Below are 45,396 nucleotides of genomic sequence, written 5' to 3'. Positions count from 1 at the left end.
TAGTACTAAGATACTATTTTGGCGTAAGCCTATTGGGACTATGAGCCCTTGACTTTCATGGCTGTTGGTGATACCGAATGTATCATGAATGTTTTGTTTATCACAAATTCATCATAAATGGTTCACTTGCTTTGCTAGCGCGGTTTTTTTTATAGATTTGTATAAAGAACAATTTATATGAAAAAGACGATGTTATCAACGCTATTGCTTAGTACATTACTGGGGCTATCAGCTTGCTCAAATACGACTAATTCCAACACCGACACGACAACTGTAGATTCCCACGCGGGTCATGATCACGCCAGCCAAGACCACGCTTCAGCTGCACAGCAACAAGCGAACGAGGTGTATCAAAAAGCTCCAGCTGAAACATTACCTGCTTTCACTTTTTACAAATTAAAATCAGGCATCAGTTTCACGAATCAAGATATTCCAGCAGGAAAAAAAACAGCATTTATTCTTTTTGATCCTAACTGCGGACATTGCCAAACTGAAGCCGGCCAGCTTGCCAAAAATTATAACAAATTAAAAGATATCAACATATTTTTTGTTTCTATGAATGACCCAGCATTAATGGCTAATTTCTTAGAAACATTTGGTAAAGAACTAGTGGGTAAAGCTAACATAGAGGTACTTTACGATAGAAATCAAGAATTCATCCAAAAAATTCATGTACCAAAGCAATTCCCAGCGAACTATGTGTACACAGCAGAGGGTAAATTGCAATCCTATTGGGATGGTGACCGTAATATAGATGAAATCATCAAAGCGTACGTAAAATAATAAAATGAGGATAGCAATAAATGGTTTTGGACGAATCGGCAGGCACACGCTGCGCAATTTGCTCAAAAGGAATACACCTAATATCGACGTTGTTGCTATTAATGACTTGACAGATACGACTACTCTTGCTCATTTATTTAAATATGATTCAGTGCATGGACCCTTTGAAGGGGATATTAAACATGATGAGAATCATATTTATGTGGGCAAGCATAGCATATTAGTGACGAAAGAAAGCAACCCAGCGGCATTGCCTTGGAAGGATTTAGCCATTGATATCGTCATCGAATCCACAGGTCGATTCACCAGTAGGGAAAAAGCAGAACTGCACATACAAGCTGGCGCGGGACAAGTAATTATCTCCGCACCTTCTCCCGACAAAGATGTGCCTACTGTAGTACTGGGCATCAATGATTCCGATTTTGATTGGAATACACCTGTATTTTCCAATGCTTCCTGTACGACCAACAATGTGGCTCCATTGGTGAAGATTCTGGACGAAAACTGGGGCATCAATGATGGCTATATCACCACCGTCCACTCGATGACCGGGGATCAAAATCTGCATGACGCTCCACATAGAGATCTGCGTAGAGCGCGAGCTGCTTCGTCATCTATTATTCCTACATCCACAGGTGCTGCCAAAGCTATAACCAATGTTTTCTCTCATTTGGAAGGAAAATTAGGTGGTGCAGGAATACGTGTTCCCGTACTGAATGGATCGCTTACCGATTTCACCTGCACATTGCGTGATGAAACGTCGGTTGAAGAAATCAACCAAACCTTCAAAACCGCCGCGGAGAATGAATTAAAGCAAGTGCTTTATTATACAGAAGATCCTATAGTTTCTGTCGATATTATCAATAACCCCTACTCCTGTGTATTTGACGCACAGCTCACTTCGATTGTGGGTGGATTAGTAAAAGTAGTGGGCTGGTACGATAATGAATTTGGTTACTCCAATCGATTGGTAGATATATTAGAAAAACTAAGCAAACGATGATACGATTTATAACTGCCGATCAGACACTGCCACTGCGTTCGTTAGTATTGCGCAATGGTCTTCCGGAGGCCGAATGTATATTTGCTCACGATATGCTACCATCGACTTTTCACCTGGGTTATTTTGACGAGAAAAATGAATTGCTGTGTATATTGACTTGTATGCGCGAGAATCATGGCAAAATTCCCAAAGACGCTTACCGCCTTCGAGGGATGGCTACGCATCCAGATCATCGACGGCAGGGCTATGCAGCCGAACTGTTACACGCTGCGATTGAACATCTTAAAAGCCAATTAGGAATAGAATATTTGTGGTTTAATGCACGTACGATAGCTTTTCCTTTTTATGAGGCATTGGGCTTCGGATTTATTTCTGATGAATTTGACATTCCAGGTATAGGACCTCACCGAGAAATGTACAAGTATTTATAATAAGCGATTTGTATAAAGCCAATGATACTACTAACTAGTTGGTATTAACGGCTTTTTTCTTTACTCGTTCTATTCCAAAAAACACTGTAAATGAATAGAATAATAATATGGCTATAAATAAATATGTACTGAAACTTTCATCCAACTCTGGGAAATAACGATCTGTAAATTTTATCATTACCAAGGATATATTTTTCAATATCACTACTAAGAAGGCTGCTATGAGTAATCGAAGTTTATCCGCATGTGGATAAGACTCCATATGAATCAAAAAATAACTAAAAAAGGATAGACCTAAAACCTCTATAATTAATTGGAATATGTGTAAAGAAAAATTCTGATGGCTATCAAAACTCAATACATTAATAGCAACTAATCCAATTACAAGAAATAATTTAATAGTGTTATTCATATGTTCATTCCTAGGTTTATGGAATATAATGATTTTCAGTGAGTAAACCATTTATTTTTTACATTTCTCTTTCCACGCCCAAGCTAAATAAAGCAAAATCGTATTTCACGGGATCGTCCCGATCCAGCAATAATAGGTGGTCTGTCAATTCAACAGCAGCCTTCCAATTCAACTTATCCAAGGTAATCAAATGAAACTTTCTTGCTACTCGTTCCACGTGCACATCACAAGGGCAAATTAGTTGTGATGGCGCAATCCGATTCCAAATACCGAAATCCACACCTTTATCATCCTGTCGCACCATCCAACGCAAGAACATATTCAATCGCTTGCAAGTTGATCTCTGCGCAGGTGAACTAACATGTTTTTTCGTCCGTAATGGGAAATCTGGTAAAGAGAAAAAATACTGTTTAAACTCATTTAAAGATTTTTCGATAGAGATCTGATTTGGTAATACTTTTTCTTGGCCTATCAAAAAAGCATCTTCCAATGAACCAAATCGAGAATAATGGTATTTGAAAAACTCAACAAAATACAACAGATCCGTATCATTAAAAGTACGATGCTTGAAACCTAATAGGGACTTTAGGTCATTCTCCTGATGATTGAGTATAAAATCGTAAGGATTCCCTCCCATTCGATCTATTAGTTCTTTGCATTTATTGATAATGGTTATACGTTGTCCCCAAGCTAATATCGAAGCTATAAAACCCATGATTTCAATATCCTGCTTCTGCGTAAACAAATGCGGAATACAGATTGGATCATTCGCTATAAAATTGGGTTGATTGTATTCAACAACCTTGCTATCTAAAAATTCTTGAATATTAAAATCCGACATATTCTACAAAGTAAGCATATTAAGTCCTCGCAGGAGCAATTAAGATATTAAAAATCCAAAGGTGAAGGATAAATATATTGATAATCCATTTCTTTACTAATCTTCGAGCCATCTACAATTTTCTGAAAGGAATCTTGCGCCTCAAATCCAGAAGGTAGAGCAAAACCATATTTTTCAGCTGATGCTAGGATTACTTCTTTTTTAGTAGGATGTTCAGGAGCTAAAATATTGTAAATGGAATTTTGTAAATCATTTTTAAATCCCAATGCTAATAAATTTACCACATCATCTACATGTACGAAATTCGCAGGTTGATCGCCCGTCGTACAAATTCGATTCTGAAAATACTTAGCGAAAATTCTATTCTTGCCAAATAATCCGCCTAACCTATAAATATGAGTCTTCGGCAACTGAACTTTTTGTTCAGCGACTTCCAACCGTTCGTTCATTTCTCCAGCATACGCTTCATCGAAAGTAAAGTCAATATCCGGATAGATTCCAATCGAACTGAGATAGATGTGCTTTTTATAGCGGATGTGCGATAAATAATTCCTCACATTTTGGAAACGATTGGAGATTTCAGCTACTGTATTTTTTGAACTAGCTGGAATACTATTCAATACATAATCAAATTCTTTGGGAAATTCATCAATTGAATTGGCGTCATCAAAATTAACGATAGCGACCTTACAACCAAATGCATTCAGATTATCCGCTTTCTCAATAGAAGTGCAAGTCGCAAAGACATCATCTCCTTTCTCAATATAATATTTAGCAACCTCTTCCCCTACCCAACCGCAACCTAAAATCAATATTCTCATACGCCTAATTTAAAATAAAAAGAGCAAAGAAATTCCTCTTTGCTCTTTTTGAGAATAATATATAAATACTATTAATAAGCCTTTGCAAAAAGTACACGACCTTTTGATGGTTTACCGGTGAAGATACAAACACCTTCTTCTTCTTTGAAATCCAAAGGAATACAACGTGATGTTGCTTTTGTTTCTTCTTTCACACGTTTTTCCGTTTCAGGAGTTCCGTCCCAGTGACAAGACACAAAACCACCTTTATTTTCTAATACATGTTTAAATTCTTCGTATGAGTTCACTTCTGTGATGTGTGAATCACGGAAGTTTAATGCTTTAGTGAAAATATTATCTTGAATTTCGTCTAGCAACGCCACGATACGAGCACCTAATCCAGCTTGCTCTACTGTATCTTTGGTTTGTGTGTCGCGACGTGCCAATTCTACTGTTCCATTTTGCATATCACGCGCACCAATAGCTACACGCAATGGAACACCTTTCAATTCCCATTCTGCGAATTTGAAACCTGGACGTTGAGTATCACGATCATCGTATTTCACCGAAATACCTTGCGCTTTCAATTCCGTATTCAGCTTATCTACAAAAGCATCAATATTAGCTTTCTCCTCATCCGTTTTGAAAATTGGAACGACAACTACTTGAATAGGTGCTAATTTCGGAGGCAATACCAAACCTTGATCATCTGAGTGCGCCATAATCAAAGCACCCATCAATCGTGTAGAAACACCCCATGAAGTTGCCCAAACGTGTTCTTGCTTACCTTCTTTTGAAGTAAACTTCACATCAAAAGCTTTCGCAAAATTTTGACCTAAGAAGTGCGAAGTACCAGCTTGTAGAGCTTTACCATCTTGCATTAAAGCTTCAATGGTATACGTATCTAATGCACCAGCAAAACGCTCCGATTCTGTTTTACGACCACGAATCACGGGAACAGCTAATGTTTTCTCCGCAAATTCAGAATAGACATCCAACATTTGTTGTGCTTCTGCTACTGCTTCCTCCGAAGTAGCGTGAGCTGTATGCCCTTCCTGCCATAAAAATTCTGCAGTACGTAAGAATAAACGTGTACGCATTTCCCATCGAACCACATTCGCCCATTGGTTCACCAAAATTGGCAAATCACGGTAAGACTCAATCCAGCCTCTGTACGTATTCCAAATAATAGTTTCAGATGTCGGACGAACGATTAATTCTTCTTCTAACTTCGCATCCTCATCGACAATAATATTACCATTACCATCATTTTTGAGACGATAGTGAGTGACTACGGCACATTCCGTTGCAAAACCATCTACGTGCGAAGCTTCTTTAGAGAAAAATGACTTCGGAATAAACAATGGAAAATATGCATTACTATGTCCTGTCTCTTTAAACCGCTTATCCAAAATAGCTTGCATACGCTCCCAAATAGCATAACCATAAGGTTTGATAACCATACAACCTCTTACCGCAGAATATTCTGCCAAATCCGCCTTAATAACCAGATCATTATACCATTGTGAATAATCTTCACTACGACTTGTTATTCCTTTACCCATGTGCTTTTATAACCTTATATTTAAGAAAATATATTCTAAAAAAGAGTATATTCTCTTTCAGTAAAAATTTATTTATATTTTTGATTACAGGTATTAAACCTTTGTTGAAAATCGCGTCTAAGATAATAAAAAGACGTTGGATTATCTACAACAACTAGCGATAAGATATTATGAAAACGAACAAAATATTAATAGGTAGTTTGACCATGACAGTAGCTCTGGCTATTAGCTCATGTTCAACCGGTAGGCAAATCGCTTATAAAGACGATGTGTACAATAATCGTCAAATAAATACCGACCAAGCATATCAAAGTCCGGATTATTACTATACGGAAGATGAGTATGCACAACAAAATAACGCTTACTATACGGACGAATATTCAGATGATGAATATTACGAAGATGAATATGGTGATTTAGAATACGCAAATCGTATCAATAGATTCTATTATTCTACTCCAGGAATGTCCTATTATGACCCATTCTTTGATCCTTGGTTTGGTTTTAACACTTGGGGTTACGGTTATGGTGGTTATGGTGGCTGGGGATTCGGTTATTCAAACTGGGGTTGGAATAGAGGTTGGGGCCTAGGATTTGGCTGGGGCTACCCTTACAGCATGGGCTATCCTTACTATTCACATATCGGATGGGGATGGGGTAATCCATATCATTTCTACAATTCATATTGGGGCATGAACTCCTACTACAATCGCTGGGGACACCCTTACTATGGCGGTGGCTATGGAATTGGTAGTGGCGGATATGTGACTCGTCCTGCATACTCTTCTGTACGATCAAATAATCGTGGATTATACGATACTAGAGTAAGTAATAGATCTACTGATAGAAGAGCTACAGTATCCCGCAGTGTAAGTAGAGACGCCAACGGTCGTATCGTGACTGGTACAAGATCGGCTATTCGAAACACTGAAGTTTCAGACCGCGCATCATCTCGTCGTTCTGATGGCACCATCAATTCACGTGGTACTACTTCACGCACTGTCAATGATAGATCGAATACAGGAAATAGAGGAACGATAGACAGAAGTGGTTCTGCAAGAAGTGGAACAGTCGATAGATCGGGTAATAGAGAAACTATTGATAGAGGAACTAGACGCCCTGAATCAACCGCGCCGAATAGAACACCAGGTAGATCGGTATCACCGAATACAGAACGCTCAACTCGTCCTACGTCCACACCGCAAAGCTCGAGATCAACGACCTCGAATAGAAGTGTAAGACAAGAGCAATCGAATTCGAGCCCTGCACGTTCTTCAAGTGGTAGTAGCAGAGGTTCTACATATACACCTCCACCGGCTTCTTCATCTAGCAGAAGCTCTATGAGCAGCGGCGGATCTTCTAGAAGCACATCCAGTGGCGGCGGCGGTAGCTCATCATCTGGTGGTTCATCAAGGTCTTCAAGACGATAGAAAATAACATTTTGCAATTGCCAGCCCTAAGGCTGGCAATTATATCATATACATCCTCAATTTATGAAATCAAAAAAGATAATTCTTTCATTACTATTATCAGGAAGCATTGTGGGATTTGCGCATGCACAGTCCGTAGATGACGCAGTAATCATATCCAAAGATGAAAACCCGGCATCAGCACGTATTAAAGGGATGGGAAATGTGCAGACAGCGTTAGGAGGTGATATTAGCTCCATCAACGGCAACCCTGCCGGTTTAGGATTCTACAGTCGCTCCGATGTAAACATCACTTTTGACTATCTTCAAAACAATAATAAAACCAATTTCTTAGGCACCAACTCAAGCAGTAACAAAGGTAATTTGGGTATTGCACAAGCAGGTGTTGTTTTTAATTTTCCGTCACGCAATCTAGGTTATCATGGATGGCAATCGACAAGCATAGGAATTAGTTATAATAAAAGACAAAACTTCAACAATTCTTGGGTATACGACGGGGTAAATAATGAGACCTCATTTGTGAATAATCTTACAGATTTAATGGCTGATGATTCGGATTTCAGAAATGATTTTAGAAAATCTAATCTCGTGGAGATATTCCCAACAGCAGCAGATGGCTATTTCCCATTAGCATTCCAAGAAGGTAAGCATCAGGTGAATGATGTGCTTACCAAAGGAAATCACAACAATACTTCCTTAGCTTTCGGAGCTAATTACAATAACACTTTTTACATTGGCGCTACGCTCGGATTTTCTTTTTTCTGATATGAGAGAAGCAAAATATTTGAAGAGAATGGATGGACAATGACTCCCGATGAGGTACGAGAAGTAAATCCCAATTCCGCGTATGCGAATCCCGCAAATCCAGAATTATACCGATTTTTAGATAAAAGTTATCAGCTATTGGATGATTATTCCCAAATCACAGAAGGATCAGGCATCGATCTTAAATTGGGGATGATTTTCAAACCCGCTTTAGACTGGAATATCGGTTTGACCATCAAGACACCTACTTGGAATACAATTAGCGAGTCTACTCGTGCTTTTACTGATGTTAGCTATTTCCCGGATATGGATTCAAATACAAGCTTCCATACGTATGAATCGGCGTTATACAGCAGTGCGCAAGATTACTCCATATCTACACCATGGAGGTTTGCTTTAGGCGCAACGAAATTTTTTGACCGAGGATTATTAAGTGCCGAAGCGGAATATATCACTTATAACAGTACTCGATACACGTCCCCTACTTCGACAAATTCTTTTATCAATGTCAACAACTATATTTCTGAGGACTTGCAAGGCGCATTTAATGTACGTATTGGTGGGGAATATTTGTTGAATAGCTTGGTCAGTGCCCGTGCTGGTTTCAATTATTTTGGCAACCCTTACAAGTATGCGGAAGAAACAAACTATAATGGAAGTGTTGGTTTAGGATTCAAGCTATCAAATACAATGTATATGGATGTAGCAGTAGTTCACCAAGTGAATTCCTATAGCACGGCTCCATACACATTGAGTGGATTTTGGCATGATCTAGGAAGCTATGAACCTGTAGCGGACCTTACACATCGCAGAACTAATGCTTTATTGACCTTAGGCGCACGATTCTAATCGATAAAAACATATATAACAAACGAGCGGAGAATAATCTTCGCTCGTTTTGTTTTATGCCAAAGTAATGGTAATTTTAAAATAAACAACTGATTATGGAACACTTAGGCCCATATATTATTAGCCTTTTTATAGGCATTGGCCTCGCTACAGCTACTGGTTTTCGTGTTTTTCTTCCCTTATTTTTTGTTAGTCTCGCTTCCTTCTTTAATTGGATACCCTTACAAGATAATTGGCAATGGTTAGGATCTTTGCATGCACTAATCGCTTTGGGTATGGCCATGGTATTTGAGATATTATCCTATTATATTCCCTTTGTAGACAATATCATGGATAGCATTGCCATCCCTTTGTCGGCAATTGCTGGGACACTCCTATTTTCATCCCAATTTGCCGAATCAAATGATATAATTAAATGGGGATTAAGCATTATTGCGGGAGGAGGTACAGCGGCAACAGTGAGCACAGCTCTATCAGGCATCCGTCTAGCTTCATCAGCCAGTACAGCAGGCATAGGCAATCCTTTAGTATCTACAGTCGAGAATACCGGAGCCACGCTGATGTCTGTATTAGCCGTATTTGTGCCCATTATTGCCATCATTATGGTAATAGTTCTTATTTATTGGCTATTTCGATTTGGAAAACGCATCAGACAAAAAATACAGTCCAGCAGTGAGCGTATACCCGACTAATTATCCTGCATACTTTTTGTGATCTTATCAATATTCAGACTATTTGCCATCGCCGAGAAAATACGATGGTAAGTTCCTTTGAGATCATATAAATCTTCGTGCGTACCATCTTCCACTACTCTACCCTTTTCCATGACGATGATGTGCGAAGAGTCGATAATTTGGGAGATGGAGTGCGATACAATGACTACCGTTCTACCCACTTTGATAGCGTCCAGACTATTTTTGATTTGCTCCGTCGCTATAGCATCTAGATTAGCCGTAGGCTCATCCAAAAATATGATTGGAGGATTTTTGAGAAACATACGGGCAATAGCAATACGCTGTTGCTGTCCGCCGGATAAGAGATGAGCTTCAGAATCATAGCCTTTGGGAAGCTCCATTATTTGGTCGTGGATATACGCTTTCTTAGCGGCCTCTTGAACCTCTTCCAGCGAACTATTAATTTTACCGTAGCGGATGTTATCGGCTATGGTACCTTTGAAAATATGGTTTTTCTGTAGTACTAGTCCAATATTTTCACGCAGAAACCTTGTATCATACTCGCTCAAATCCACTCCATCCAATAAAATTTGTCCAGAAGAAGGCGAATAAAATTTGTCCAGAATATTAATTACTGTACTTTTTCCTGCCCCACTTAACCCAACCAACGCCGTAATCTGATCCGGTTCAATTTTCATCGAAACATCATAAAGCGCGGGAGTGCCATTGGGGTATTCAAAATTTACATTTCGCATCTCTATATCTCCACGAATATGCGCGGGGCGATACGTTCCTGAAAGCTCTTTTTGGTCATCGGCTTTCATGATATCAAAAAAACTTTCTGAATAAATAAGCGCATCATTAACCTCATCATATATCCGATGAAGCTGACGGATAGGTGCAGAAACATTATTAAATAACATAATATGAAACATAATAGCACCCAGCGTCATCTGCTCGGCCAATACAAAATATGCAGTAAGGATAATAACCAGTACGATGCCAATCTGCTCCACAAAGCTTTTCAGACTATCAAAGATATAACTGGTCTTACGCGTGGACATTTGATTCTCGGTCATATCAAATTGAATCTGTCTGTGACGCGCTGCTTCTTCGGATTCCCTGACAAATGACTTGATAACGGTGATGGAATCGATAAGATTAATAATTTGATTGCTTTTATTTTCGCGGAAGAAACGCATATTTCTCCGGAATCCGGACAAGCGCACAGCCTGTCTTTGTGATATAAGAAAATAGATAGGAACAGTAAATAGACCCACCAGCCCCACATAAAAATTAGCCAAAAACATACACACCAAGGCGACAATCGCTGTGGCAAATAAGGGAAGAATATCGATAAAAAAGTTTTGAACGAGACGCGTCAACGAACTAATCCCCGCATCAATACGTGTCTGCAATTTTCCTGACTCATTAGTATCCGTGGTATAGAATGCCATACGATAAGTCAATATTTTCTCGACGATGGTCTGCGAAAAATCACGAGCAATCATGATTTTTAATTTTTCACCATAAAACTTCTGCCCGAACTGTACCAATGAGTAAATAATCTCCTTGCTCAACAAAATAGCTGAAATAATACCGATGATATGCATTCCCTGCCGCAGTGGGGTATTGTCTACGAGCAATTCACTTATCTTATCAACAGTATATTTTAAAACAAAAGCATTAATCTGGGCGGCGAATGATCCTACGACTGTCAACGCTAAAGCGAGGAAGACAAGATGCTTATACGGCTTGACAAAGGGAAATATGTTCTTGAATAATTTTTTTATTGTCATACATTGAATATAACAATAAAAAAATTAATTAGTTATTAAGGCGTTTAATTGTTTTACTTACAAATAATGGTCTGAATACCTAAGGAGTCGAATAATTCCATGAAAGCAGGCGGAATTTCATCGCTAATGATGACATCAATATTTACTAAATCAGTAATTTTTCCGAAGCTCTTGCGGCTAAATTTACTGGAATCTGCCAATACAATTACTTGATGTGCGACCTCAATCATTTTTTGGTTCAACATGGCTTCTTGGGCACTCGTTGTGGAAATTCCATATTCCAAATCAATTCCATCCACGCCTAGAAATAATTTTGAGCAGAAGAATTGATCAAGTGTATGAATAGCATACTGCCCCGTCACGGAAGAAGAAGTTTGTCGCACAGACCCACCCAATTGGATTACCTCAATATTTGGATGCTTGAGCAACTCTAATGTAACATTGAGAGCAGAGGTCACGACCGTCAAGTGACCCTGAGGCATAATCTCGCGCGCAAAAAACTGTGTCGTCGTCCCGGAGCCAATAATTACAGAATCATTATTCGTAATAAATTCAGCGGCACGCTTAGCAATCGCTCGTTTTTCATTTTCGTGGATTTTTTCTTTTTCTATGACGGATCGATCCGTCTGATAAGGATTGTGCTTAGTCACCCCACCGTGTGTACGATAGACCAACCCCGAATCTTCTAAAAATTGTAAATCCTTTCGAATAGTTACGGATGAGACGCCCAAACTTTCGCATAATTCCACGACGGAGATATGTCCTTTAAGGTTTACTTCCTTGATTATATGTTGATGCCGCTCTACATTATTCATAATTTAAATATATAAAATTTATTGGTAAACGAAAGTAGAAGTAAAAAAATAATTTCAATAAGTTTCGTTTGTTTACGTTTTTTTATAATTTTACATGATAACCAAAACAAAATTACATTAATTCAAAATGAAATTCACTAGAAACGAAGCTATTGAGCGCATAGAAAGCACTTCACAATGGGATATTACTATTATTGGTGGAGGTGCTACAGGCCTAGGTATAGCTGTTGATGCCGCATCTCGAGGTTACAAAACATTACTCATTGAAAAATATGACTTTGCAAAAGGTACATCCAGCAAGAGCACGAAGCTGGTGCATGGTGGAGTTCGCTATTTGGCGAATGGAGATGTGAAGCTTGTCATGTCAGCACTCAAAGAGCGTGGTTTAATATTCAAGAATGCGCCACACGTTTCATTTGTACAGAGTTTTGTAATTCCGTCTTATAGTTTTTTCAATAAAATGAAATTTTTAATTGGATTAAAACTATACGATTGGATGGCTGGCAAACTTCGTATCGGACAGTCTACTTTACTTAGTAAAAAAGAGGTTATCGAAAAACTACCGAAAGTGAAACAGAAGAACCTTATTGGTGGTGTTCAATATTTCGATGGTCAGTTTGACGATGCGCGATTGGCACTTAATCTTGGTCAAACCGCTAGTGAGCATGGTGCGGTGGTATTGAATTATGCAGAAGCTACAGCCATTACCAAAGATGAAAACGGCAAGGTAATAGGTTTGGAATTTTTGGATAGCGGAAGCAATAAAACCTATAAAATAAAATCGAAAGCTGTAATCAATGCTACAGGTATTTTCGTCGATGATATTTTGAAATTAGATGTTGCAGCTCACAAGAACTTGGTTCGTCCGAGTCAAGGTGCTCATATTGTTATTGACAAGAAGTTTTTGGGCAATATTGATGCTTTGATGATTCCAGAGACGAGCGACGGACGTGTATTATTTGGTGTGCCATGGCATGGCAAAGTGTTATTAGGCACGACGGATACACCACTTAACGAACATCAGATCGAACCACGTCCACTTGAAGAAGAGATTGAGTTTATTCTAAAAACAGCTGATGCTTATTTGGACAATGCCCCGACTCGTCAAGATGTGTTGAGTGTATTTGCAGGTCTGCGACCTTTGGCCGCTCCTACTGACAAGGATAGCAACAGTACAAAAGAAATTTCTCGTGATCACAAATTAATAAAAAGTAAATCTGATCTAATCACCATTACGGGAGGAAAATGGACTACTTACCGCAAAATGGCCGAAGAAACGGTGGATTTGGCGATCGGTGTCGGAGGCTTGACGCCAACACCTTGTGCGACGACAACGTTAAAAATTCATGGATACACGACAGAGAGACAAGCAGGACATTGGCAAGTTTATGGTTCTGACACACAAGAGATCATCAATCTTGCTAACGAAAATCCGTCTCTTGGCAATAGATTACATAAAGACTTTGACTTTATTGAAGCAGAGGTTGTGTGGTCTTGTAGAAATGAAATGATTTATAATATAGAAGATTTCTTAGCAAGAAGAATCCGTTTTCTTTTATTGGATGCCAAAGCTTCATTACAAGCTGCACCTCGTGTCGCTGAAATCATGGCTACAGAGCTCCAAAAAGATGAAAATTGGGTAAAATCACAGTTGGATAGCTATACACAATTAGTAAAAAACTATACACTGTAATAACATTGTAACCCTATAAACCAAATTTGATATGAAAAAGGAATTTATTCTTTCCTTAGATCAAGGTACCACTAGCTCGCGAGCCATCTTATTCAACCACGATGGCGAAATAGTCGAGGTGGCACAAAAAGAATTCCGGCAGATCTACCCCCAATCCGGGTGGGTGGAGCATGATGCGCAGGAAATCTGGTCTACGCAGCTCGCTGTCATGACCGAAGTCATCGCGAAAGCTAATGTGAAACTTGACTCTATTAAAGGAATCGGCATCACCAATCAGCGTGAAACCACCGTGGTGTGGCACCGCAAAACGGGGAAACCGATCTGTAATGCTATAGTATGGCAAGACCGTCGTACAGCCGAATACTGCAAATCTATAGCAGACAAAGGATTAGATACGCTTATTCAAGAAAAAACAGGTCTCCTGATCGACGCTTACTTTTCGGCTTCCAAAATAAATTGGATTCTGGAAAATGTGGAGGGAGCACGAAAAATGGCCGATAACGGGGAGTTAGCATTCGGCACCGTGGATTCTTGGTTAGTGTACAACCTCACCAAAGGTGAAAAACACATTACTGATGTGACCAACGCTTCGCGGTCACTCCTACTTAACATTCATACGCTAGCTTGGGATGATGAATTGCTGCAAATCTTCGACATCCCAAAATCGATGCTTCCAGAAGTAAAGAGTAGTTCGGAATTATATGGACACACTGCTTTGGAAATAGGTAATGTAAACATACCTATTGCTGGTATTGCGGGAGACCAACAGGCTGCCCTATTCGGTCAATTGTGTACGGAAGAAGGAATGGCAAAAAATACCTACGGCACAGGTTGCTTTTTATTGATGAATATAGGCGACAAGCCTGTCATCTCAAAAAACAAGCTCGTGACTACCGTTGCTTGGAAAATTGGTGATGAAGTCAAATACGCACTCGAGGGTAGTATATTTATCGGAGGTGCGGTCGTTCAATGGCTTCGTGATGAATTAGGAATTATAAAAAAATCCTCCGATGTAGAAGGTTTGGCTACGAGCGTATCCGATACCAATGGCGTGTATTTGGTTCCTGCATTTTCAGGTTTAGGCGCTCCACATTGGAATGCCGACGCACGAGGTACTTTGGTAGGCTTGTCTCGTGGGTCGAATGATGCGCATATTGCGCGCGCAGCCTTAGAAAGTATAGCTTTCCAAACGCACGATATCATTAAAGCCATGGAAAATGATTCTAACCGCAGCATTCAGGAACTTCGGGTTGATGGCGGAGCTACCGGCAACAACTTCTTGATGCAAATTCAGGCCGATATCATACAGACACAAGTAATTCGCCCAAGCATAACCGAAACTACGGCTATGGGAGCAGCATTTTTAGCTGGTTTGGCGGTAGGCTTTTGGAAGGATATTGAGGAATTGAAATCTTTATGGAAAGAAGACAAGAGATTTAAGTACGCTGGGGACGTGGAGAATCATCAAGCTCAACTCAAAGAATGGAAAAGAGCGACTGAAACCGCTAAATTTTGGGCTAACTATAAAGACTAATCATATAATTAATTAATTAATTAAACAAACTATTATGACACCTTTATTAGCCGAATTCATTGGTACTGCTGTTTTAATCCTTCTGGGAGGGGGCGTTGTAGCCAATGTAGCATTAAACAAAACTATTGGAAATAATTCGGGCTGGATCGTAATCACTAGCGCTTGGGCATTTGCTGTATTTGTCGGTGTGACGATAGCAGCTCCATATAGCGGTGCGCATTTGAATTGTGCTGTTACTTTGTCCGTTTATTTGATGGGACAATTGGATTTGATTACAGCACTCCAATATATGGGCGTTCAATTGGCGGGAGCTATGCTGGGTGCATTTTTGGTGTGGTCTATGTATAAAGATCATTTTGATCAAACGGATGATGCCGGAGCCAAACAAGCGGTATTCTGTACAGCACCAGCAATCAAAAACCTTCCACGCAATTTATTAAGTGAAGCCATCGGCACGTTTGTGCTCATATTTACCATTTTGCATTTCAAAGACGCTACTCTAGATTCTACTACGCCAATCGGGCTTGGATCTATTGGCGGACTGCCGGTTGCAATTTTGGTATGGGCAATAGGTCTTTCTTTGGGAGGTACTACCGGCTATGCTATCAATCCAGCTAGAGATTTAGGTCCGCGGATAATGCATGCTTTGCTTCCAATAAAAAACAAAGCCGCTTTCAATATCGAATATGCGTGGGTTCCTGTTTTAGGACCTTTATTGGGTGCAGCAGTTGCTGCTGGATTATATCATTTAATCCATTAAAAGTATAATCAAAAGTATAACCTTAAGCTGGGTTAACACTGGCTTAACAATGAGATAATATAAGTTTTGCAATTTTAGCGACGAATTAACAATAATCCTATGTTGAATAAAATTACATGGAGAAACGGGGAAAAACCCATCCAAACCAAGATTCTTTGGCTTGCTTTAATGACAAGCCCATTTGTAGGTAGTGCCTATGCTTCTCCCTACTACAATGGAGGAGTATTAGAAGTACAACAAACTCTTAAAATTACCGGTAAAGTAGTAGATGCGGGCACAAATACGGCTCTTTCTAATGTCACCATTCAAGTAAATGGTCGTACAGCTACTGCCACTAGTGCAAACGGAACTTTCTCACTGGACGTACCAGCTGGAGCAGAGGTAAGATTTAACCTGATCGGTTATCAATCTTATACACAAAAGTTCACACAAGCAGCAAGTAATGTTACCATTGCTCTTTCCGAATCCAGCGAGAACATCGACGAAGTCGTTGTCACAGCCTTGGGTATCAAGCGTGATCAGAAAGCATTAGGGTATGCCTCGACTACGGTTGCTGGCGAAGACCTTACAAATGCGATTTCAAACAACTGGTCAGATGCATTAACAGGAAAAGTAGCGGGTCTGAATGTCGTAAAATCAGGCGGTGGTCCATTAGGTTCGAATAATATTGTATTAAGAGGTGAAACTTCCTTATCGGGAGATAACACAGCCTTAATCGTTATAGATGGTATCGTAATGGAAGCTGGTAGTAGAATGACTACGAATGGTAGCTCTAACTACTTAGATTCAGATTCACCTGTCGATTTTGGTAGTTCATTATCCGATTTGAACCCAGATGATATCGAATCCATTACAGTATTGAAAGGTCCGGCAGCAGCTGCATTGTACGGTTCTAGAGGACATCGCGGAGCGATTATCATTACCACAAAAACTGCTGACAAGAATAAAGGTAAATTTGGTATTTCTATCAATTCAAATACCGCTGTAGGAACTATCAATCGTTGGCCAGATTATCAATACGAATATGGTCAAGGTGATGAAGGTCAAGACTTGTACTATTCCTATGGACAAACAGAAGATGGCCCTTCCACGTTAAGTACATCTTCAGCTTGGGGAGCTAAATTTGATGGACAAATGTTCTATCAATATAATCCAGAATATTACAGATTGGCTCCACCTGAGCGTTCATTATGGAGACCTTACAAAAATAACCGTAAGGAACTTTTCAAACCGGATGTAACATCGACAAACAGCATTAGCTTGTCAGGTTCTACAGAAAAGACATCTGCGAGATTCTCTTATACGAATGTATATAACTCTTGGATTATTCCGAATACAGGTTATAAACGTAATTCCATTGCAGCAAACTTAAATAATCAAATTACAGATAAATTAAGTATTGCTACAAAAATCAACTACAACAAAAGGTCAGCTGAAAACTTACCAAACTCAGGATATAACAACCAGAGTTATATGTATTTTATCAGAGGTTTGACGCCTAGTATGGATGCGGCTTGGTTTGAAGACAACTGGAGACCAGACAAATATGGTATTGAGCAGACTACACCGTTTTCCAACTTATTGGACAATCCACGTACGATGTCTTATGACATGTTGAATGGTCAAAACAAAAACCACGTAATAGGTAATATCCAAGCGAATTACAAATTCAACGAAGAGCTTAATTTAATGGTTCGTACGGGTATAGATTTCAGTTTTGACAAACGTACGCAACAACGTCCTTTTGACACCTATAAGTATGCATACGGATACTATAGAGAGCAAGCTGTCAACTCACAAGAGACGAATGCAGATTTCTTATTGACATACAACAATAGTAGAAAAGAAGATATTAAGTTTGGTGTCAATCTTGGTGGTTCGATGATGAATAATCAATACAATAGAGATGATGCATCGACCAACAAACTTTCTTATCCGAATGTATATTCATTTGCTAACTCAGCGACTTCGGTAATTTACAATCCGCGCAGAGAAGAATATGCCGTGCACAGTTTGTACGGATTAGCCAACTTTAGCTACAAAGATGCATACTTTATTGATGGTACATTGCGTGTGGACTGGTCAAGTACATTAGCCTCACCTATCAAACAAGATGTATCCGCATTCTTCTACCCATCTCTTAATGGTAGTGTGATTTTATCCCAAATCTTTAGCATGCCAAGTCAGATTTCCTTCTGGAAATTGAGAGCGACAGTTGCTGGTGTAGGTGGTGGCGGTAAGAGACCTTATCTGAATGCATACACGTACAGAAGACTTCCTTCATTTGCAGGTGGTGCGTCTAATCCTACCACTATTCCAGATGTAAATTTGAAATATGAAAACACGGTATCGTACGAGTTGGGTACAGATTTTCGTATGTTTAGAAATAGGATGAAATTAGACATGACAGTCTACAAAAACTATTCTTACAACCAAATCTTAGAAACTCCTATTGACCCTTCTAGTGGTTATAGAAATCAAATCATCAATGCCGGTGAAGTTCAAAATACAGGTTTTGAATTGGAAGCAAACTACGATGTATTTAAAAACAGTAAAGGTTTCAGCTGGTCTGTATTTGGTAACTATACAAATTACAACACACGTATTAATGAATTGCCAAACATGGTTGATGCATTAGTATTGTCGACTATCTATGGTTCTAGAGGTACAGTAGAAGCTCGTGTAGGTGGCCGTTTTGGGGATATGTATGGTTTAGGTTATCTGAGAAATGAGCAAGGCCAAATTATTTATAAAAATGGTTTACCAGAATATACAGACGACCTTATCTATATCGGTAATGCAAATGCTACGTCTAAATTCGGTTTCGGTAACCAATTCAAATACAAAAACTTTGGTTTGAACTTCTTAATCGATGGACAATTCGGTGGTATAGGATATTCTTTGACTCATGCAGTATTGATGGAAGAAGGTAAATTAAATAAAACTCTTCCAGGTCGTACAAACGGTATTATCGGTGTAGGTGTTGAGGATAATGGAGACGGTACATACACGCCAAATACCACTGTGGTATCTGCTCCTAGCTATTATAGAAAGCATTTCAACAGAGATAATATTGAGTCTAACACATTCTCTACAGATTTCATCAAATTGAGAGAAGTGAGATTTGATTACTCTGTACCTGCACACTTATTGCAGAATATGAAATTCCAAAAAGCGACTATTGGAGTTTATGGACGTGACTTATTCGTGTTCTCAAACTGGCCATCATTTGATCCAGAATTTGGTTCATTGAATAGTAGTGGTGTAGAAAAAGGTGCTGAAATTGGCCAGTTCCCATCTACACGTAATTTTGGGGTTAATTTATCACTATCCTTCTAATTAAGAGACAATGAAAACGTTAATAAAATCATCGATCATATGTGCAGCCTTAGCCCTTAGCATGGGAAGCTGTACTAAGGATTTTGTGAAAATGAACACGAATCCTAACGAAAGTGCCGCTGTCGCGCCCCAAACCTTATTGGCACCAGCTATCTATAATGTAATTAATGCTAATCTGGATAGAAACTTGCGTATCAACAACGAATTTATGCAAGTTACCGTGACGCGTAATGACAACAGAGAATTTCACCGCTATGAGGTAAGAGCTACAGAATCCGAATACATGTGGAGAAACTGGTACTTGGAATTGACCAACATCCGCGATATTTTTAATAGAGCTGAAGAAGGTCGTCAAACAGGTTACCAAACCTACCAAGGTATTTCCTTAATATTAGATGCTTGGGTTTCTTCCCTATTGACAGACACTTATGGGGATATACCTTATTTTGAATCTAATTTAGGTTACATCAATAATAATACCTCTCCTAAATTTGACAAGCAGGAAGATATTTATAGAGATCTTCTTTTGAAATTAGAAAGAGCAAATGAACTTCTAAAAGAGAATGTAGCTGTAGAATCGGGTAATGCAGAATTTGACCCTATCTATAGTTCTGATCCTGCTAAATGGAGAAAACTTGGTAATTCGTTGTACTTAAGATTATTACTAAGAACTTCGCACAAAGCAGAGTTAAATTCAGTAGCTAAGATCAAAGAGATATTAGAAACGAATGCTTCAGAATATCCGTTAATGGCCGCGCAAGCTGAATCGGGCATTCTAAGATTCCAAGGTCAAGAACCTTTCTTGAATCCATTTTTCAACACACGTGATCTTGATTTCAATGGAGACAAGGGCTATTCAGAATTTTTCATCAACAACTTGTTAGAGCTTAATGATCCACGCCTAAGCACTTGGGCTACGGAGGCTACATTAGGTGTATATGGCGGTATGCAATCGGGCTATCCTAAAGGAAGTATCCCTGAGCGTCAATCTACGCTACAAGTGTCATTGAAAAACACGGCTATGCCGGGTATTATCATGACCTACGCGGAATTACAGTTCATCATTGCGGAATTAGCCGAGCGAGGTATTGTACAGAAAGATGCCGAACAGCACTACAAAAATGGTGTGAATGCATCTATGGAGTTGTGGAACAAAACAATTACTGACGCCTATTTTGACAATACAAAGATCGGATTCCAAACGGATGACACTCAAACAGATCGTCTGAAGAAAATTCATTTACAAAAGTATTTTTCATTATTATTTACTGACTTCCAACAATGGTTTGAGTACAGAAGAACAGGATTATTGGATCTATACACAGGTGCAGCTCTAGAAAATGATGGCAAAATGCCTGTTCGATTGAGCTATCCTCTAATCTCACAATCCTTGAACAAAGCCAACTATGATGAGGCTGTGAGCCGTATGGGTGGTGACAGAATTAATAACCTCATGTGGTGGCAAATTGGTGTAAACTAAAAAGCAAAAAGAAATGAAAAATTTAAAGAACATAGGTTTAGTAGGTATTCTGGCAACTACTATGCTTACAAGTTGTCTTAAAGAAGATGAAAATTATTCAATAGGAACGAGTAATCCAGAAACTTCTTTATTCACAATACGAAATATTTATAATAATGCTGAAGTAAGACTGAACCAGGAAAACCTGAGTGAGGCTAAATACTTCAAAGGCTTGGTCGTGTCAAACAAAGACGGTAAGAATTTACCAAGTAATTATGTAGCGGTTCAGAATACATGGAGAAGTCAAACACGTGGTATCCTCATAGAAGTGGACAATGGTACACAGCTTAATTTTGGTGACTCCGTACTTGTGAATGTGGAATCAGCGACATTGACTACTGCTGACAATATGTTGTTATTGAAAGGCGTAGCTAAAGATAAATTCCAAGTAATTAATTCAGGTAATACGGTAAAATCTACTCCGGTTTCGATTTCGGCTCTTCAGAATAACTTTGCAAATTTTGAATCCACCTATGTGGACGTAACAGCTGATTTGGAAAACGAACCAGCACCAGGTACGCCATTAAAGGGCAACAAAGTGCTAGTCGATGGGGATAACAATAAGCTTAATTTGTTCACAGCGGATGATGCAAGCTTTGCTAATGAAGTTGTAGCGCCAAGTGCTACTTTCATCGGTATACCATTCAAGCAAAATAACGAGATTCAATTAAGATTACAGTCCTATCAAGGTATGGCCTACCCTTCTGGTAGAATCTATTCTGGATGGCCGGAGAGCTTTGAGAACAATGACATTCCAAAAGGTAGCTACAATATGGCCGCTATCAACAATAATGTCAACTTCCAAACGGGTCAATGGCATTTATTCCAATCCATCATTGGCGATACTCAAGGACGTGATCGTATTGTATCAGGTACACAGGCTATTCGTTTTCAACAAAATCTAAGTGTGCCGGCATTGCTGCAGATGAATTTCGACGTTCCTAATGGTGCTTCCAAAGTAACATTGTGGTATGGTGCTTATTATACAGATAGATCAAGCTCATTCAAGTTGGAATACTCTCAAGATCAAGGCGCAACTTGGACTCAATTAGGCGAAACTATCAGCGATGCACACACGACTAGTCAAAGCTTAAATGCTAAACAAGCCGTATTCTTAATGAATATCGAAGGTCCTGTACGTTTTAGAATTACTAAGCTTGGTTTAGGAACGAGTTCCAATACCGTTAGCAATGGACGTCTAGGTATAGATGAAATCTCAGTATTTAGAAGTTACTAATCTATGAATCGTAAATTCTTATATATTATATGTTCTGCTATGATTACCCTGGGAATGGGTAATCATAGTTGTTCATCAAAAGATGCCGTTAGTCCGGATATTACTGATAATGCAATCCGTATTACTCATGTCAATATTCCAATTATTTATAATATTTCTTCGAATGAAGAAATGACAATTAAAGGTGTTGGTTTTGCACAATCGGACATTATTTACTTCCAAGCTGCTTCTGCTACAGCTCGTGATCTAGAAGCTAGTATTTCCACGATTGAAAACGACGGAGTTCGAATAGCTTTTCCTTCTTTGATCACAGCCGGTAAATATAACATCATACTTCAGCGCGGCAGCGCTTCACAGCTGATTGGACAGACTACAGTTAATCATGTTTTCAATGCTAATATTCCGGACAAAGAAAACATGACCGTAAAAGGAACTGTTTTTAGTGCTGGTAAAGGTGTTGCAAATGTAATTGTATCGGACGGTGAGGTTTTTGCTACGACTGATCAAAATGGTGTATACTACCTACCCTCTTCAAAAAAGCATGGTTATGTATTCATTACGGTTCCGGCTAATTATGAAGTAAAAACCGAGAATACAGTTCCCCAGTTTTTCAAAAATTTGACTGGCATTTCCTCTCAAACTGAAATTGCTGATTTCGAATTATTTCCTGCAAATAATGAAAATCATGCAGTAGCATTCTTCGCAGATATACATTTAGCGAATCGCAACTCCGATTTAGCTCAATTTCAAAATGGTTTTATCAAAGATGTGAAGGAAACAGCTGCATATTATCAAGCACAGAATAAAAAATTCTATGGATTGACCTTAGGTGATCAATCTTGGGATCAATATTGGTACGCCAATAACTTTAAGCTGACGGACTACCTGAATCAGCTAAAAGATCTTGATTTTCCGATTTATAATGTCATTGGAAATCATGATTATGATCCGTACGTTGGCAATAATGACTGGCTTGCTGCGGCATCCTATCGCAATCTACTAGGACCTACTTATTATTCTATCAATATTGGTAAAGTGCATTATGTCATCTTAGACAATATGATGTACAAAAATGCCGATGGTAAAGCAGGCTTTATCGGAGCACGCGATTACGATAATATTTTGTCTGACGAGCAATTAAATTGGTTAGCCAAAGATTTATCTTATGTCACAGATAAATCTACGCCTATTGTCGTAGCGATGCACGTACCGATGTATACCAATCCTTCGGCCACAGGAGCATTTAATAATTATATGAAAAACTCTCCTGCATTGGCAAATGTCTTGGCAGCTTTCAATAATGTAAAAGTAATCACAGGGCATTCACACATTAACTATAGAATCACGCCGGCTGGATCCAATATCGTCGAACATAATATTGGTGCGGTCAGCGCTACATGGTGGTGGACAGGACATACTGGCTATGCCAATAATCATATTGGTAAAGATGGTAGCCCAGGAGGCTATGCCGTTTGGGAAGCCAATGGTATCAATCAGTTGACTTATTACAAAGGGATTGGATTTGATAAAAATTATCAGTTCAGAAGTTATGATTTGAATACAGTTCACATCACAGCGGATGCACATGCACCAAATGCCAATGCAACATACAAAGCCAAAGTGCCTGCAATAGTGGGCGAATATGCTACAGCAAACAAAAAGAATCAGGTTTTATTGAATATTTGGGGATATCAAGATAATTGGAAGATAAGCATAAAAGAAAATGGCATAAGCCTACCTTATACGCGAGTATCCAAAAAAGACCCTCTTCATTTGATTTCTTACAACCTGAAACGTATAAATGTGAATGCAGATCCGACTAGCTCTTTTGCTACTATCAATACTGCACATATGTTTTTAGCTACAGCTTCGAGTCCTACTTCGACATTAGAAATAACAGTAGAAGATCATTTTGGCAATAAATACCATGAAACAATGGTAAGACCAAAAATATTCAACACTTCTATGAAGTAACAAATTGAATAGACATTTCTTCAGTAAAATGTCTATTCAATTGTTTAATGTATATTTATCACATAATACACAACTAACTATGTCTATGCTTAAGCCCTATAAAATTACATTAGCCATTTTAGCAACGCTATTAATTACATCATCATGTGCAGTGAGAAAGAGTAATCAAGAACCTTCGTTTCCTTCGTTTGCATATGAAGGACACCGTGGAGCACGCGGCCTTTATCCCGAAAATTCTATTGGCGCGATGAAAGTAGCCATGGACATTCCGGTGGTGACTACTTTGGAAATGGACTGTCATATTACCAAGGATAAAAAAGTAGTCGTATATCACGATGACTACCTGAATCCCAAATTTGTGACATATGCTGATGGCAGCGAGCTAAAAGGCACAGATAATAAAGGATTAGTCTACAATTACACCTACGATCAATTGCAACAATTTGATCTGGGACTGAAAGGAAATGTTGATTTCCCGCACCAACAGAAAGTATCCACAAAAATCAATTTGTTGGCAGACTTAATAGAAGAATCTGAAAAATACGCTCCTACAAAAGGTAAAAAGATGTTTTACAACATCGAAACCAAGAGCAGCGACAAAAAGGACAACATTGCGCATCCGGAGCCAAAAGAGTTTTCCGACTTATTGCTGCAAGTTGTATTTGATAAAGGAATTGACAAGCGTACGGTGATTCAATCTTTTGACAAACGTACTATACAATATATCAACAAGCAATATCCTTCTATTCGCACTTCTTTTCTTATTGATGCGAAGAATACCAAAACGCCTGATGAACTCGTGGAAGAATTGGGATTCAAACCTTTTATTATTAGTCCTAACTATAAATTAGTGACTAAAGAATTTGTGAATGCAGCACACCGCTTAGGTGTTAAAGTCATTCCTTGGACGGTAAATAAAAAAGAAGAAATTGATGCTTTAAAAGCATTGAAAGTAGACGGAATTATCAGCGATTACCCTAATTTATTTTAATAATATAACCGATAGATAGATGTTCAGTTTTTTAAAACCACCTAAACATAAAGAATTATTACCCGTCGAAAGAATTGATCCTGAATACAAAAAATTACGTATCCAAGTCTTCATAGGCATTTTCTTAGGCTATGCTGCCTATTATTTCGTGCGCAAAAACTTCTCTTTTGCGGTCAAGGATCTACAAGATACCTTGGGATATAGCAAAGCAGAATTGGGATTCGCGATGTCCGCTATTTCTATCGCTTATGGATTGAGTAAGTTTATGATGGGCAATGTGTCAGATCGTAGTAATGCACGTTACTTTTTGGCAATAGGTCTAATATTATCTTCGTTGACGATGATTTTCATGGGACTTTCGCCTTTTGCTACTTCATCAATTGCGATTATTTTCATCTTATTATTCATCAATGGATGGGTACAAGGTATGGGATGGCCTGCCTCAGGACGTGTAGTTGTACACTGGTTTTCGATCAAAGAGCGTGGTACGACCATGTCGATCTGGAACCTCGCACACAATGTTGGTGGATTTTTGGTAGGACCTTTGGCTATTTTGGGTGTAGAGTTATTTGTTGATTGGGAAGCAAGGTTATATTTCCCGGGTCTAGTAGCTTTATTATTTGCTGCGATTGTATTGATTTTTGTGAGAGATACCCCGCAGTCTTGTGGCCTCCCTCCTATTGAAAAATACAAAAATGATTATCCAAAGACTTATGAGGAATCCCAAGAAAAAGAATTTACAGCGAAAGAAATCTTTTTCAAATATGTATTTAATAATAGATTGTTGTGGTTTATCGCGATAGCTAATGCCTTTGTGTATTTAGTACGAAATGGTATTATCAACTGGGCCCCGACATTCTTGCAAGAAGCGAAGGGGTTTTCTGCTTCCGAAGCAGCTTGGTCCGCATCAGTATATGAGCTGGCAGCTATTCCCGGCACGCTATTGTGTGGTATTATGAGTGATAAGCTATTCAAAGGTAGACGCGCTCCTGTGACTATTATATACATGATTTTCACCTTCCTTGCTGTACTATTATATTGGTTGGCTCCATCTGGTAATATTTGGGTTATTAACACTGCTCTGTGGTCTATTGGATTTTTGATTTATGGTCCGGTGATGTTAATTGGTGTGCAAGCACTTGACTTGGTACCTAAAAAGGCAGCAGGTACAGCAGCTGGATTGACTGGGCTTTTTGGATATTTCATCGGTGATATGTTGGCGAATGCTGCCCTAGGTGGAATAGTCGACAAAGTAAGCTGGGATGCAGCTTTCGAAGTGATTCTCGGTGCAAGTATACTTGCCATCGTTTTCACTGCTTTCACATGGAACAGAGAGAAACAAATTTTAAAAGCATAAATAAGCTAGATATAGCGTAAAGAAAGTCCTGCGAACAATTCACAGGACTTTTTTGTTATTTTAGTAGGCATTCAATTCAAAAACAGTATGAAAAAGATTTTTTTCAAAATATTGAACAGAATAAACCAAGCTATATTACCTAGATATAGCAAACTCGACCCATCGAAGTTATCGCGATGGCAGCAAGGTATTGTCGCCTATCGCTATTATGTGTTGACCAACTCGTTAGACTAACACTTCCTTTCTAATTACTACTTGTTCAGAGTAATAGTTATAAGTTTTTAATAACTTTATAACATGATTTACTTAGATAATAACGCCACGACTCGGATTGATGATGAAGTATTGAACGCCATGTTACCCTATCTAAAAGAAGCGTACGGTAATGCATCAAGTATTCAGCACAAGTTAGGTCGTGCAGCCAATCAGGCTGTGGAGGAGTCGCGTAAATCTATCGCCGCTTATCTCGGGGTGTCAGCCAAAGAAATATATTTCACCTCTGGTGCAACTGAAGCAATCAATATGGTCCTAAGAGGAGTATTCGCCAGATATCAAAGTATAGGAAAGCATATTATCACTGCCAAAACCGAACACAAAGCTGTACTCAGCACCTTAGAAAAGTTGGAAAAACAAGGAGCCGAGATCAGCTATCTACATGTGGATGCGAGTGGAAATATTGATCTGAAAGAATTAGAAAGTCTGATACGTAAAGACTCCATTCTCATCACATTGATGGCGGCCAATAATGAAACAGGCGTAATACACCCCATTCAGCAGATTGGTGCGATTGCCGCACAGTATAATGTTTTATTTTTTAGTGACACCACGCAGATGATAGGCAAAGAAAGTTTGGATTTAACGCACGTCGACATCTGTTGTTTTAGTGCACACAAACTGCATGGGCCAAAGGGCATAGGCGGGCTTTATATCAAACGAAAATCACGTCCTATTCAGATTGAACCACTTATTACGGGAGGCAAACAGGAGAACAGCCTAAGAGGTGGTACCTACAATACAGCTTCCATCGTCGGCATGGGCAAAGCATTTGAGATAGCCGCAACGAATCCTTCAAGTATCGCGTTATTGAGGGATTATTTTGAAATACAAATCACCTCATCTATTGAGGACTGTAAGATACACGCTGCGAAAGCTACTCGGCTATGCAATACAAGCAATATACTATTCAAACACGTTCGAAGTAATGAGCTAATGACCGTACTCAAGGATGTCGCCTTATCTTCAGGTTCCGCCTGTGTGTCCGGTGATAGAGATCCATCTCACGTATTGACCGCAATGGGCATTGCGAGCGAAGATGCATTGTGTAGTGTGCGTTTTAGTCTTTCCAAATACACCAATCGACAGGATTTGGATGAAACGATTCAACTTATTCAGCAGGCGGTGGAGAAAATCCGAAAGAATTCCCCAGTTTGGCAACTGTATAAGTCCAATATTATTTAGTATAAAATGACAAAACTCATACCTTTCATAGTTGAATGTTGTTATTTATTTACGAACTTTGTTAAAATCTTAAAAGATTAATAATTATGGTTACGGTCACAGAAAAGGCGAAAGAAAGAATAGCAGATATTATGAAAGCGGAGCAATATGACGAGAATTATTTCGTGCGTGTTGCCGTAGTTAGCGGAGGATGCTCCGGTCTTTCTTATGATCTTAAATTTGACAATGAAGAGCGCAAAGGGGATCAGTTTTTTGAAGACAACGGCGTAAAAATATGTCTTGATATCAAATCATATTTGTATCTGGCGGGCACGGAGCTTGATTATTCCGATGGCTTGGGCGGAAAAGGATTTGAGTTTCACAACCCGAATGCCTCAAGAACTTGCGCATGTGGCGAAAGTTTTTCCGTATAGCAAGCAGTATTAAAAATATACAAAAAGAAGAGCTGCATATGTAGCTCTTCTTTTTTGTAATTTAACAAAAAATATAAATTATTGTTATTATATTCATCGCAATAATCAATTATCAATACATTTATCATAGTACAATCACCAGTTATATCAGCATTTAATGGGCAGAGAATTATTACAGCGAGAACAAGCAATTACGTTTGTTAAGGACACTTTTTCAACATATTTAAAACAAGCACTTCATTTAATTCCTATATCTTCACCGTTGATCGTATTGGACGGCACCGGAATCAATGATGACCTCAACGGTATTGAAAGACCGGTATCATTTCCCATCAAATCTTTAAATGAACAACGTGCCGTGGTGGTACACTCGCTGGCCAAATGGAAACGTGTGCGTCTAAAGGAGTTGGATCTTGAGCCCGGAGAAGGTATTATTACAGATATGCGTGCTTTACGTCCCGACGAAGATTACTCCCCTATTCACTCCATATATGTAGACCAATGGGATTGGGAAAAAGTAATTTTACCAGAGAATAGAAATCTTTCATTCTTAAAAGAAACAGTTAAAGACATCTATGCTTCTTTGGTTCAAACCGAAAAAAATGTAGAGGCGAAATACCCTCATTTAAAAGCTATTCTTCCTGAAAATATTACTTTCATTTCGTCGGAAGAATTGCTTAATCGATATCCGGATCATACGCCAAAAGAACGCGAAAATGCGATAGCCAAAGAATACGGAGCTGTATTTTTATATGGCATAGGTGGTACCCTATCCAATGGTTTTGCACACGATGGTCGTGCGGCAGATTATGACGATTGGAGCACCGAGAATGAGGCAGGATACCAAGGCTTAAATGGAGATATCTTAGTGTGGAATCCTATTCTGAGTACGGCTTTTGAGCTTTCTTCTATGGGTATCCGTGTCAATAAAGAAGCACTTCAACGTCAACTTACTATCCGTCATTGTACAGAAAGGGCTGAATTAGCTTTTCACAAAATGCTCCTTGAGGACCAATTAACAGAATCAATTGGTGGCGGAATAGGCCAATCGCGTGTCTGTATGTTTATGCTAAAACTATCTCACATCGGTGAAGTACAGGTCAGCATTTGGGATGACCACAAAAAAATCAAACTTGCCGAAGAAAATATAAATTTATTATAAAAAAGAGCTGTAATTCAGAGGGCACTGAAAAAGCCTCAACTTTCTAAGGAGACTTAAAGAAATGACTGAGTATAGGTTTTCCCTTACTCGGTCATTTTTGTTCAAAGGATTTCTGGAAGTTTATTTTTTAATGGTCTTGTTGAAGGTGTAAGCGACTAGGACTTGCTATTTGAGTTTTTAGCATCCCATCTAGGCTTTTTTTGAGGCAATATCCCACCTTTTTAGATCAATTTCAGGATTCTTTTCAAGTTTACGGCGAAGATGGCCATTGCGCCCTGCATTTCCATATTGTGGATTCCGTAAGCATCAGCTCTGCCATAGCCATGGACATTCTTGAGATCACTGTTCTTGGCCTCGATCTTATACCTTTGCTTAGACTTGCTTCGATAATAATCGGTTTGCAGGAAAGCCATCTGCTTCCTATCGAGTTCGGATTTTATGGAGACTGAATAGGATTTGGTTCTGGCCCCTTGCTTGTAACATCCTTCCCTAAGAGGACAGACCTTACATTTCTCCACATCAAAGTAATAGGTCTCCGTTTGATTTGTACCTTGTTCCTTCTTTCCCTGACGCGCCTTGCGGATGGCCAAATGTCCTGCGGGACAAACAAACATATCCGCATCTTTATTATAGTCAAACTTGTCTTTATCTTTCCTAAAGCCTTGGGTAATGGATGGTTTTAATTTAGCGATGATATCAATGTTTTGTTCTTTTGCCAACTGAAGATTTTCTTTTCCCCAATACGCGGCATCACCTATTATCGTATCCACTTGCATTCCATTCTGTTGGCTGATCTCCAATAATCTGGATAGTTCAGGGCCATCACCTTTTTCGCCTGTAGTAACGCGGTCATCGCCCGATGTGTTTTATAGCCAAAGAAACTGCTGTCCACTGACTTGTGTCCAAGTCTGGCCTCATCATCCTTAGAGAGTAGATAGTATTCTTTTGTGTCTTCAATGGTTTCCTTCAACAGATCAGCTTTTCTTTCACAGCCGGTATTTCACTGATAGATTGATCCTGGTCAAGGACCCTCTGTAATTCCCTGCAATAAGCAAGCTCTTGATCCAGGTCGCCCGATTCATTCTTTTGTGGTAGATTCCTCTTATATTCCCCATCAATCTGATATATCGCTTTTCTTAATAGTTTGGAGCGTTCCCTGAGTACTGCCAATGTTGTGTGCGGATTCGATCTGGAAACGGTATGGGTCGCGTCTACGATAATAGACTTTGATTTTATAATGCCTTTTTCAAGAGCAATCGTTACGGTCCTATTGATCAACAGGTTCAACAGATCCATATCTTTTAATCGTAGTTTGCGGAATTTGGTAAGCGAACTTGAATTGATCACATCCTCCTCTGGTGCCATTTCAAGAAAATATTTGAAGGACATATCATATCTGAAACGTTCAACGACATCTACATCCGAAACGGTGTAGATCGTTTTTAACAGAAGATACTTGAACATCTTGATAGGGCTCTCCGCTGTACGGCCATTGGTATGGCAATACTTAGCCAAAAGCTCGTCATAGATAAAACTGAAATCGATAAGATCGTTGATTTTTCGAAGTAGATTATCTTTTGGAACGATAATATCGTACAATCCTGAATAGGAACTGAACTGTATTTTTTGTTGGGTAGAGAGCATCCTGATGTCCATTAAAGCCTACCTTAAAATACGAAAAAGGGAGCAGAAAACTGTAGTTTTCGACTCCCTTTTTAAACCTTTTTTTTCTAAGGGAACTTTTTCAGTGCCTTCTGTGAATTGCCCGTTTTTTTTATTTCAGTACGTTTACTTCGTACAAATCCTTCCTTCGATCTTTCAAGGTTTTGACAGTTCCATATTCGTGTAAATCTCTTAAAGCATACAAATCCACATCGGCGATCAATACCATCTCTGTATTGGGAGTAGCCTCTGCTTTGATCGCATTATTCGGGAATGCAAAATCTGAAGGTGTAAACACTGCAGACTGCGAATATTGAATATCCATATTATTCACACGCGGCAGGTTACCGACAGAACCTGCAATAGCCACATAACATTCATTCTCAATAGCGCGTGCTTGCGCACAATGCCGCACACGAATATATCCATTCTGCGTGTCTGTCATGAAAGGCACAAACAGGATTTGCATACCCTGATCCGCCAATATTCTACCAAGCTCTGGAAATTCGACATCATAACAGATCAGTAAGCCGACCTTACCGCAATCAGTGTCAAATACTTTGACCTCACTACCACCCACCATACCGTAGTATTTCGACTCATTCGGAGTGATATGTACTTTCCTAAATTGATCGACATGTCCATTTCGATGACACAGGTAACTTACGTTGTACAGTTTTCCGCGCTCAAACAGGGGCATAGAACCAGCAATAATGTTTACATTGTATGAAACCGCAAATTGCATGATGCGCTGTTTGATTTCTTTGGTATGCTCCGCCAATTTCTCCATAGCCATACGCTCGGGTAAATCATTGTAAGGGCTCATCAACGGCGAATTAAAAAATTCTGGGAACATAATAAAATCGGTACCATAATCGGAAACTGTATCCACGAAAAATTCGATCTGATCGTAGAACTCTTCTAAATTCTTAAATTGACGCATCTGCCATTGTACCAGCCCCAGACGAATAGTTTGTTTGGAGGTCGATATAGATCGGGTATCAGGCTCGTAATAGATATTATTCCATTCCAATAAAGTAGCAAACTCCCTTGATTCATCATCTTCGGGCAGGTAATGTTTCAGAATTTTTTTAACATGAAAATCATTAGATAGCTGAAAAGTCAAAGTCGGATCGTATATTTCTTTACGTTTTACCTTTTCGATATAGACGCGGGGGCTCATTTCATCCGCATAATTATAATAATTGGGAATTCTTCCTCCGGCGACAATACTTTTTAGATTCATATTCTCACACAACTCCTTCCGCCCATCGTACAATCGTCGCCCTAGTCGTAAAGATCTATACTCGGGATGCACAAATACCTCAATGCCGTACAATGTATCCCCATCGTAATCATGCTTGCTAAATTTTCCGTCATCTATGATCTCGTAATATGAATCATAGATATTTGTTTTCTTGGAGTCCAAGATCAACGATAGAGCACATGCTACCACATGCCCATTTACTTCTACACATAATTGTCCTTCTGGAAACATATCCAGCAAATCCACAATATTGTCCCGTGTCCATACATCCCCTACCCCTTGATACGCTTCCGTCATAGACTTTTTCAAGTCCGCATAATCCTTTTTCGAAAGCAATCGCAAATTTATATCCATAATTCTCCGTGATTAATACCAATATAATAAACAAAAGTGATACCATAAACGAATCTACACATCAATAAAAAACAAAAACCTCATCGAGAATCCGATGAGGTTCATGTAGTAAAAAAACCAGGTAGATCTATTTTTGCTTATGGATTTTTTCTTCTAACATTTTAATAAAATATCCACCTACTACAGCCCGGGCTTTGAATCCAGATCGCACCAGCTTGTCCGTATATACCCAATCCGACATAGGTACACGATCGGTAGTTTCGTTCATAAATTTGTAGACCGGATTAATGAATTTTTGGAAGGTATCTTTATCATCCGCCATCGTTGCAGACCACATGATCCAATCAGTTTTGGTGTACGCTCTTCGATTGTCCAAGGGCAGTCCGTATTCATTTTGCTTTGTTAAGTAATAATTCACTTCAGTGGTAAAGATGGATTTATCAAAAATATTCATGTTGAGCAATTTGTCCCATACCAGATTATATTTCTGACTCCAAGTCCCTGGCTTATCAAAAGTTAATTTATAATGATCGCCATCAGCGGCCATACTCTTCCATTTGGAGGCCATATCCTTTGCGATACTGATATACTTTTGCGACACTTCTTTCTTTCCAAGCATTTCTGCTAGATAGCCGTATGAAGCGATACCTACTATTGCTTTGGCAGAAAGATTCGCATTATGTGCAAAATGCCCTGCAAAATCATCTGTACACAGCTGATTTTCTGGATCCAAACCATATTCAACAAGGTAATCTGTCCAAGTTGTCAGTACATCCCAATGCTTCTCCGCGTACTCAGCATTTTTCTCCATGCGCGCTATAGCATACGCCAATATGAGCATATTACCGGATTCCTCTACCGGCATATCACCTCCATAGGTCTGACCATTACCGATAGGATAAGTGCCAATATCGTGCGCAGCAAATGGCTTAGTCCAGCGTCGACTCTCGCTGTAATAAAAAATATGATTCATTAGCGCTTTGGCCAATTCGGGATTGTAATATAAGAACAACGGTGCCGAAGGGTATGTAATATCCACAGTGCCGATTGAGCCATTACTATCATTTTCTTTGGAAAGCCACAATAAATCTCCATTCGGCGCTTCTACTAATTTGTGTGCTGCGATGGCTTGTCTGTACGCTAATGCACATAATGCTGCATAGGCATCACCACCTGTTCTTTTGGCTGTATTCCATAGTTCTGCATCAAATTGATCACAGTCCTCTTTTAATTGCACAAACTCTTTGTGCGCCAATTCAAATTGCTTCTCAATGGATGAATTTTCATTCCTATTCCAATATGGTCTTAGATTTTTCCCAAAATATTGAATGGAGTAAATGTCGTCGTATCCTATCAGGATTTTATCCGAATAGTGCTCCTCTGTAGAAAATTTTTGTGTTAATACAATTTGTTTTCCTTGATCAGAAGAAGAAAAAGTTTGATTTTTCAGAAACTGACTTCGCAGAGCGACTCCATTTCCGATTGCGGATTTGGTTTTATTGGCTTCAGCCGCCATGTAAAAATAGCCCCAATCTATTCGCAGATCATCGCCTTTCTTACCCAATATTTCCTGACTTTTGCTTCCAGTTTTTACATATTGCAAATTACCGGCTTTATACTGACTGATCACCGCATCTTGCAATGGAGAATTGAGGGCCCAGTTTGTCGATGCTTCCAAGTATAATTCTATATTGTGCTTCTTTCCGTCCCGCGACTTCACCTCATAGGCTAAATAATTAACAGGTCGGGCAACTAAATCCAAATTATCCAAAAATACTGGAGCTATGAATGAAACGGACAACTCAACTGGCCCACAGTCAAAAATATAATTTGTCTGTGTGGCCTGTACATTGGCTGACTTTTGCACAGCTTCTTTAGTGAAGAACACTGAATTCTTCTTCTCCGTAAATATTCCGAAGTCAAAAAAACCATTGGCTACGCGATTATAGCAATAACCTGCAACGATGTTTTTACCTTTTTTGAGTGTTTTCACCACTTCCTCCGACAACTTGACGCGGCGATTTTTACCCGTAGCCTGCCCTGTGTTGGCCACTTCTATTCCATTGACATACATTATGGCGTCGTCATCGTGCGTAAATTCTAAATACACAGGTTTGCCCACCAAATCCTCTTTCAAAATCACTTCGCGGCGTACCCAAATTTTAGGTTCTTGCCAATCTGTTTTTGAATTGGGCTCCTTATCTAGCGTTCCGAATGGTGCACTTCCCGTTTTCCAATGTGCATCTGCGAAATGCAGGGATACCCAATTTTTTGGAGGCTCTTGCACTGTATACTTAGCTGACCATTCTGCATGCTCACCCATTTTGGCAATGGGCACCAATTCTATTTCTTCCTTTCCTAAAAATCGATAAGCTACACCATCCACTTTGAGTACACCCAACAAAGGAAAGGACTTACCAGACCAATGACGTACGGCATCGTCGTACAAATTATTGGAAAACGACCATGCACTGGTATTGGGATCAAGCGTCACTAAAGGATACGCAGGCGCCCTCAACTCAATTATGATGGGAGGACTCTGCGCCAGCCCCGGGAGAGTTGAAAATACAAGATGGGTTAATAGTGTTAATATTCTATCGAATCTTATCATTTTGTGATACTAATTAGGTTTGTATAGTTTGCTGTGGACTTTAAACAATTCGGATTCAGGAATTTTGATCACCTTACGATCGTAAGTCATTAGTCCATTTGTTTCGACCTCCACATCTGTGGTTTGGGTGTAGACCGCAGCGGATAGTCCGAGAGGGATTAATTTTTCCAACTTGTCCACCAATTGTTTATATCGATTAAAAAGTTCTTCTTTGTTCTTGAAGCTTTGATATCCCCAATTGTCTTTTTGTTGCCACGTATGACCATCAACTGGCAGTCCAAGACCACCAAATTCACCTAATGCCAAAATGAATTTGTCGCCAAAAATAGCCGGATCAGGCATTGCAGCATCGGGATAATTATGGATATCTAAGATATGTCCTGTGTACATGAAGTTACCTCCGCTGGCACTATTTACTAATCGTGAATTGTCAAAGTCTATCGTCCAATCGGTGATTTCTTTGGTCTTGAATTGTCCCCATGCTTCATTAAACGGAACCCACACCACGATACTTGGATAATTGTGCAACGTCTCCATTATGGTTTTCCATTCTTTGCGGTAGTATGCTTCCGATTCTTTCGATCGATTTTTATCTCTCAAATCTCCCGAAAGTTTTCCTGGCTGCATATCCCAACTATTTCCACCCAAATCACCGCTAGGCATATCTTGCCATACCAGCATACCAATACTATCGCAATGACGATACCATCTTGCAGGCTCTACTTTGATGTGTTTACGGATCATATTAAAGCCCATTTCTTTGGTTTTGATTACATCAAATTTCAACGCTTCATCAGAAGGAGCTGTATGTAATCCATCAGGCCACCAACCTTGGTCAAGCGGACCATATTGGAAGACAAATTCATTATTCAACAACATACGTTGAATTCCATTTCTATCTTTTTCCATGGATATCTTGCGCATAGCAAAATAGCTTTTCGCTCGGTCTATGACTTTCCCTTTACGAATCAATTGAATTTCTAGGTCGTATAATTTAGGATTTGAAGGTGACCAGGCTTGTAAATTAGGCAAATCAATATCCACATTGCTATTGACATTGACCATCTGCTGCTTGATCTCGTTTGCTCCATCTTTAACAATTACTTTGACTTGATCCCCAGCCATACTACCTTCTACATTAGCGGCGAATGAGAGTTTGCCGGCATCAAATTGCGGTGTTTGTTTGGTCTGGGTAATGTATGTTTTAGGCACACTTTCTAACCATACAGTCTGCCATATACCTGTAACCGGGGTATACCAAATACCATGGGGATTTTTAATCTGCTTTCCTCTAGGTTGCGGACCATCATCCGTAGGATCCCATACACGGATTACTATATCTTGCTTTGCACCTTTTTTTATGAATTGGGTGATATCCATTGAAAATGAATTAAAACCACCTTCATGTCTTCCTACAAGATTGTTGTTTACATATACATCACATTGCCAGTCCACGGCACCAAAGTGAAGGATAATATTATCTTTATTGACTTTTTTGTCTAAAGTAATGGTATTATGATACCACAAAGCCTTATCTTTTCCTACTTCCTTACCTACTCCAGAAAGCGCAGATTCCACAGCAAATGGAACTAAAATCTTACCTTCCCAGCTTGCAGGAAATTCAGTCGCGCTAGCCGGTGTAATGGCATAATTCCATAATCCGTTCAAATTTTGCCAGTTGTTCTCACGAACCAACATTGGTCTAGGGTATTCAGGATGGGGCTGTTGCGCAGTTACTTTCTCACCCCAAGGAGTAAGAATTTTTGAGCCTGCAGGCTTCCATTCTTGCGCAAAACTAAGTTGAGAGGTGAGCATCAAACATGCTAAAAGAATCGTGTTTTTCATCAAATTAGAGTTATTATATGGTTATCTATTTTACTACTGGAAAGGCTGAAATACGCAATCGTGCCGCCCCCATCGGGATTAATTCCACTACCTCCTCCTCACTATCGGTGACTATAGGACTTAAAGGAAGAACAGCTGTCAATCCATGACGATCGATGATCCATTCCTTTAATTGTTTCGCTTTGATAAAGATAGAAATAGGTACTTTATTGGCTTCAAAAGGAAATGAATCTTTAGGCCAGTAACGTTTGACGACTTTCAAATTTTCAATCCGTTTCAATTCACTCCCTAAAATACCAAAATTCCAATCACTTCCTGGCAATATTTCATGCGAAGGCCATTTTGAAGGATCTGCATTTTCTTGCCATTTGGAATCTCCGATTGCCGAGGCCTTACTGTCTTTCTCCACATAATTCTCCTTGATTTTGAGGGAATACATCAAAGGACCACGAACAATGCTAACAGCATTTCTATTTTCTTCCCATGTTTTGGTTTCTATATGCATAGGTAATATCAGCTCCACTTGATCGCCATTATTCCACTGTCGGTCTATTTTGACGTACTTAGCGCCTTTGGCAACCTCGTATGTTGCACCATTGACCTTAACTTGTGCTTTCTTAGTCCAATGTGGAATACGCAAATAGAAAGGAAACTGAACGCCCTTTTGTGCCGTGCGCACTAAAAAATGTATGGCTTCATCAAAAGGATAATTTGATGTTTGCTGAATACTTATTTTACCGGAATCACCTACTTTCACATCGACAGTAGATGCCGCATATAATGTCGCAGCGACGCCATTGTCATTGGTAGCCATATAGAGGTGTTCGGCATAGTAAGGCCAGCCTTGGCTGTGATTATGTTGACAACATCTTGAACTAAATGGATTCATCATCAAGAATGGTCCCGTGTTATCAATTCCTGGCGCGTGATTATGACTATCGCTGATGGTCATATTGGGGCTCGTAATGTATCGCAAGGCTCTAAAGTCTGGGGTTACAGCTGCTGGGTAAGTATTGAAGGCCACTTCTTCGGCATGATCCGCCCAAAAAGGGTCTCCAGTTATCCCCAATAATATCTCATTGGATGCCATTTGCTCAACCATGCCACAGGTTTCTACGCCTTGGCGAGGATCCGTATATCCTGGCCTAGCATTTTCGTCTGCACCAAACATGCCTCCGGGCACTTGTCCGAAAATTTTGCGCACAAAATGAAAGCTCCTATATGTAGCTTCTAAATCTTTAAGTGAATGGCTCTTTAAGTAGTAAGTTGCGGGCTCGCGAAACCCTTGTGCTATATTCACGTTATGCCAGTTGGGCAAGTCACCTTCTTTGGCCCAATTGGCTGTATTGCGATGCAATTTGTCCGCCAAATCCAGCAACCATTCATTTCCTTCGGTACGATTATACAACCAATAGACGGACAGCATATTGTCCCCTCCACGGCTATTTTCCCAGTAGTCTTTCAAGAAAAAGCTGTCAGGCAAATTAATCTGCCATCTAAAATAATTGGTCATCAATGTCAGCACGCGTGGGTCACTGGTGTATTCATAATAAGACTGCAAGCACCACAGCATAATCATATTGCCCCAAAGGTCGGGCTTATTATTTTTCAAAATTAAAGGACCAAAATATCCATCCGGCCGTTGACTCTGAATCGCACCTTCCAGCCAGATTTTTGATTCCTCTAATATCTTTTTATCATTCAAGATATACCCCAGATGCGCATAGCCTTTGAGCCAGTAGGGCACTTCCTCCCACCCATATTCGCCCGAACCGTCTTTACTCAGCCAAGCATTATTTTTCTTGGATAACCAAGCGCTAATTTCCCCTAGATTACCTGTCAGTCCATCCCGTTGCAATACCAGATACTTCCCTAGCCAACCTGCAGGACGGATGTCTCCCACCGGGAGCTTCAGCAATACATTCTGTTTTAACGGTAATCTATTATTGACATAGTGCTTATTTTTACCTACGGAGGGCAATTCTTTTACAGCCTGAACAATATCCTGCTGCGCAAACACCACTATAGCGATCAAACTAAAAGAAAACACAAGAAAAAAGTGCTTTATCATCTTGTAGATAGGTTTATAAAATTCGTTTATAATTGATTAATCAAATATAAAACGCCTAGCATGAAAGATGACGGCATTTTATCTCAAAATCATATCTTTTTGTATCAAACCTCGATTTCAGACACCCTACCCATTTTTTGAAAGAAATATTCGTATAATTTTGATTTACAGTTTAAATATTAAGATATTTAAAATATCCATCATTATAAACCATCAGCAAAAATAGAATATGCACCAATTAGGTTTATGGCTAATTTTTATTTTAATAGCTTTTCCTCGGCTATTACATGCCCAGCCCTATTATTTCAAGCATTACCAAATAAATGATGGCCTGTCGAACAATACCGTAATTTGTAGTATGCAAGATAGCTATGGATTTCTTTGGTTTGGCACCAAGGATGGATTAGACCGTTTTGACGGCAACGAATTCAAACATTTCGATCTTCGAAATCCAGTACGGAACACCATTGCCAATAATATAATTTCATTGATAGAAGATGACAAAAAACAAATATGGATAGGTACAGACCAGGGAATTTATATTTATAACCCCATCCAAGAACAATTTTCCTTATTAAATAATGAATTTGCGAATGCAGATGTGCCAATCATAAAGATGGATACAGAAAAAAACATCTGGTTTGTCGCCAATGGCAAACTTTATATACATTCTCCATCGAAAAGTACAACCCAAAAAATAACAGGTGACCCGCATTTCATTACCGCCATTTATTGCGCTCACGATGGAGCTGTATATTACGGTACTTTGACCGGTCAGATATTCAAAATCCTAACGCAATCCACCATAAACGTCATCGACTTGGCGCAAAAATATGGATCAAAAGATTGGTATAGTATTCAAAAGATTACTGAAAATAATCAAGGTGACCTCCTATATGGCACATCCAAAGCCGGTGTGGGGATTATTCATAAAAAGGATAATACACAGCAATGGCTATTAGGAATAGAACATGTAAAACAATTTCTATACGTCAGAGATATCCATCAAACGTCAGATAATGAATACTGGTTTGCTACGGAATCTGGACTTTATATTTATACTATTTCCACGCAATCCTTTAGAAATATCCAAAAAGCAGAATATAATCCTTGGGGTATTTCGGACAATGCTATTTACAATATTTTAGAAGATAAAGACGGAGGTATCTGGCTAGGCACCTACTTCGGGGGAATAAACTATTATCACATTAACAACAGTCTAATCGAGAAATTCATGTCCAACACCCAAGGTGGGCAATTAGTCGGTACTGTGGTGCGTATAATTCAAAAAGACGATAAAGGAAATATCTGGCTCGGAACAGAAAATGGTGGTGTGAGCAAATTGGATCCGCTCACGAATGCTATCGAAAATTTCAATGTCAATAATGTGCGTCTCACCAACGACAATATTCATGGTCTGCTACCGCTCAATGATAAAATAATCTTGGGAACGTTTGTATACGGCATGGACATACTCGATTACAAATCCAAAAAAGTAGTTTACCACGTGGAGCCAAATATCAAAGCGAATTCCACATTGAAAAGTAATTTCCTTTACTATATTCACAAAAACAGAAAGGGCGAAATTCTCTTAGCGTCGACCCGTGGGCATTACAAATTCGACATCCACAGCAAAAGTTTCGAAACCATACAGCAGGTGCCCACGGACATGTCCTACACGACCCTGCTCGAAGACAGGCAAGGTAACATATGGCTCGGCACATGGCTAAATGGAATATACATGTATCATCCTGACAAAACCCAAGCCTTACATTTTAATCATCGTGCAGACAATGAAAATTCGCTGCCCAACAATAAAATAAATTGTCTGTATGAAAACAGAAAAGGTCAAATTTGGGTAGGTACAGAAGGTGGTATCGCCATCATCGACAAAAATAGATCAGGTAATTTTGAGGTTAGAAACATGAACCTCGATCTCCCTAGCAAAATTGTATTAGCGATTTTAGAAGACGAGCAGCAGAATCTATGGATTAGTACGTCAAAAGGAATGGTGCGTTATAATCCGGCAAACCAGACGCTTCGACTCTTCAATATGGAATCGGGATTACCCTCGATTCAATTCAACTATAATTCGGCACTGGATGATGGGCAAGGTAAATTCTATTTTGGAACCATCAATGGTATGATCCGCTTTAAGCCCGAGAAACTGAATCAGATAAAATACAATGCCCATACTCCTATTTACATCACCAAACTTGCGGTCAATAACAAAGAAATCTTACAACATGATAACCGCTCCATACTTAGCAAATCTATACTCTTTACGGACGAAATTGAGTTAAAGTATGATGAATCTTCCTTTAGCTTAGACTTTACGGCACTACTTTATGATTCCCCACACTCGATCAAATACAGTTATAAATTGGATGGTGTAAATAAGGATTGGGTGAGCAGCACAACCGAAAAACGAGCCCATTTCACGAAGTTATTGCCCGGCAATTATGAGTTCTTGGTCAAAGCGGATGATCCAAATGGCCATCCACTTTCCAATGTGCGTAAGTTAAAAATTAAAATATTACCCCCATTATGGGCCAGTATACCTGCTTTTATACTCTACTTCACTATTATTATTGGTTTGATAATTTTCATTATTTATCATTATATCGAACGTGAAAAACAAAAAAATAAAGCACAGCTATTGACCCTGCAAAATCAACGCGAGCAAGAGCTTTATCAATATAAAATCAATTTTTATACGGATGTAGTCCACGAAATACGTACACCGCTCACCTTAATAAAAGCGCCTTTAGAAAAATTGGCAAATAAAGTCCCTGCCAATCCCATTACCGACAAATTGTTAAAAAATATACAAAGCAATACAGAGCGTTTAATTTCTTTAAGTAATCAGCTACTGGATTTTAGGGAGTTGGAAACGAAAGGATTTCAAATTCATTTTGAGCTGAAGGATATCAGTCAGATTACACAAGATATAGTTGCGAATTATAGGGTTACTTTGGAAGCGCAACACAAAAAAATTGATTGTACCATCACCAAAAATATCATCTCATACATCGATGAAGATGCATATCAGAAGATTTGCAGCAACTTATTGAGCAATGCACTAAAATATTCCATCAAACACATCGAACTTTCATTGACTACTGATGTCAAGAATGAAATCCTTATGCTGCAAATAAAAAACGATGGAAAGTTAATTCCTGCTGAAGATTACGATTATATATTCGAGCCCTTCAATCGTCTTCATCATAGTAAAAGCATTCCTGGAAGTGGGCTGGGATTAGCATTGTGCAAGTCCTTAACATTAAAACTGCAAGGAACATTAGTTTATAAAGTAAATGACAAGAATCTGAATACTTTTATTTTGACATTACCATTAAAACAAACCAATACAGATGAATACTAAAGCAAATGTGTTACTCATAGATGATCATGCCGAATTGTTGGAATTTATTGCTGATGATTTGATGGAAGATTACCACATCACCAAATGTGCTAGTGCTTTGGATGCCTATTCTTTATTTGAGCATGAGAATTTTGACCTGATAGTCAGCGATGTAATGATGCCCGACATGGATGGATTTGAATTTTGTGAAAAAGTAAAATCAGATATGAATCTAGCCCATATCCCCGTCATCCTGCTGACCGCTAAAAACACCATAGAATCCAAAATAAAAGGTTTAGAATACGGTGCTGACGCCTACATCGAAAAACCTTTTTCTTTAGCATTTTTGCGTGCACAGATTGCCAGTCTGCTCAAAAACCGAACCCGCGTCAAAGAATTTTTCTTCAAAAACCCTGCTTCTCAAATCCAGCAGATAGGTCAGAATCAAAGCGATAAGGAATTTTTAATGAAAATTGAAGATATTATTCTTCAGAATCTGGAAAATCCGCAATTCAATGTGGATAAGATGGCGGACTTCTTATGCATGAGTAGACCAACACTATACCGCAAAATCAATGTAGTATCCAGCCTTTCGCCCAATGAGCTCATCAATCTGACTAGATTACGTAAAGCGGCAGAACTGCTCGCCCAAGGTAAACTAAAAATCTATGAAATTTCGAATCTACTAGGCTACAGTTCTGCGCAGCATTTCTCAAGAAATTTCCAAAAACAGTTCGCCGTGAGCCCTAGTGAATATCAACATCAAAATAGCAGCAAGGATAGACCCATGCACTAAAAATTATTTTTTATGCTGATTCAACTGATCAAACAGCGCCCATTGCGAAGCAAAGGAAAACATAAACATCCCCTCGACATTGTTTTTGGACTCGCTGCTATCCCAACCGCCTAAAAGGTCAGCAGGTAGAAATCCATTTGTGCGGTGATTTGCATACGCATAGCTTAAGGTTTTACGAAATTCATCAATATAAAATCTTGTATTGGGATCATAAGGTACAAGATCCAAATATCCTCTTAGCAAGACAGTATTAAACCATACATTAAATCCATCATAAGGCAGTGTATAATAATTCGCACGTTGGGCGTCACGTTTGGCAAAATATTCAAAACTAACCTTTGCCAAAGTCTTGGCATCTTGCAGATATTTACGGTTCTTGGTACTAGTATACAAGTCTACCGCACCCGATACCATTGTCCCACTATTGTATGTATAAGCACGACCTATAGGTTTCAACAAGGCCGTATGCGTCCTATATCTTGTTCCGTTCACTTCCTCATAGACAATATCGCAGTTAGGTGAACACTCCCCCATCATATCGGTATATACGCCTTCCTCATTCAGCAAATAATTCTTTTGCCAATCATATATTTTTTGCGCAAAGTCCAGATAATAGTCCCTTTTTGCCACAGTTTTGGATTTCCTTGTTTTTTTATCCTTTGCATCAATATATCGATAGGTGATTTTGTCCTTTTTATTTTTATAGATCTGAGACAGCCATACCAAAGGACTTATCATGGGGCCATTGCTGCAGGCGTGCTTGGTAACATAGCCTGGACCCCAAGGTATTCCTCCATGTTCCATACCCTTCGCATCACGCGTGGCGTCCCACCCATCCAGGACATAGGCGGTAAGGTATTCCGCCTTTTCCAAATATTTCTCATTATGGGTCAAATGATAGGACTCTAACAGTTCTCGTATAAGCCACATCTGATCATCGTAAACATTATATATACCAGTCACACGCGCTTTCCCTTTTTCGCGCACGCGATCTACAGCATAGACAGACCAATGTTGGGTTTGGGTAAAGGAAGTTAGTTCAAACGTACCCAAATAGTAATCCGCATTGTCGTATAATGTTGCTAAGATATTTTCGTAATGTCTACGCAAAGAATCTTGCTCTTGCTCTTGCTTATCATGCAGCGATTTCAAAATTAGATTGAGGGACTCAATAGCTGAAGTATACATCCATACACTGGCTTTTTCATCTGATTTCTGCTGGGTGAAAGGATTATAAAAACGATGCATAACGGCGTAATCCTTCGAGAAAAAATAATCCAAAGATGTGTTCAACATTTGTATCCCCTTATTCAAGTCATCATCTTTCATGTGATCAGCTTGAATAGGAAATTGCTGTACCGCTCTTACAGGAATGCAACTTATCAGACACAGAAAACCTGCACCAGCCAGTGCTACCTTACATCGATTAAATAAATTCATTTTAATATATAATTAGTTAATAATTCTCATAAGTATCAAAAGTGTCCACACTTTTTAATAATTAAAATAGTAGGATGACTGAAGTTATTAATAAATAACCCGTTTGTAAAATATATGAGACAAATTACATATTTAATGAGAAGAATTGATACCTCAACGCTTTCATTAACCACTAACTTTGAGTAATCAATTATAAAATATTTTTCAAAAATTATTATTTCAAAATGAGGCGGGAGCCAAGAGCCTTGAGTATTTAATTATTAAATAAAAATTAAATAGGCCATTCAAAAGGTATTGATCTATGGCTATGTTTCCAACACGTACTCCAGCAGAAAGCTCGCGCTCGCTTGTAAGGAAAATATTCCATTCATGTGGCTCAGTG

At 39.1% G+C, this 45,396-nt stretch carries 33 protein-coding genes and 2 pseudogenes; 23 read left to right on the top strand and 12 right to left on the bottom strand.

Going from position 1 to position 45,396, the window contains the following annotated elements; translation table 11 throughout:
* The first annotated feature begins 177 nt into the window (after positions 1 to 177).
* Genes EDC17_RS11430 through EDC17_RS11420 form a run of 3 tightly spaced genes read left to right on the top strand, consistent with a single transcriptional unit; the run spans position 178 to position 2,217 of the window.
* A complete protein-coding gene (locus EDC17_RS11430) occupies positions 178 to 783 on the top strand; it encodes a peroxiredoxin family protein (RefSeq protein WP_132778202.1) in 606 nt (201 codons plus the stop codon).
* Positions 784 to 787: 4 nt separating this feature from the next.
* Positions 788 to 1,786, top strand: coding sequence for a type I glyceraldehyde-3-phosphate dehydrogenase (gap, locus tag EDC17_RS11425; protein ID WP_132778201.1), 999 nt, complete (start codon positions 788 to 790; stop codon positions 1,784 to 1,786).
* Positions 1,783 to 2,217 carry a GNAT family N-acetyltransferase gene (locus tag EDC17_RS11420; RefSeq protein ID WP_132778200.1) on the top strand — a complete coding sequence of 145 codons (435 nt, stop codon included), beginning with the start codon at positions 1,783 to 1,785 and terminating at the stop codon, positions 2,215 to 2,217. The genes gap and EDC17_RS11420 overlap by 4 nt, the downstream gene beginning before the upstream one ends.
* A 34-nt stretch (positions 2,218 to 2,251) precedes the next feature.
* On the opposite strand, the gene EDC17_RS11415 is transcribed toward EDC17_RS11420, so the two are convergent.
* From EDC17_RS11415 to proS, 4 genes are all read right to left on the bottom strand, one after another.
* Positions 2,252 to 2,629 carry a hypothetical protein gene (locus EDC17_RS11415; RefSeq protein WP_132778199.1) on the bottom strand — a complete coding sequence of 126 codons (378 nt, stop codon included), beginning with the start codon at positions 2,627 to 2,629 and terminating at the stop codon, positions 2,252 to 2,254.
* Between the two features lie 58 nt (positions 2,630 to 2,687).
* Entirely contained in the window at positions 2,688 to 3,470 is a 783-nt protein-coding gene (locus tag EDC17_RS11410) for a TIGR02757 family protein (protein ID WP_132778198.1), read from the bottom strand.
* Positions 3,471 to 3,517: 47 nt separating this feature from the next.
* Positions 3,518 to 4,291 (bottom strand): NAD-dependent epimerase/dehydratase family protein, encoded by a 774-nt coding sequence (locus EDC17_RS11405; protein WP_132778197.1) that lies wholly within the window; start codon positions 4,289 to 4,291, stop codon positions 3,518 to 3,520.
* A 71-nt stretch (positions 4,292 to 4,362) separates the two neighbouring features.
* Positions 4,363 to 5,835 (bottom strand): proline--tRNA ligase, encoded by a 1,473-nt coding sequence (gene proS, locus EDC17_RS11400; protein WP_132778196.1) that lies wholly within the window; start codon positions 5,833 to 5,835, stop codon positions 4,363 to 4,365.
* 170 nt (positions 5,836 to 6,005) lie between these two features.
* Here proS and EDC17_RS11395 point away from each other — a divergent pair, with 170 nt between their 5' ends.
* From EDC17_RS11395 to EDC17_RS11380, 4 genes are all read left to right on the top strand, one after another.
* Complete coding sequence (locus tag EDC17_RS11395; protein ID WP_132778195.1) at positions 6,006 to 7,265, top strand: hypothetical protein; 1,260 nt, start codon at positions 6,006 to 6,008, stop codon at positions 7,263 to 7,265.
* Between the two features lie 63 nt (positions 7,266 to 7,328).
* The gene (locus tag EDC17_RS11390) at positions 7,329 to 8,030 is read left to right on the top strand and encodes a hypothetical protein (protein ID WP_132778194.1); all 702 of its coding nucleotides are present in this window, start codon (positions 7,329 to 7,331) and stop codon (positions 8,028 to 8,030) included.
* A gap of 39 nt (positions 8,031 to 8,069) precedes the next feature.
* Entirely contained in the window at positions 8,070 to 8,879 is an 810-nt protein-coding gene (locus EDC17_RS11385; RefSeq protein ID WP_132778193.1) for a PorV/PorQ family protein, read from the top strand.
* A gap of 95 nt (positions 8,880 to 8,974) precedes the next feature.
* Positions 8,975 to 9,571, top strand: coding sequence for a DUF4126 domain-containing protein (locus EDC17_RS11380; RefSeq protein WP_132778192.1), 597 nt, complete (start codon positions 8,975 to 8,977; stop codon positions 9,569 to 9,571).
* On the opposite strand, the gene EDC17_RS11375 is transcribed toward EDC17_RS11380, so the two are convergent.
* Both EDC17_RS11375 and EDC17_RS11370 read right to left on the bottom strand, forming a co-directional pair.
* Positions 9,568 to 11,352: an ABC transporter ATP-binding protein gene (locus EDC17_RS11375; RefSeq protein ID WP_132778191.1), complete on the bottom strand. Its 1,785-nt coding sequence runs from the start codon at positions 11,350 to 11,352 to the stop codon at positions 9,568 to 9,570. The genes EDC17_RS11380 and EDC17_RS11375 overlap by 4 nt on opposite strands.
* Before the next feature lie 53 nt (positions 11,353 to 11,405).
* Complete coding sequence (locus tag EDC17_RS11370; RefSeq protein WP_132778190.1) at positions 11,406 to 12,167, bottom strand: DeoR/GlpR family DNA-binding transcription regulator; 762 nt, start codon at positions 12,165 to 12,167, stop codon at positions 11,406 to 11,408.
* A gap of 127 nt (positions 12,168 to 12,294) precedes the next feature.
* Here EDC17_RS11370 and EDC17_RS11365 point away from each other — a divergent pair, with 127 nt between their 5' ends.
* The 13 genes from EDC17_RS11365 to asnA all read left to right on the top strand — a co-directional run bounded on the left by EDC17_RS11365 (position 12,295) and on the right by asnA (position 29,604).
* A complete protein-coding gene (locus tag EDC17_RS11365) occupies positions 12,295 to 13,860 on the top strand; it encodes a glycerol-3-phosphate dehydrogenase/oxidase (protein WP_132778189.1) in 1,566 nt (521 codons plus the stop codon).
* 31 nt (positions 13,861 to 13,891) lie between these two features.
* Positions 13,892 to 15,394, top strand: a complete 1,503-nt coding sequence (glpK, locus tag EDC17_RS11360; protein WP_132778188.1) for a glycerol kinase GlpK — start codon at positions 13,892 to 13,894, stop codon at positions 15,392 to 15,394.
* 34 nt (positions 15,395 to 15,428) lie between these two features.
* The gene (locus EDC17_RS11355; protein ID WP_132778187.1) at positions 15,429 to 16,154 is read left to right on the top strand and encodes an MIP/aquaporin family protein; all 726 of its coding nucleotides are present in this window, start codon (positions 15,429 to 15,431) and stop codon (positions 16,152 to 16,154) included.
* A 99-nt stretch (positions 16,155 to 16,253) separates the two neighbouring features.
* A complete protein-coding gene (locus EDC17_RS11350; protein ID WP_132778186.1) occupies positions 16,254 to 19,493 on the top strand; it encodes a SusC/RagA family TonB-linked outer membrane protein in 3,240 nt (1,079 codons plus the stop codon).
* Between the two features lie 10 nt (positions 19,494 to 19,503).
* Positions 19,504 to 20,973 (top strand): SusD/RagB family nutrient-binding outer membrane lipoprotein, encoded by a 1,470-nt coding sequence (locus EDC17_RS11345; protein WP_132778185.1) that lies wholly within the window; start codon positions 19,504 to 19,506, stop codon positions 20,971 to 20,973.
* 13 nt (positions 20,974 to 20,986) lie between these two features.
* Positions 20,987 to 22,249 (top strand): DUF5689 domain-containing protein, encoded by a 1,263-nt coding sequence (locus EDC17_RS11340; protein ID WP_132778184.1) that lies wholly within the window; start codon positions 20,987 to 20,989, stop codon positions 22,247 to 22,249.
* Positions 22,250 to 22,252: 3 nt separating this feature from the next.
* The gene (locus tag EDC17_RS11335; protein WP_132778183.1) at positions 22,253 to 24,223 is read left to right on the top strand and encodes a calcineurin-like phosphoesterase C-terminal domain-containing protein; all 1,971 of its coding nucleotides are present in this window, start codon (positions 22,253 to 22,255) and stop codon (positions 24,221 to 24,223) included.
* A gap of 79 nt (positions 24,224 to 24,302) precedes the next feature.
* A complete protein-coding gene (locus tag EDC17_RS11330; protein ID WP_243646133.1) occupies positions 24,303 to 25,214 on the top strand; it encodes a glycerophosphodiester phosphodiesterase family protein in 912 nt (303 codons plus the stop codon).
* A gap of 19 nt (positions 25,215 to 25,233) precedes the next feature.
* Complete coding sequence (gene glpT, locus EDC17_RS11325; RefSeq protein ID WP_132778182.1) at positions 25,234 to 26,571, top strand: glycerol-3-phosphate transporter; 1,338 nt, start codon at positions 25,234 to 25,236, stop codon at positions 26,569 to 26,571.
* 87 nt (positions 26,572 to 26,658) lie between these two features.
* Positions 26,659 to 26,805: a hypothetical protein gene (locus EDC17_RS16875; protein ID WP_165894409.1), complete on the top strand. Its 147-nt coding sequence runs from the start codon at positions 26,659 to 26,661 to the stop codon at positions 26,803 to 26,805.
* Between the two features lie 63 nt (positions 26,806 to 26,868).
* Positions 26,869 to 28,029, top strand: a complete 1,161-nt coding sequence (locus EDC17_RS11320; RefSeq protein ID WP_132778181.1) for a cysteine desulfurase family protein — start codon at positions 26,869 to 26,871, stop codon at positions 28,027 to 28,029.
* 86 nt (positions 28,030 to 28,115) lie between these two features.
* Positions 28,116 to 28,442 (top strand): HesB/IscA family protein, encoded by a 327-nt coding sequence (locus EDC17_RS11315; RefSeq protein ID WP_132778180.1) that lies wholly within the window; start codon positions 28,116 to 28,118, stop codon positions 28,440 to 28,442.
* Between the two features lie 157 nt (positions 28,443 to 28,599).
* On the top strand, positions 28,600 to 29,604 hold the full coding sequence (gene asnA, locus EDC17_RS11310; protein WP_132778179.1) for an aspartate--ammonia ligase: 1,005 nt from the start codon (positions 28,600 to 28,602) through the stop codon (positions 29,602 to 29,604).
* A 221-nt stretch (positions 29,605 to 29,825) separates the two neighbouring features.
* Here asnA and EDC17_RS11305 read toward each other — a convergent pair.
* The 5 genes and pseudogenes from EDC17_RS11305 to EDC17_RS11285 all read right to left on the bottom strand — a co-directional run bounded on the left by EDC17_RS11305 (position 29,826) and on the right by EDC17_RS11285 (position 39,414).
* A pseudogene (locus EDC17_RS11305) lies at positions 29,826 to 31,248 on the bottom strand (IS1182 family transposase).
* 130 nt (positions 31,249 to 31,378) lie between these two features.
* Positions 31,379 to 32,887, bottom strand: coding sequence for a carbon-nitrogen hydrolase family protein (locus tag EDC17_RS11300; RefSeq protein ID WP_132778178.1), 1,509 nt, complete (start codon positions 32,885 to 32,887; stop codon positions 31,379 to 31,381).
* 127 nt (positions 32,888 to 33,014) lie between these two features.
* Positions 33,015 to 35,498, bottom strand: a complete 2,484-nt coding sequence (locus EDC17_RS11295; RefSeq protein ID WP_132778177.1) for a glutaminase family protein — start codon at positions 35,496 to 35,498, stop codon at positions 33,015 to 33,017.
* A gap of 9 nt (positions 35,499 to 35,507) precedes the next feature.
* Entirely contained in the window at positions 35,508 to 37,343 is a 1,836-nt protein-coding gene (locus EDC17_RS11290) for a glycoside hydrolase family 2 protein (RefSeq protein ID WP_132778176.1), read from the bottom strand.
* 25 nt (positions 37,344 to 37,368) lie between these two features.
* Positions 37,369 to 39,414: a beta-L-arabinofuranosidase domain-containing protein gene (locus EDC17_RS11285; RefSeq protein WP_132778175.1), complete on the bottom strand. Its 2,046-nt coding sequence runs from the start codon at positions 39,412 to 39,414 to the stop codon at positions 37,369 to 37,371.
* 229 nt (positions 39,415 to 39,643) lie between these two features.
* On the opposite strand from EDC17_RS11285, the gene EDC17_RS11280 reads away from it, so the two are divergent.
* Together EDC17_RS11280 and EDC17_RS11275 are read left to right on the top strand one after the other, a co-directional pair.
* The gene (locus EDC17_RS11280; RefSeq protein WP_132778174.1) at positions 39,644 to 42,799 is read left to right on the top strand and encodes a ligand-binding sensor domain-containing protein; all 3,156 of its coding nucleotides are present in this window, start codon (positions 39,644 to 39,646) and stop codon (positions 42,797 to 42,799) included.
* Positions 42,789 to 43,574, top strand: a complete 786-nt coding sequence (locus EDC17_RS11275; RefSeq protein WP_132778173.1) for a response regulator transcription factor — start codon at positions 42,789 to 42,791, stop codon at positions 43,572 to 43,574. The genes EDC17_RS11280 and EDC17_RS11275 overlap by 11 nt, the downstream gene beginning before the upstream one ends.
* A gap of 3 nt (positions 43,575 to 43,577) precedes the next feature.
* Here the strand turns inward: EDC17_RS11275 and EDC17_RS11270 are convergent, their stop codons facing one another.
* Entirely contained in the window at positions 43,578 to 45,014 is a 1,437-nt protein-coding gene (locus EDC17_RS11270) for a glycoside hydrolase family 76 protein (protein ID WP_132778172.1), read from the bottom strand.
* 288 nt (positions 45,015 to 45,302) lie between these two features.
* Here EDC17_RS11270 and EDC17_RS11265 point away from each other — a divergent pair.
* A pseudogene (locus tag EDC17_RS11265) lies at positions 45,303 to 45,396 on the top strand (transposase); the annotation flags it as partial.

This window comes from Sphingobacterium alimentarium (genome assembly GCF_004342685.1).
Lineage (GTDB): Bacteria > Bacteroidota > Bacteroidia > Sphingobacteriales > Sphingobacteriaceae > Sphingobacterium > Sphingobacterium alimentarium.
The sequence above is the reverse complement of the archived record's forward strand: the minus strand, read 5'-3'. Positions and strand labels throughout refer to the sequence as shown.

What these genes read in the sequence shown, in the direction of transcription:
- EDC17_RS11430 (WP_132778202.1), top strand. Translation starts at nt 178, where the DNA reads ATGAAAAAGACGATGTTATCAACGCTATTGCTTAGTACATTACTGGGG.
- gap (WP_132778201.1), top strand. Translation starts at nt 788, where the DNA reads ATGAGGATAGCAATAAATGGTTTTGGACGAATCGGCAGGCACACGCTG.
- EDC17_RS11420 (WP_132778200.1), top strand. Translation starts at nt 1,783, where the DNA reads ATGATACGATTTATAACTGCCGATCAGACACTGCCACTGCGTTCGTTA.
- EDC17_RS11415 (WP_132778199.1), bottom strand. Translation starts at nt 2,629, where the DNA reads ATGAATAACACTATTAAATTATTTCTTGTAATTGGATTAGTTGCTATT.
- EDC17_RS11410 (WP_132778198.1), bottom strand. Translation starts at nt 3,470, where the DNA reads ATGTCGGATTTTAATATTCAAGAATTTTTAGATAGCAAGGTTGTTGAA.
- EDC17_RS11405 (WP_132778197.1), bottom strand. Translation starts at nt 4,291, where the DNA reads ATGAGAATATTGATTTTAGGTTGCGGTTGGGTAGGGGAAGAGGTTGCT.
- proS (WP_132778196.1), bottom strand. Translation starts at nt 5,835, where the DNA reads ATGGGTAAAGGAATAACAAGTCGTAGTGAAGATTATTCACAATGGTAT.
- EDC17_RS11395 (WP_132778195.1), top strand. Translation starts at nt 6,006, where the DNA reads ATGAAAACGAACAAAATATTAATAGGTAGTTTGACCATGACAGTAGCT.
- EDC17_RS11390 (WP_132778194.1), top strand. Translation starts at nt 7,329, where the DNA reads ATGAAATCAAAAAAGATAATTCTTTCATTACTATTATCAGGAAGCATT.
- EDC17_RS11385 (WP_132778193.1), top strand. Translation starts at nt 8,070, where the DNA reads ATGACTCCCGATGAGGTACGAGAAGTAAATCCCAATTCCGCGTATGCG.
- EDC17_RS11380 (WP_132778192.1), top strand. Translation starts at nt 8,975, where the DNA reads ATGGAACACTTAGGCCCATATATTATTAGCCTTTTTATAGGCATTGGC.
- EDC17_RS11375 (WP_132778191.1), bottom strand. Translation starts at nt 11,352, where the DNA reads ATGACAATAAAAAAATTATTCAAGAACATATTTCCCTTTGTCAAGCCG.
- EDC17_RS11370 (WP_132778190.1), bottom strand. Translation starts at nt 12,167, where the DNA reads ATGAATAATGTAGAGCGGCATCAACATATAATCAAGGAAGTAAACCTT.
- EDC17_RS11365 (WP_132778189.1), top strand. Translation starts at nt 12,295, where the DNA reads ATGAAATTCACTAGAAACGAAGCTATTGAGCGCATAGAAAGCACTTCA.
- glpK (WP_132778188.1), top strand. Translation starts at nt 13,892, where the DNA reads ATGAAAAAGGAATTTATTCTTTCCTTAGATCAAGGTACCACTAGCTCG.
- EDC17_RS11355 (WP_132778187.1), top strand. Translation starts at nt 15,429, where the DNA reads ATGACACCTTTATTAGCCGAATTCATTGGTACTGCTGTTTTAATCCTT.
- EDC17_RS11350 (WP_132778186.1), top strand. Translation starts at nt 16,254, where the DNA reads ATGTTGAATAAAATTACATGGAGAAACGGGGAAAAACCCATCCAAACC.
- EDC17_RS11345 (WP_132778185.1), top strand. Translation starts at nt 19,504, where the DNA reads ATGAAAACGTTAATAAAATCATCGATCATATGTGCAGCCTTAGCCCTT.
- EDC17_RS11340 (WP_132778184.1), top strand. Translation starts at nt 20,987, where the DNA reads ATGAAAAATTTAAAGAACATAGGTTTAGTAGGTATTCTGGCAACTACT.
- EDC17_RS11335 (WP_132778183.1), top strand. Translation starts at nt 22,253, where the DNA reads ATGAATCGTAAATTCTTATATATTATATGTTCTGCTATGATTACCCTG.
- EDC17_RS11330 (WP_243646133.1), top strand. Translation starts at nt 24,303, where the DNA reads ATGTCTATGCTTAAGCCCTATAAAATTACATTAGCCATTTTAGCAACG.
- glpT (WP_132778182.1), top strand. Translation starts at nt 25,234, where the DNA reads ATGTTCAGTTTTTTAAAACCACCTAAACATAAAGAATTATTACCCGTC.
- EDC17_RS16875 (WP_165894409.1), top strand. Translation starts at nt 26,659, where the DNA reads ATGAAAAAGATTTTTTTCAAAATATTGAACAGAATAAACCAAGCTATA.
- EDC17_RS11320 (WP_132778181.1), top strand. Translation starts at nt 26,869, where the DNA reads ATGATTTACTTAGATAATAACGCCACGACTCGGATTGATGATGAAGTA.
- EDC17_RS11315 (WP_132778180.1), top strand. Translation starts at nt 28,116, where the DNA reads ATGGTTACGGTCACAGAAAAGGCGAAAGAAAGAATAGCAGATATTATG.
- asnA (WP_132778179.1), top strand. Translation starts at nt 28,600, where the DNA reads ATGGGCAGAGAATTATTACAGCGAGAACAAGCAATTACGTTTGTTAAG.
- EDC17_RS11300 (WP_132778178.1), bottom strand. Translation starts at nt 32,887, where the DNA reads ATGGATATAAATTTGCGATTGCTTTCGAAAAAGGATTATGCGGACTTG.
- EDC17_RS11295 (WP_132778177.1), bottom strand. Translation starts at nt 35,498, where the DNA reads ATGATAAGATTCGATAGAATATTAACACTATTAACCCATCTTGTATTT.
- EDC17_RS11290 (WP_132778176.1), bottom strand. Translation starts at nt 37,343, where the DNA reads ATGAAAAACACGATTCTTTTAGCATGTTTGATGCTCACCTCTCAACTT.
- EDC17_RS11285 (WP_132778175.1), bottom strand. Translation starts at nt 39,414, where the DNA reads ATGATAAAGCACTTTTTTCTTGTGTTTTCTTTTAGTTTGATCGCTATA.
- EDC17_RS11280 (WP_132778174.1), top strand. Translation starts at nt 39,644, where the DNA reads ATGCACCAATTAGGTTTATGGCTAATTTTTATTTTAATAGCTTTTCCT.
- EDC17_RS11275 (WP_132778173.1), top strand. Translation starts at nt 42,789, where the DNA reads ATGAATACTAAAGCAAATGTGTTACTCATAGATGATCATGCCGAATTG.
- EDC17_RS11270 (WP_132778172.1), bottom strand. Translation starts at nt 45,014, where the DNA reads ATGAATTTATTTAATCGATGTAAGGTAGCACTGGCTGGTGCAGGTTTT.